This window comes from Lachnobacterium bovis (genome assembly GCF_900111325.1).
In the GTDB taxonomy this organism is placed as follows: Bacteria; Bacillota; Clostridia; order Lachnospirales; family Lachnospiraceae; genus Roseburia; species Roseburia bovis_A.
The window spans coordinates 36,398-94,068 of the sequence record NZ_FOGW01000010.1 but is presented as its reverse complement, the minus strand read 5'-3'; the positions used below and the strand labels follow the sequence as shown (position 1 = coordinate 94,068).

At 30.4% G+C, this 57,671-nt stretch carries 51 protein-coding genes, 1 tRNA gene, 1 other RNA gene and 1 riboswitch (1 of these 54 cut by a window edge); of the genes, 6 read left to right on the top strand and 47 right to left on the bottom strand.

The genetic code is table 11. The features are described from left to right. The 18 genes from BMY79_RS05600 to BMY79_RS05515 all read right to left on the bottom strand — a co-directional run. Positions 1 to 42 carry the beginning of a hypothetical protein gene (locus BMY79_RS05600; protein ID WP_074730548.1) on the bottom strand. 711 nt of this gene lie to the left of the window's left edge, so only the first 42 of its 753 coding nucleotides appear in the window; its start codon is at positions 40 to 42; its stop codon lies off the left edge, out of view. A gap of 152 nt (positions 43 to 194) precedes the next feature. Further along, positions 195 to 1,007 (bottom strand): pyrroline-5-carboxylate reductase, encoded by an 813-nt coding sequence (gene proC, locus BMY79_RS05595; RefSeq protein ID WP_029067247.1) that lies wholly within the window; start codon positions 1,005 to 1,007, stop codon positions 195 to 197. A gap of 87 nt (positions 1,008 to 1,094) precedes the next feature. Further along, positions 1,095 to 2,324, bottom strand: coding sequence for a bifunctional glutamate N-acetyltransferase/amino-acid acetyltransferase ArgJ (gene argJ, locus BMY79_RS05590; protein ID WP_081642823.1), 1,230 nt, complete (start codon positions 2,322 to 2,324; stop codon positions 1,095 to 1,097). A gap of 30 nt (positions 2,325 to 2,354) precedes the next feature. Further along, the gene (locus BMY79_RS05585) at positions 2,355 to 3,221 is read right to left on the bottom strand and encodes a DMT family transporter (protein WP_027422035.1); all 867 of its coding nucleotides are present in this window, start codon (positions 3,219 to 3,221) and stop codon (positions 2,355 to 2,357) included. 112 nt (positions 3,222 to 3,333) lie between these two features. Further along, positions 3,334 to 5,766, bottom strand: coding sequence for an ATP-binding protein (locus BMY79_RS05580; protein WP_022748700.1), 2,433 nt, complete (start codon positions 5,764 to 5,766; stop codon positions 3,334 to 3,336). Next, complete coding sequence (locus BMY79_RS05575) at positions 5,766 to 6,866, bottom strand: metallophosphoesterase family protein (protein WP_022748701.1); 1,101 nt, start codon at positions 6,864 to 6,866, stop codon at positions 5,766 to 5,768. The genes BMY79_RS05580 and BMY79_RS05575 overlap by 1 nt, the downstream gene beginning before the upstream one ends. A gap of 79 nt (positions 6,867 to 6,945) precedes the next feature. Beyond that, positions 6,946 to 8,562 carry an ATP-dependent Clp protease ATP-binding subunit ClpX gene (gene clpX / locus BMY79_RS05570; RefSeq protein WP_083383480.1) on the bottom strand — a complete coding sequence of 539 codons (1,617 nt, stop codon included), beginning with the start codon at positions 8,560 to 8,562 and terminating at the stop codon, positions 6,946 to 6,948. 282 nt (positions 8,563 to 8,844) lie between these two features. Beyond that, an RNA gene (rnpB, locus tag BMY79_RS05565) (RNase P RNA component class A) lies at positions 8,845 to 9,189 on the bottom strand. A 62-nt stretch (positions 9,190 to 9,251) separates the two neighbouring features. Then, positions 9,252 to 10,916 (bottom strand): nucleoside kinase, encoded by a 1,665-nt coding sequence (locus tag BMY79_RS05560; RefSeq protein ID WP_027422032.1) that lies wholly within the window; start codon positions 10,914 to 10,916, stop codon positions 9,252 to 9,254. Then, positions 10,903 to 11,646: a tRNA (adenine(22)-N(1))-methyltransferase gene (locus tag BMY79_RS05555; protein WP_022748705.1), complete on the bottom strand. Its 744-nt coding sequence runs from the start codon at positions 11,644 to 11,646 to the stop codon at positions 10,903 to 10,905. The genes BMY79_RS05560 and BMY79_RS05555 overlap by 14 nt, the downstream gene beginning before the upstream one ends. A gap of 1 nt (position 11,647) precedes the next feature. Next, positions 11,648 to 12,928, bottom strand: coding sequence for an RNA polymerase sigma factor RpoD (gene rpoD / locus BMY79_RS05550; RefSeq protein ID WP_022748707.1), 1,281 nt, complete (start codon positions 12,926 to 12,928; stop codon positions 11,648 to 11,650). A 48-nt stretch (positions 12,929 to 12,976) separates the two neighbouring features. After that, a complete protein-coding gene (dnaG, locus tag BMY79_RS05545; protein ID WP_022748708.1) occupies positions 12,977 to 14,755 on the bottom strand; it encodes a DNA primase in 1,779 nt (592 codons plus the stop codon). Between the two features lie 72 nt (positions 14,756 to 14,827). Continuing rightward, on the bottom strand, positions 14,828 to 15,847 hold the full coding sequence (locus BMY79_RS05540) for a deoxyguanosinetriphosphate triphosphohydrolase (RefSeq protein ID WP_022748709.1): 1,020 nt from the start codon (positions 15,845 to 15,847) through the stop codon (positions 14,828 to 14,830). Between the two features lie 95 nt (positions 15,848 to 15,942). Beyond that, the gene (locus tag BMY79_RS05535) at positions 15,943 to 17,538 is read right to left on the bottom strand and encodes a hypothetical protein (protein WP_074730547.1); all 1,596 of its coding nucleotides are present in this window, start codon (positions 17,536 to 17,538) and stop codon (positions 15,943 to 15,945) included. A 118-nt stretch (positions 17,539 to 17,656) separates the two neighbouring features. After that, on the bottom strand, positions 17,657 to 18,292 hold the full coding sequence (locus BMY79_RS05530; RefSeq protein WP_074730546.1) for an ATP-binding cassette domain-containing protein: 636 nt from the start codon (positions 18,290 to 18,292) through the stop codon (positions 17,657 to 17,659). Between the two features lie 112 nt (positions 18,293 to 18,404). After that, positions 18,405 to 18,489 (bottom strand) — tRNA-Leu (locus tag BMY79_RS05525). Between the two features lie 317 nt (positions 18,490 to 18,806). After that, positions 18,807 to 19,646, bottom strand: a complete 840-nt coding sequence (locus tag BMY79_RS05520; protein ID WP_022748713.1) for a DegV family protein — start codon at positions 19,644 to 19,646, stop codon at positions 18,807 to 18,809. A 192-nt stretch (positions 19,647 to 19,838) separates the two neighbouring features. Next, positions 19,839 to 21,140, bottom strand: a complete 1,302-nt coding sequence (locus tag BMY79_RS05515) for a M18 family aminopeptidase (protein ID WP_029067242.1) — start codon at positions 21,138 to 21,140, stop codon at positions 19,839 to 19,841. 287 nt (positions 21,141 to 21,427) lie between these two features. Between BMY79_RS05515 and BMY79_RS05510 the strand changes: the two genes are divergently transcribed. Both BMY79_RS05510 and BMY79_RS05505 read left to right on the top strand, forming a co-directional pair. Next, positions 21,428 to 21,931 (top strand): DUF5721 family protein, encoded by a 504-nt coding sequence (locus BMY79_RS05510; protein WP_022748716.1) that lies wholly within the window; start codon positions 21,428 to 21,430, stop codon positions 21,929 to 21,931. A 186-nt stretch (positions 21,932 to 22,117) separates the two neighbouring features. After that, on the top strand, positions 22,118 to 22,321 hold the full coding sequence (locus BMY79_RS05505) for a cold-shock protein (RefSeq protein ID WP_022748717.1): 204 nt from the start codon (positions 22,118 to 22,120) through the stop codon (positions 22,319 to 22,321). A gap of 520 nt (positions 22,322 to 22,841) precedes the next feature. Here the strand turns inward: BMY79_RS05505 and BMY79_RS05500 are convergent. From BMY79_RS05500 to BMY79_RS05440, 13 genes are all read right to left on the bottom strand, one after another. Then, on the bottom strand, positions 22,842 to 24,296 hold the full coding sequence (locus BMY79_RS05500; RefSeq protein WP_022748719.1) for a 4Fe-4S dicluster domain-containing protein: 1,455 nt from the start codon (positions 24,294 to 24,296) through the stop codon (positions 22,842 to 22,844). Between the two features lie 168 nt (positions 24,297 to 24,464). Next, complete coding sequence (locus BMY79_RS05495; protein ID WP_022748720.1) at positions 24,465 to 25,718, bottom strand: ABC transporter permease; 1,254 nt, start codon at positions 25,716 to 25,718, stop codon at positions 24,465 to 24,467. A gap of 42 nt (positions 25,719 to 25,760) precedes the next feature. Then, positions 25,761 to 27,125, bottom strand: a complete 1,365-nt coding sequence (locus BMY79_RS05490) for an efflux RND transporter periplasmic adaptor subunit (RefSeq protein WP_074730545.1) — start codon at positions 27,123 to 27,125, stop codon at positions 25,761 to 25,763. Continuing rightward, positions 27,115 to 27,813 (bottom strand): ABC transporter ATP-binding protein, encoded by a 699-nt coding sequence (locus tag BMY79_RS05485; protein ID WP_029067240.1) that lies wholly within the window; start codon positions 27,811 to 27,813, stop codon positions 27,115 to 27,117. The genes BMY79_RS05490 and BMY79_RS05485 overlap by 11 nt, the downstream gene beginning before the upstream one ends. 13 nt (positions 27,814 to 27,826) lie before the next feature. After that, on the bottom strand, positions 27,827 to 29,065 hold the full coding sequence (locus BMY79_RS05480) for an efflux RND transporter periplasmic adaptor subunit (protein WP_074730544.1): 1,239 nt from the start codon (positions 29,063 to 29,065) through the stop codon (positions 27,827 to 27,829). A gap of 224 nt (positions 29,066 to 29,289) precedes the next feature. Then, on the bottom strand, positions 29,290 to 30,198 hold the full coding sequence (locus BMY79_RS05475; RefSeq protein ID WP_074730543.1) for a dihydroorotate dehydrogenase: 909 nt from the start codon (positions 30,196 to 30,198) through the stop codon (positions 29,290 to 29,292). Next, positions 30,198 to 30,974, bottom strand: a complete 777-nt coding sequence (locus tag BMY79_RS05470) for a dihydroorotate dehydrogenase electron transfer subunit (protein ID WP_027422026.1) — start codon at positions 30,972 to 30,974, stop codon at positions 30,198 to 30,200. Before BMY79_RS05470 ends, BMY79_RS05475 begins: the two co-directional genes overlap by 1 nt. 38 nt (positions 30,975 to 31,012) lie before the next feature. Beyond that, the gene (gene pyrF, locus BMY79_RS05465) at positions 31,013 to 31,939 is read right to left on the bottom strand and encodes an orotidine-5'-phosphate decarboxylase (RefSeq protein ID WP_022748728.1); all 927 of its coding nucleotides are present in this window, start codon (positions 31,937 to 31,939) and stop codon (positions 31,013 to 31,015) included. 208 nt (positions 31,940 to 32,147) lie between these two features. Next, entirely contained in the window at positions 32,148 to 33,473 is a 1,326-nt protein-coding gene (locus BMY79_RS05460; protein ID WP_074730542.1) for a dihydroorotase, read from the bottom strand. 256 nt (positions 33,474 to 33,729) lie between these two features. Beyond that, complete coding sequence (gene dapB, locus BMY79_RS05455; RefSeq protein ID WP_074730541.1) at positions 33,730 to 34,491, bottom strand: 4-hydroxy-tetrahydrodipicolinate reductase; 762 nt, start codon at positions 34,489 to 34,491, stop codon at positions 33,730 to 33,732. A gap of 62 nt (positions 34,492 to 34,553) precedes the next feature. After that, positions 34,554 to 35,447, bottom strand: a complete 894-nt coding sequence (gene dapA, locus BMY79_RS05450; protein WP_022748732.1) for a 4-hydroxy-tetrahydrodipicolinate synthase — start codon at positions 35,445 to 35,447, stop codon at positions 34,554 to 34,556. 119 nt (positions 35,448 to 35,566) lie between these two features. Continuing rightward, a riboswitch (Lysine riboswitch) is annotated at positions 35,567 to 35,735 on the bottom strand. Positions 35,736 to 35,835: 100 nt separating this feature from the next. Next, positions 35,836 to 37,290, bottom strand: coding sequence for a polysaccharide deacetylase family protein (locus tag BMY79_RS05445; RefSeq protein WP_022748733.1), 1,455 nt, complete (start codon positions 37,288 to 37,290; stop codon positions 35,836 to 35,838). A 164-nt stretch (positions 37,291 to 37,454) separates the two neighbouring features. Next, on the bottom strand, positions 37,455 to 37,940 hold the full coding sequence (locus BMY79_RS05440; protein ID WP_022748735.1) for a cob(I)yrinic acid a,c-diamide adenosyltransferase: 486 nt from the start codon (positions 37,938 to 37,940) through the stop codon (positions 37,455 to 37,457). A 369-nt stretch (positions 37,941 to 38,309) separates the two neighbouring features. Here BMY79_RS05440 and typA point away from each other — a divergent pair, with 369 nt between their 5' ends. Continuing rightward, entirely contained in the window at positions 38,310 to 40,136 is a 1,827-nt protein-coding gene (gene typA, locus BMY79_RS05435; RefSeq protein WP_022748736.1) for a translational GTPase TypA, read from the top strand. A 183-nt stretch (positions 40,137 to 40,319) separates the two neighbouring features. After that, complete coding sequence (locus tag BMY79_RS05430) at positions 40,320 to 41,738, top strand: GGDEF domain-containing protein (RefSeq protein WP_074730540.1); 1,419 nt, start codon at positions 40,320 to 40,322, stop codon at positions 41,736 to 41,738. Between the two features lie 161 nt (positions 41,739 to 41,899). On the opposite strand, the gene BMY79_RS05425 is transcribed toward BMY79_RS05430, so the two are convergent. From BMY79_RS05425 to BMY79_RS05370, 12 genes are all read right to left on the bottom strand, one after another. Then, positions 41,900 to 42,604 carry a hypothetical protein gene (locus BMY79_RS05425; RefSeq protein ID WP_074730539.1) on the bottom strand — a complete coding sequence of 235 codons (705 nt, stop codon included), beginning with the start codon at positions 42,602 to 42,604 and terminating at the stop codon, positions 41,900 to 41,902. A gap of 2 nt (positions 42,605 to 42,606) precedes the next feature. Further along, positions 42,607 to 43,263 (bottom strand): ABC transporter ATP-binding protein, encoded by a 657-nt coding sequence (locus BMY79_RS05420; RefSeq protein WP_074730538.1) that lies wholly within the window; start codon positions 43,261 to 43,263, stop codon positions 42,607 to 42,609. A gap of 12 nt (positions 43,264 to 43,275) precedes the next feature. Next, the gene (locus BMY79_RS05415; protein WP_027422019.1) at positions 43,276 to 44,013 is read right to left on the bottom strand and encodes a DUF2705 family protein; all 738 of its coding nucleotides are present in this window, start codon (positions 44,011 to 44,013) and stop codon (positions 43,276 to 43,278) included. Further along, positions 44,013 to 44,717, bottom strand: a complete 705-nt coding sequence (locus BMY79_RS05410; protein ID WP_074730537.1) for a hypothetical protein — start codon at positions 44,715 to 44,717, stop codon at positions 44,013 to 44,015. The genes BMY79_RS05415 and BMY79_RS05410 overlap by 1 nt, the downstream gene beginning before the upstream one ends. Then, positions 44,704 to 45,528: a hypothetical protein gene (locus BMY79_RS05405; RefSeq protein ID WP_074730536.1), complete on the bottom strand. Its 825-nt coding sequence runs from the start codon at positions 45,526 to 45,528 to the stop codon at positions 44,704 to 44,706. The genes BMY79_RS05410 and BMY79_RS05405 overlap by 14 nt, the downstream gene beginning before the upstream one ends. Before the next feature lie 68 nt (positions 45,529 to 45,596). Next, positions 45,597 to 45,995 carry a hypothetical protein gene (locus BMY79_RS05400; RefSeq protein ID WP_074730535.1) on the bottom strand — a complete coding sequence of 133 codons (399 nt, stop codon included), beginning with the start codon at positions 45,993 to 45,995 and terminating at the stop codon, positions 45,597 to 45,599. 403 nt (positions 45,996 to 46,398) lie between these two features. Further along, entirely contained in the window at positions 46,399 to 47,259 is an 861-nt protein-coding gene (locus BMY79_RS05395; RefSeq protein ID WP_074730534.1) for a helix-turn-helix domain-containing protein, read from the bottom strand. Further along, on the bottom strand, positions 47,246 to 47,992 hold the full coding sequence (locus tag BMY79_RS05390) for a hypothetical protein (protein WP_074718399.1): 747 nt from the start codon (positions 47,990 to 47,992) through the stop codon (positions 47,246 to 47,248). The genes BMY79_RS05395 and BMY79_RS05390 overlap by 14 nt, the downstream gene beginning before the upstream one ends. A 303-nt stretch (positions 47,993 to 48,295) precedes the next feature. Next, complete coding sequence (locus BMY79_RS05385) at positions 48,296 to 49,660, bottom strand: ArsB/NhaD family transporter (RefSeq protein WP_074730533.1); 1,365 nt, start codon at positions 49,658 to 49,660, stop codon at positions 48,296 to 48,298. Between the two features lie 57 nt (positions 49,661 to 49,717). Further along, positions 49,718 to 50,317 (bottom strand): cytidylate kinase-like family protein, encoded by a 600-nt coding sequence (locus tag BMY79_RS05380; protein WP_074730532.1) that lies wholly within the window; start codon positions 50,315 to 50,317, stop codon positions 49,718 to 49,720. Between the two features lie 175 nt (positions 50,318 to 50,492). Next, positions 50,493 to 50,780: a hypothetical protein gene (locus tag BMY79_RS05375; RefSeq protein WP_074730531.1), complete on the bottom strand. Its 288-nt coding sequence runs from the start codon at positions 50,778 to 50,780 to the stop codon at positions 50,493 to 50,495. Positions 50,781 to 50,814: 34 nt separating this feature from the next. Continuing rightward, positions 50,815 to 51,024, bottom strand: coding sequence for a hypothetical protein (locus BMY79_RS05370; RefSeq protein ID WP_074730530.1), 210 nt, complete (start codon positions 51,022 to 51,024; stop codon positions 50,815 to 50,817). A gap of 332 nt (positions 51,025 to 51,356) precedes the next feature. Between BMY79_RS05370 and BMY79_RS05365 the strand changes: the two genes are divergently transcribed. Together BMY79_RS05365 and BMY79_RS05360 are read left to right on the top strand one after the other, a co-directional pair. Then, the gene (locus BMY79_RS05365) at positions 51,357 to 51,791 is read left to right on the top strand and encodes a hypothetical protein (RefSeq protein WP_022750030.1); all 435 of its coding nucleotides are present in this window, start codon (positions 51,357 to 51,359) and stop codon (positions 51,789 to 51,791) included. 229 nt (positions 51,792 to 52,020) lie between these two features. Then, positions 52,021 to 53,394: a Na+/H+ antiporter NhaC family protein gene (locus BMY79_RS05360; RefSeq protein ID WP_083383476.1), complete on the top strand. Its 1,374-nt coding sequence runs from the start codon at positions 52,021 to 52,023 to the stop codon at positions 53,392 to 53,394. 104 nt (positions 53,395 to 53,498) lie between these two features. On the opposite strand, the gene BMY79_RS05355 is transcribed toward BMY79_RS05360, so the two are convergent. The 4 genes from BMY79_RS05355 to BMY79_RS05340 all read right to left on the bottom strand — a co-directional run bounded on the left by BMY79_RS05355 (position 53,499) and on the right by BMY79_RS05340 (position 57,568). After that, a complete protein-coding gene (locus BMY79_RS05355; RefSeq protein ID WP_074730528.1) occupies positions 53,499 to 54,503 on the bottom strand; it encodes a helix-turn-helix transcriptional regulator in 1,005 nt (334 codons plus the stop codon). A 70-nt stretch (positions 54,504 to 54,573) separates the two neighbouring features. Beyond that, a complete protein-coding gene (locus BMY79_RS05350; protein WP_022750026.1) occupies positions 54,574 to 55,038 on the bottom strand; it encodes a hypothetical protein in 465 nt (154 codons plus the stop codon). A gap of 223 nt (positions 55,039 to 55,261) precedes the next feature. Then, positions 55,262 to 56,530 (bottom strand): transglutaminase domain-containing protein, encoded by a 1,269-nt coding sequence (locus BMY79_RS05345; RefSeq protein WP_143065818.1) that lies wholly within the window; start codon positions 56,528 to 56,530, stop codon positions 55,262 to 55,264. 177 nt (positions 56,531 to 56,707) lie between these two features. Then, positions 56,708 to 57,568, bottom strand: a complete 861-nt coding sequence (locus BMY79_RS05340) for a YihY/virulence factor BrkB family protein (RefSeq protein ID WP_074730526.1) — start codon at positions 57,566 to 57,568, stop codon at positions 56,708 to 56,710. Between the last annotated feature and the right edge of the window lie 103 nt (positions 57,569 to 57,671).

The following is a 57,671-nucleotide window of genomic DNA, read 5'->3' as shown; positions in this document are numbered from 1 at the left end:
TAAAGCTGTCGCTAAAATAGCTGAAACTATCTTTTTTTTCATTTTATTCTCTCCTTTTTCCTATCTTGTTCTATTTGCGTATTATATCACAACTCAAAAATTTATACAAGTTTATTTAATTTTTATTATTTTTTATTTTTTTAATACTTTTTTTATTTTTTTAATAGTTTTTTAATACTTTTTAGTAAAATTTTTTATTTCAAACCATTCGATGCCTCAATACATTTTTCAACAGCTTCAAAAACTGCACTTCTCATGCCTTCTTTTTCTAATGTTTTTACTGCTTGAATTGTTGTGCCTGCTGGTGAACATACCATATCTTTTAATTCACCAGGATGTTTTTTAGTTTCTAGTACCATTTTTGCACTTCCTAACACTGCTTGTGCCGCGAACTCGTATGCTTGCTTTCTAGGCATACCTCCTAAAACTGCAGCATCTGCCATCGCCTCTATAAACATAAATACATATGCTGGTGAACTTCCACTGACTGCAGTTACGACTCCCATCAAATTTTCTGGTACAACTTCTGTTTTAGAAAATCCCATGCACAATTCTTTTACCATATCAATTTCTTCTTTTTGGACATTACAATTTATACATATGCCCATCATTCCTTCTTTTACCATTGAAGGTGTGTTAGGCATAGCACGAATTATTTTTTTATCCTCACCAAGTTTCTTTTCGTAATAGTTAATATCCTTTCCGGCTGCAATACTAATTATTACGGTATCATTTGATACTTCATTTTTTATTTCTTCTAATATTTCATCCATAAATTGTGGTTTTACTGCTAAAAATAAAATATCTGATTTTTGGGCCACTTCAGCGTTGTTACAACAAACCTTTATTCCAAGTTTGTTTTCTTTGTCTAACGCACTTTCCTTAGATTTTACAGCTGCAAAAATATTTTTACTTTCCACTAGTTTTGATTCAAGAATTCCTGAAATCATTGCAGATCCCATATTTCCACAGCCTATAAATCCAATAATTTTGTTTTCAAAACTCATTTTTACACCTCTTTTTATTAAGATTTAATGACTCTAAATATATTTTAAGCTTTTAATTTTTATTTTAATATAATTTATCTTGATTTTTTATGAACGATAATCTCCATTAATTTTGACATATTCATATGTCAAATCACATCCCCAGGCTTTTGCCTCTTCATGACCTTGTTTCAAATCAACGTTTACATAAATTTCATCTTCTTCAAGAATTATTTTTGCTTTTTCTTCCGAAAATTCAACTCCACTTCCGTTTTGACAAACTACAATCTCACCTGCTTTTGATGCTAAAGTCACATCAACTTTATTAATTTCGAATTCGGCATCGGTATATCCTATTGCGCATAAAATTCTTCCCCAATTGGCATCTTCACCGAAAATTGCACATTTAAATAGCGATGAACCAACAACGCTTTTGGCTACTTTTATAGCAATATCTAAGCTACTTGCACCTTTACAAGTACACTCTATCATTTTTGATGCTCCCTCTCCATCTTTTGCAAGCATTTTGGTCAAATTCATAAGTACGTCATACAACGCTTCGCAAAAAATATCAAATTCTTCCCCTTTGCTTGTTATTTTATTATTTTGGGCTAAACCATTTGCCATAACGCAAAGCATGTCATTCGTTGAGGTATCACCATCTACTGTAAGACAATTATATGTAATTTTAACAATCTTATTTAGGGCTTCTTGCAAAAGTGATTCGTCAATCGCTATATCAGTTGTAACAAAATTCAAGGTAGTAGCCATATTAGGATGAATCATTCCACTTCCCTTAGCCATACCTCCGATTGTACAGACTTTACCATCTAATTCAAACTGAATTGCATATTCTTTTTTTATTGTATCTGTTGTCATTATTGCATGAGCTGCTTCAATATTACCGTTTTTCGATAGACCTTTAACAAGATCAGACACATGACTTTTAATAGGCTCAATTGGTAAAACCTGGCCGATTACACCTGTAGACGCAACAATTACTCGTTCTCGTGGAATTTGTAGTTCATCCGCAATTAATTTGCACATTGCTTCTGCTTTTTCTTTTCCATCTGCATTACAAGTATTTGCATTTTTACTATTTACGATTACTGCTTGAGAAATATTATTTGATTTTTTTAGATTTTCCTTTGTAACGATTATAGGAGCTCCCTTTACTTTATTCTGAGTGTATACAGCAGCTGTCTGACACTCTTCTTTTGAAAAAATAATTCCTAAATCGTTTTTTTCTTTAACCGGATTAAGTCCGCAATTTAATCCATTTGCTTCAAATCCTTGCGAAGCACACACTCCGCCTTCTACCTTTTTAAATTTAAACATTTTCATCTAATCTCCTACTCTAACTAAAAATTATTGTGTTTTATTTTCATTTTTTAACACATAATACCATTTATATATTGCACTGCCTATGATTATAACATAACCTGTAATGCTTAGCCAATCTGGTAATTCTCCAAAGAAGAAAAATCCCCACATAGCCGCAAATATAATCTGTGTATAATCATAAACTGAAATTTCTTTTGCTGGTGCCTTAGTATAAGCCGCTGTTATTGTAAATTGTCCTCCTGCTGCGCCTAATCCTGCACCTATCAAAATTAATGTCTGCTGAATTGTCATTGGCTTATAACTAACAATCAAAAATGGTAGTATTGTTAAACATGAAAACATCGAGAAACAAAATACTATAATTGGTCCTCTTTCCCCTTTTTTTCCTAATTTTCTAACAAATGTATATGCAATACCAGCGCCTAACCCTCCAAGTGCTCCAATAAGCGAATAAACCATATTTATATTGCCATTTGGTTTTATTACAAAAAGAGCTCCTATAAAAGCTATAATTACGCAGCTCCACTCAACTTTATTTGCCTTTTCTTTTAAAATTATAAAAGAAAAAATTATTGCAAAAAAAGGTGATAATTTGTTTAAGATATTAGCATCAGCTAATCCTATTTTGTCAATTGCATAAAAGTTACAAATCAATCCTAAGGTTCCACAAAAACATCTTGCAAAAAGATCACCTAAACTGGATTTTTTTATTTTAAATCCTTCTTTGCTTCTAATCAATGTTACAGAGGCTATAATAGCTGCTACTGCATTTCTAAAAAAAGCCTTTTGCATGGTTGGCAGATTTCCTGAAGCACGAACGCAAAGTGTCATTATGGAAAAGAAAAATCCAGCCATAATTATTAATACAATTCCCTGTTTCTTTTGACTCATTTAAACATCCTTTCTAAATTGTTTATTGTTTTGAATAAATTTATTGCTTATATAATTGAAGCATCTATAGCTTTGTTTTTATACAATAACTATAGATGCTTTATTATAAAACCTATCGTGGCATACGACAACTATGACAAGTAAAGTAAATCACTTGATATTCTTGACTTATCATATTTAATAAATCATTTGCTTTCTCTAATTTATCCTCATCTAAATTAACAAATGGATCGTCTAAAATTAAGAATGATTTATCTAATGGGAACATTGCCTCAACAAGTGCTAGTCTCATGCAAACACCTACTAAGTCCTTATATCCCGCTGATAACCAATCAACTTCTCTATATACACCCTCTTGTTTCATTTTGATAGATATATTAGCGTCTAACTGCCAGTTTTCTTTATCTTCACCTGTTATATGCTGATAATATTTTTTAAATGCGTTATCAACTGGTGTTTTATATCTTGATGTAAATTGTTCTTTTGCCTGTGTTAAAAATTCAATTGTCTTTTCAACAACATTATAATACTCTTGCTCTTTTTCTTGTTCTTTTTCAAGAGTATCAAGTAACTCTAATTTTTCGTCTCTTTCGTCAAGCTGATCTGACAAATCATTCATATGACGATTATATTTTTCAATATCATCTCTAATTTCATTTAAATTAGCATCAATCTCATCAATTCGTCTGTTTAATTCTTCTAAACTGTGATTGATCTTAAATTCTGCTGCAAGATCTTCATCATCATGAGCTTCTTTGAATACTTTTCTAGCTTTTTTTGCATTTTCCATTGCATCTTTAGCTAATTTATACTCAGTAACTTTATTTGTTAAAAATGAGATTTTTTCTGTATAATCTTCTGGTGTATTATCAAGTTCTTCAAAATACTGACGTAAATAATCATAGATTCTTCTATTTAAAATTTCATAATCACGTCTTGCGTTATGATATGTTACATCTTTTTGATGTAAATCATCATAAGTTTCTTTTAAACCTCTTAATTCATAAAGCATTGTTTGATATTTTTCTTCACTTTCAACGCCTAATTCGTAACTAAATAAAAACGCACTAATCTCTTTGTTAATAGATGCAATTTTATTTTCCATTTCTTCAATTTTGATTCTTAATGCAGAAAGTGAGCGCATTTCTCTATCATCTTCATCACGTTTGTTTTGCATGTATCTTGCTAAATCAATTTCTGCAGAACGTTTTTGTTTCTTTGCTGTTAACATAAATACAACTGCAAAAATCATAGCAATAATTGCTACTGCAATAAATGGTGTAAATACTGATTTTTTAGACACATTTACTACTGCAAAAATCAAGAATACAACTGCTATTACAGCTGAAACAACTGCAGCAAAAAATACATTTTTACCTGCACTTTCTACTTTTGGAATATTTTGATTACGTTTTGCCTCATTTGTCTGGAATAAATTTTCTAAATTAGTAAGTTCAACTCTACTATCTGAAAGCTGTGCCTTTAACTTTCTTGTTTCTTCGATTGACTCAATATTGCCGGCAATAGCTTCAAATAACATAGCTTCATCAGCAGCACCGTTATTTAAACGTTCTCCTAATTCATCATATGTTTTTTGTTCTTCATTAGATAATTTATATACATCAGCACTTTGTCCTTGTTTTACTAAATCATGGACATCTGAAGTAAGTTTAGCAATTTCTTCATCAGTTAGACATTCATGTTCAAAGAAATTATCAACCTCTTCAAAGGCTTTTGTTTTTTCATCTTCAATATCACACAATTGCTTGTAGTTATTTTGCTCTGCAATTTTAGTTCCTGCCTCACTTACATATTTTTGTTCTTCTGTAAGTTTTGCACGTTCTTTTTCTAAAAGAATACGTTTGTTTTGCTGATCTTCCATTAAAGTTGCAACTTTTTTGTATTCTGCTTCTCTACTTTCTAATTCTCTTAATTCAATTCTTAGAGTATCAATTTGATCTTTACGTTTTCTAATTGATCCAGTTTTTCTAGTTGGCGATAATTTATTTACAACATCTTTTAATTTTTTTTGTGCATTTTCGTAGTTATTAATATCATTTGTACTTTCTACTACATTACCTAACTTAGCATTAATTTGATCTGAAGTTGAAAAATTACAATCATTTTGTCCAATAAAAATACTCTTTGCGAAAGAATTTCTATCTAAATCAAATAATTCATCACCAAGATGTTTTGTAAAACAATCGACTTCCATGTTAGTATTCATATCATAAATATGAAATTCGTCTGTTTTTTCAGTATTTCCGAACTTTCTAACTACTTTGTAGATTTTATCCTGATGCTCAAACTCTAACTCTCCACCGTAATTTCCACCTTGCCAAGGTTTGTAAATATTTCTTTCTTTTTCGAAAGCGCCTTTTTCCTTTTTATTATCAAAACCATATAACATTGCTTTTAAAAAGGCCGCAAATGTACTCTTTCCGCTTCCATTTTCACCATTAAATACATTTAATGATTTATTGAAACTATAATCTTTATCTTGCAATTTACCAAAATTATCAATGTGGCATTTAATTAATCTCATTATAAGTCCTCCCCAAGTAATGCTTTTATGCCACATTTAATAATGGCATTTTTGTCTTTATCATCAAATTCGTTTTCATCTGAGTTTAAGACTAATCTAATAAATTCACCTTTAAGTGATCTATCTCTTTCATAGTCTTGATATTTTACTGTTTGGGAAGTTCCATCTACAACTTTTACAGTGTAGAATTTACCTTCTAATTTGCCTTCAATAATTCTAGTATTAATATCACTTTCAACATCAACTGTACCTGTTAATGTGATTTTTACCATTGAAGTCTCTGTGTATTCCTTACGTCTTAAAGAATCTTCTACTTTAACTAACGCTTCAATAGTTGTATATACACCCGAAATATCCACTTCTAAATGATGAACATTTCTCTTTGCAAATGGTACAAATTGTGTATTTGCTTCTTTTGTTTCTTCATCGATTTCTAATAAAACAAAACCTTTTTTACCACATTCGTCGAAACCGCGTCCTTCTAAACAACCTGGGTAACAATATCTTCCTCTTGCATCTAAATCATCTTCTTCATATGAATGAATATGACCTAATGCTAAATAATCAATATTTCTACCTCTTAAATTATCAAGGTTAACATTAAAGTCTCTTGGGCTTCCTTCTCCCTCTCTAATCTGTCCGTGTAAAGTCACAATGTTAAATTTTTCAGGATTTAATTTCAAATCATTATATACAGAGTATTGATTATCATCTGATAATTCAAGTCCTGTAATCACGATATCTCCATACTCATATGCTCTCCACTCTTTATTAGAGAATAATTTTAGGTTAGCTGGTAAATCTTCTAAATTTGAAAGGAAGTTATCATGATCATGATTTCCTTTTAAATAAATGAAATCAATGTCTGGATATCCTAAAATTGCTTCTTTTACAACATTTCTTGCTGTTGCCGAAATGTTTCTTGTATCAAATAAATCACCTGCTATTAAAATAGCTTTAACTTCATTTTGTTTTGCATAATCCACCATTTTGGAAAATGTATTTAGTAATTCATCTCTGCGCTCTTTAGCTTGTTCATTAGTAAGATTTGTAGTCATCTTAGAGTCTAGATGAATGTCTGCACAATGTATAATTTTCAATTTTACAACTCCTTTATATAAATCTTAATGTATGTCTTGCTTGTCTGTTTTTGGGTCTAAATTTCAAACTCAAAAAAATCTAATTTTCTCTAAGAGAAATAACTGGGCCACCTTTGTTCTCAATATAATCTCTTGTTATTGTCACTTTACCAATTTGATCATCCTTTGGAATTTCAAACATTATATCAAGCATAAATTTTTCAATAATTGCTCTTAACGCTCTTGCACCAACTTTCTTCTCCTTAGCTTTTTGAGCAATACAACGTAGCGCATCTTCTTCAAATTCTAGCTTAACCTCATCCATATCAAGCAATTTAATATATTGCTTAATAATAGCATTTTTTGGTTCTGACAATATTTTAACCAACATATCTTCTGTTAAAGCTTCTAGAGAAAAAAGAATAGGTAAACGTCCAATAAACTCTGGAATCATACCAAAATTTCTAACATCTTCTACTGTAACTTTTTGTAAAATATTATCATCTTTATCGTATTTATCTTTTAAATCAGCATGGAATCCAATCGATGCCTGCTTATTTAATCTTTCTTTAATAATGTCTTCTATTCCTGGGAAAGCACCACCACAAATAAATAGAATATCTTTTGTATTTATCATTGTCATTGGTACCATCGCATTTTTACTAGTTGCACCAACTGGGACTTCTACCTCAGCTCCTTCTAGAAGTTTTAGCATTCCCTGTTGAACAGACTCTCCACTTACATCTCTTTGGTTAGTATTCTTTTTCTTTGCAATCTTATCAATTTCATCTACAAAAATAATACCATGTTCTGCCCTTTCTACATCATTGTCTGCCGCTGCAAGTAATTTACTTACAACACTTTCAATGTCATCACCGATATAACCAGCCTCTGTAAGAGATGTTGCATCTGTAATAGCTAATGGTACATCTAATAACTTAGCTAATGTCTTAACTAAATATGTTTTACCCGAACCTGTTGGTCCAATCATTAACATATTAGATTTTTCGATTTCTATACCGTCATCTATTTTATTTTTATCATCCATAACTCTTTTATAATGATTATAAACAGCTACAGACATTACCTTTTTAGCATAATCTTGTCCAACTACATATTCATCTAATTTTTCTTTAATTTTATGTGGTGCTGGAATAGAATTAATGTCTAAAACAGGTTTTTCTTTTTTTACTTCTTTGGTGCGTTTTTTTAATCTCTGACTTTTAGGTACATCAGATTTTAAATCACTTAGATTCAAAAAGCTAACACCTGGAATATCTGAAAACTCTCCATATTTTAAAAACGGATCATCCATTCTATTAGGTGTAGTCTTCATCATATCTAAAGTTCTTTGCATACAATCAGTACATAAACTAAAAGCGTTTGGAATATGTAATAACTTACCAACTACACTTTCTGGCCTACGACAAAATGAACATACTTCTTCATAATCATCATCATCTTTATCTTTATCTTGATTATCATTCTGATTGTTCTTGACATTTTTATCCGAATGATTATCTATTGCCCCGTCAGTTTCGTACTTGTCACTATCAATATCTTTATTATTTTTTTCAAAAGAATCCTGATTAACATTATTCTTTTGAGAATCAACATCTATATTTTTTTCAAATTCTGTATTATTACTCGAATTGAGTTTAGAATTATCATTTTGATCAATGCTATCCGAATCTACTTCTCTATAATCTTCTCTCATCTTAACCACCTTTCCCTATTTTATTTATATTAACCTATTAAATTTTTAATTACTCAATATTTGCATATCTTTTCTTTAAAAATGCATACATTCAGTAAATCTATATTAAATCTCAATTTAATAAATCATATTGTCTTTATAATGTCTAATTTGTTACAACATTTAACTGCATAACAAACCTATACTATCATATTATAATTCGTAATGTAAAATAAAACAACACAAAATAAAAAATGGTTAGGAAAACCCAACCATTTTTAAATATTCAAATCAATTATAATGTAACTTAGCAGAACGATAAGCCGGGTTATGTCGTGGATGATCATCTATCTAGGATAACTGTTACCAATTACCTCAAGCAACCTACCTTAAGCTAGCGGGCCACGTCAACGCTTATATTCGGTTTTGCTTCAAATGGGGTTTACATGTGCCCATCTTGTTACCAAAATGGCGGTAGTCTCTTACACTGCCTTTCCACCCTTACCACTAATGTGGCGGTTTATTTCTGTTGCACTGTCCTGAGGGTTTCCCCTACCGGCCGTTAACCGGCATCCTGCCCTATGAAGCCCGGACTTTCCTCACCTGCGACCTTTCGGTACTAGCAGCTGCGATCACCTGTCCTGCATATTAACGTTTTAATTATACTCTTCTTTTGGTATTTTTTCAAGTACAATTTCTCTTAATATAATCTAAACATTAAAACAGCTTCCACCTATAAACTCACGTAACAAAGAATTTTTATTTACGCTATCAGCAGGTAAAGGCACTACGTAATCTAATAGTTTAAGTAATCTTTTTGCTTCAAAATATTCTGGACAATCTCTTGGAATTCCAAATAAAAGAGGTTCTGCATAAACTTTTAATACAGCAATTTCATAAACTAATGCTGAATTAAACATAACGTCTGCATTTTCCTGGAATGGGAAGATATATTTTTCTTCACCTCTTCTTACGGATTTCCACATTGCTATTGTCTCTCTTGCTGTTGTATTTCTTGTTCTAGCATCTCTTACGATTCTTCGAAGCAATCTTCCATCTGTTGTTGGTAAAGGATTTAATTCATCAATAGCAAGATGAGTTAATGCTGATATATATATTTTGAATTTACTTTCTATTGGTAAAGAATATGAAAGTCGATCATCTAATCCGTGTATACCTTCTATAACAAGAACATCATTTTCGCCTAATTTTAATGTATTACCTCTATACTCTCTCTTACCTGTTTTAAAATTAAATGTTGGCATCATGACTTCCTCGCCATTTAATAAAGCTATCATATCCTCATTAAACTTATCTATGTCTAAAGCTTCTAAACATTCAAAATCGTAATTTCCATTTTCATCCTTTGGCGTATCTACTCTATCAACATAGTAATCATCTAAACCTATTGGATGAGGTGTTATTCCTTTTGCCGATAATTGTATTGATAAACGGTGTGAAAAAGATGTTTTTCCTGATGAGGATGGTCCTGCTATCATAATAAATTTTTTTCTACGATCTTCACTTATTGTAGAAGCTATTTTTCCAATTCTTTCTTCCATCAAAGCTTCTTGTACTAAAATAATATCTTCTCCACGACCATTAGAAATTTCATCATTAAGCGAGCCAATAGTACCAAATCCTAACATATTACTCCACTGTTTCGAAGCTTTCATAACAGAAAATAATTTATCATAAGGTTCGAATTTTTCAATTTCTGTACTATGTGGTCCTGGCAATTGCAAAATAAAGCCCTCTTTATATGGAATCAAATCAAAATACTTCAAGAAACTTGTATTAGGCACCATGTATCCATATGAATAATCTTTCATGCCATCTAAATCATATATATTAACCCTTGATGAACGTCTGTAATGTAATAATCTCTCCTTATCCGTCATTTGAATATTCTTAAAAAGCTCTTCTGCTTCAACGCTTTTTAGAGATTCTTTTTTAATCGGAATACATTGTTTACATACTTTTTTCATCTCTGTTTTTAATTTATCTAAATTTTCTTGTGTTGGTTTTTCATGCGTGAACACACAATACAGACCTTTACCTAATGAATAACAAACTCGAACTTTATTATTTTTGATTCCCCAGATATTATCTATGGACTTTTGCATCAAAAAAACGACGCCTCTTTCATACGTACGTCTACCGTCTTTATCTTCAATTGTTAAAAAGGAGATTGTTGAATCTCCTTTTATTTCTTTTGCAAGTTCTCGCAACCTACCATTGCATATTGCTAACATAATAGGTCTTGAAAACTTATCTTGAAATTTTTGTGCTAATTCTAATAATGTTGTGTTTTTATTTAATGTCACTCTTTCTTCTCCGTTAGAAAGCTTGACAACTACATTAATTTCCTGCATTCTTTATCGCCCCCAAAATTGAATATGCAGATTCATTATAGTGTATTTCTCGTGACACTTCTTGTTTTCTCTTTCTAACTGATTCAGAATCCTGCTGTAAAACTAAGGATTGTAATATAAATGTCAATTTTCTATACTGATGAACCAAAAATTTTCTTAAAACCGGATTACCATTTTTAAGAAGTAATGGTCCGTAGATATCACATGTAGTGATTACATTTTCATTTTTGTCTAACCAAAAGTCATCTTGATCAACCGGAATCGCTTTGATGATTGGATAATATTTTCCATCCTCCAAAATCATATCCTCATCAACAATTTTATAACGATTTACTCTGAGGTATTGTCTTACTTTTCTAACCTCTGATTGTGGCTGTAGAATAAGTTCTTTCGCATTGCGACATATCTCTTCGCCTTCTGTCAAAATATGTATTGTAAGCTCGCCACCCATTCCTGCAATCAAAATACTATCAACTTCGTTTACTTTTAATGCTTCAACACCATCAGAAATACGTGTTTCGATAGAATCTTGCATTCCGTATAAATTAATATTTTCATTTGCTCTCTTTAGTGGTCCCTCATTTATGTCAACCGCAATAGCTTTTGGTATTTTTTCTCTTTGTATAAGAGCAATTGGAACATATCCATGATCTGTTCCAACATCTGCTAAAATATTACCAGGCGTAACCATAGCAGCAACTGCTCTCATACGTTTTGACAACTTTAACATTTTACTCTAAATAATCCTTTAATTTACGGCTTCTGCTAGGATGACGCAGTTTTCTTAAAGCTTTTGCTTCAATTTGTCTTATACGTTCTCTTGTAACATTGAACTCTTTACCTACCTCTTCTAGAGTTCTCGCACGTCCATCTTCTAGTCCGAAACGTAAAGTCAAAACTTTTTGTTCTCTTTCAGTTAAAGTTCCAAGAACTTCTCCTAATTGTTCTTTAAGTAATGTAAATGCTGCTGCCTCTGCTGGAACAGGTACATTTTCATCACGGATGAAGTCTCCAAGATGTGAATCTTCTTCTTCACCAATAGGAGTTTCAAGAGATACTGGCTCTTGTGAAATCTTCAAGATTTCTCTAACTCTTTCTACTGGCATATTTAATTCTTTTGCAATTTCTTCAGGAGATGGTTCTCTTCCTAATTCCTGAAGAAGCTGTCTTGATACTCTAATAAGTTTATTAATAGTCTCTACCATATGTACTGGAATTCTGATTGTTCTTGCCTGATCAGCAATAGCTCTTGTAATAGCTTGACGAATCCACCATGTTGCATATGTTGAAAATTTATATCCTTTATTATAATCAAACTTTTCTACTGCTTTGATAAGACCAAGATTTCCCTCTTGAATCAAATCAAGGAAAAGCATTCCTCTACCAACATATCTTTTAGCAATACTTACTACTAATCTAAGGTTGGCTTCAGCTAATCTCTTCTTAGCATCAGAACCTCTATCTACAGCTAACTGTAAAGGCTTAATTTTTTCTCTAAGTTCTATTTTGTCTACATCTAATTCTGCTTCAAAAAGTTGTTTCTTAAGTTCTTTTAATGGTTCAATTGCTGCCTGTCCATCTTCCATTCTTTTGGCTAATTGAATTTCTTCATCAGCTGTTAAAAGTGGAACTTTACCAATCTCTTTTAAATACATACGAACTGGATCTTCAACGCTTACACCTTCTGGAATAGATAAATCGAGATTTTCCATCTCAACATCATCTTCATCACTACTTAAAAGTGCATCATCATCAATGTCATATGCGTCAGTATCACCATCATGTGTTCTTAATACGTCGATACCGTTTTTTTCTAAATAATCAAGTACAAGTTCAAATTTATCAGCATCTAGTTGCATATCTTCAAAGAAATCACTAATCTCATTATATTCTAAGATGTTATTCTTTCTTTTAGCCAAGCTTTTCAATTCTTGAAGTCTTTTTTGAAAATCTTCAATCATTTCTGGGGTTAAAGCTTTTGAATTCTTTTTTGCTACTTTTTTGTTTGCCATTATTAACTTCCTCTCAACTTTCTTTTCGCCTTAAAAGTAAATTTAACTTTAAAGACTAAATTGCATTTTTTCTATATTTTCAAGTTCTTTTTTGTCATTAATAACTTCCATCAATCCTTTTAGATCTGTTGGGTCTAATGCATTAGAACGTACTGAAATACTATTTTGCTTTATTCTTATTACTGTCTCTTTTAATGCCTTTTCCTTATCACTTTTTGAAGATAATTTTTGAATTTTAGCATTAAAAAGTGATGCAACCTCACGTTGTTCTTCTTCACTATCAAACATACTTATAATTCTAGCGGCGTTAACTACACCACTTTCTTCGTATTGACTAAACACTTCAGTTGCGACCTTTAGATAAAGCTCTTGGGTAAAATCACTTGGACTTATATATTTTTTAATAATAGGGTATAACTTTTCATCTTCAATAAGCCAAGTAAGCATAAGTTTTTGGGATTGTCTCATGCCATCTTCTCTTTGTTTTTTTACTGTGTGGCTATTTCTAATCTCTTGTGGCCTCTTATAGCCACCAAGCTTTATTGCCATATTTACAACCATTTTTCTTAAATCTTCATAAGAAATATGGTATTTTTTAGCTACTGCTTCTATGTAATTGTTTCTTTCTAATTCTTCTGAAAAGCCTAATAACTTCTTTGCAACCTCTTGGAAAAACTTAGTCTTTCCATCTGGATCATTTAAATCAAAGTTATCTTGAAGAATTCTAATTTCAAACATGAAACTATTTTCTGCCTGTTGAATCCTCTTTTCGTATTCTTCAGCTCCAAGATTTTTAATAAATTCATCTGGATCTTTATATGGTTTCATATTGATAACTTTTGTGGTAATTCCAACTTCATTCAAAATTGGAATTGCTCTAAGAGCAGCTTTAACTCCTGCCCCATCACTATCGTACGTAAGATAAACTGCCTTAGTATATCTTTTTAACAAACTTGCATGTCCACTCGTTAATGCAGTTCCTAGTGATGCAACTGCATTATCAAAACCAGCCTGATGTAATGAAATAACATCCATATAGCCTTCACATAACAATAAATATTCTCGTCTACTTGCTCTAGCAAAATTTAAGCCGTACAAATTTCGTCCTTTATCAAAAACCTTTGTTTCTGGTGAATTAAGATATTTAGGTTCACCATCTCCCATAACACGCCCACCAAAGCCAATAACTTTGTTGTGCGCATCCATAATAGGAAACATAGCTCTATTCCAAAATCTGTCATAAACACCTTTAGATTCTTTGATAGTAATTAAACCAGATTGTCTTAGAATTTCATCATCATATCCTTTTTGTTTCAAATATCTGTACAAATCGTCGCTATATTGGTCCGAATATCCAAGTCCAAACTTACGCATTGTTTCAGGTGATAATTGCCTTTTTTCAAAATATTTACTAGCCATCTCACCTCTTGGGGAACGAAGTAGCGTATAAAAATACTTAGCCGCTTCTTTATTTATTTCAAGCAATACAGCCTTCTCATTTGCCTTCATCTTTTGTTCGGCAGTCATTTCATATTGAGGCAATGTTATATTTGCCCTTTCTGCGAGATATTCCATGGACTCCTTAAATGAAAAGTTCTCATATTGCATTAAAAACGTAAAAACATTACCGCCTGCTCCACAACCAAAGCAATAATACATCTGCTTATTAGGAGAAACTGAAAAAGATCCTGTTTTTTCGTTGTGGAACGGACACAAGCCAAAATAGGAACTACCCTTCTTTTTTAATCTAACGTAATTACCTATTACATCAACTATGTCATTACTTTGTCTTACTTCTTCTATTAAATCATCTGAATAAAACGGCATCTAAGTCCTCCTTCCTGCAAAAAAATCACGTCAGCACCGTTTTTTCACGTTATTTTTACTAACATTACACTTTTAACTATCGCCAACTTGCCATTCTTTCGGCAAAAAATGACTACTAAATGTGCTAATTGCAAATTGATCGGTCATTCCTGCGATGTAATCACAAACTACCCTGCCTTTTTTAGTACCATCTTCTAACATATCTAAATACTTCTTTGGCAATTGTTCTATATGATTACCTTCCATATAGTAGTAGTAGAGTTGCTCTAAAAGTGCCATTGCTTTTCCTTCTTCTCTTTTTGCAACCGGATTAGTATACACATTTTTAAACATAAATTTTCTTAAGTCAAACAGAGCCTCATTTGTCTCTTTTGACAACACAATATCATCCCTATCCATACTATTAATTATAATATCATGAATAAGATGATCTAAACGACTTTTAGTATCATATCCCAAAGTCTTTCGGATTTCAAGAGGTATATCATCTTCGCACAAAATTTTTGCACGTATTGCATCATCAAAATCCGAATTAACATATGCAATTTTATCTGACAATCTAACAATCTTACCTTCTAAAGTATGAGGTTTAGTATGCGTTTGATGGTTTAAAATACCATCTCTAACCTCCCAAGTTAGATTCAATCCTTTGCCTGATTTCTCAAGTTTATCCACTATCCTTAGACTTTGAACATTATGTTCAAAACCACCTTCATATACCTTATTTAAAACGAACTCTCCCGCATGTCCAAAAGGCGTATGTCCTAAATCATGTCCTAGTGCTATCGCCTCAACTAAATCTTCATTTAATCTGAGAGCTTTTGCAATCGTTCTAGCATTTTGAGATACCTCTAAGGTATGTGATAATCTTGTTCTATAATGATCGCCCTTTGGGGTAAGAAAAACTTGTGTTTTATTTTTTAATCTTCTAAAAGATTTACTGTGAAGTATTCTATCTCTATCTCTTTGAAAAACAGGACGAATATCACATTGTTCTTCTTGAACTAGACGACCTTTAGAATTAATACTTAAGCATGCAAATTGACTTAAGTTCTCTTTTTCCATCTTTTCTATTTGTTCTCGAATAGTCATTTTTACAACTCCTTCTTCAAAAAACGCTTTAGAGAACAACCTACACTATTAATATTCTATACTAAAATGCCATTTCCTTTTTTTCTTGAAAAAAATTATTTTTTTATTGTTTTCAATGGCTGATTAATGTTGCCTCCTAAAATATCTAAAAGTTCCTTTAATTCAATTCCTGTTATTTGATTTTTATAATTTCCAAAGTAGAATTTATTATTTTTCACCAAAATACATCCTACCCAGTTTCCATTTACTATTTCGGATCCATTTACACTTTTACTTTCTTGATAGCTTCTTATAGTAAAATATGTATCATAGCTTTTAAAATCATTGGGATTGTATTTAATTTTACCAAATCTTTCAACTAGTCTTTCAACAAAACCTTTCTCGATGATCGTATATCCTGTTTTGTCTGCACCATAGCTAGTTTCATTTATCCAGTCTTCATCCCACAAGACAAAAACCTTATCTTGCTTATAAAATGCCTCTTTTTCAACTTTATCAACTCGTTTATATGAATTATAATCAGCCCCACTCATCTCTAAGCAGTACTTATATTTCGGATCGTCATTCATGTTTTTGTATAACATGTTTCCAATTGTCAACTTATATAACTGTGTTTGGCAATTTTGGCCTTTATATCCTAAATATCCAAGAGGTTTGCCTCCATTTTTGTCAAAATTAAAGGTCTCATCTATAGGAACATAAATTTTATTCTTATAGCAAATTGGTCCAAAAGCTTTATCATTCGTCAAGCATTCTGCCACTTTAACATAAGAAACACCTTCTTCGTCTTGAATGTTGTATTTTATTATTTTACCAATTTTTACCAAACCAACGCCTAAGCAAAAAATAGCAAATAATACACTAACAGTAATTTTTAGTTTTTTAATTTTATGTGCTTTTTTCTCTTCTTGACTCAGTTCAATATACTCTTTTATTTTTTTTAGTTTTTTATTCGAGGTATTAACCTTACTAGGAGCATATATCACATGACTTATTTTTCTTACAAGCAGAACAATAAGTGCAAGACCTATGCCCATCAAACCTATTATTCCTGTTGCCACAAGTCGTCTTGGCATATGACATACAAGCATATAATCTAATAATGTTTTAATATGCATTCTTCGATTCTTCTGTGGTAAAAAGCTTCCACATGTCACAATTATAACTTTACATACAACATAAAATATTCCACTATCAATCAATAAATACAACATAAAAAATCTTTTTGTTTTTATTACTACAAGCGGAAAAAGTGATATTGCAAATGCTGCCACAATAATCCATGCTATAAAATACGCCCATCTTTCAAACAACGAGCTACCATAAATTGAATCAATATACTCGCCTGGGGACATTCCATTTAGGTTCGACCATCCAATCATTCGTGAAGCAACTACCATTATTTTTACAATTCCCCACGAAACCATAAAAATTAATATATAGCCACACAAAATATAATCAACTTCTTTTCGACTACCTATCGGAAGCGTATGGCAAATGTTACTTTTAGACTTTGCCACAAGTCTCATTATATAGTAAGAAAGTAATATTCCTGACCATATTGGTAGACCTCCCATTCCTCCTATTAATTCATTCGAAAAAATCATACAATAAATTGCAAGTAACAACGAAACTATTGCATGAATTTCCGTTTCTTCTCCTCTTCCTTTTAACTGAAAATATCTAAGCATAATATTCTTCCTCTAAAATTATCTCTGTTATCACTATATCTAATACTATCTCATAGTACTTGTCTAATAACTTCTTGTAGCACTATTCTAATACAATCTTATAGCATTATCTTTAATTCTAACTCATTTTTGAATTCAACTCAAATATGCGATCTGCCAATTGCTTTATAGCATCTTTATCGCTTGTCAAAAATAAAATAGCTAATTTTTTCTTTAATATTGCTTCTTTAATCAAATTATTTATTTGGTTTATTTTATCTTTTTCTATTCCTATTTTCAAATCATCTAAAACGAGAATTTGTGTGTTTCGATTTAAGGCTATCAAAAGTGACAAAACCTTTAAATCACTCTTAGAATAATTTTTTAATCTAGTTTTAAAATCTAGTTTTTCTCTTTTAGCATCAAGCAAAAAATTTTCAAAATCAAAATTTTTGTCTAATTTTTTGATTGCCTTAGCTAATGTTTCTATCTTCAAATTTAGATTAAAATTAGGTGTGTCATATATAATAGATATTTTCTCTTTTATCAAAATCTCGTCATCTCTCATACTTTGCCCAAAATATAAAATCTCTCCATATTCTGGCTCTAAGGCATTACCAATTAGCATCGCAAGTGTTGTCTTTCCCATACCAGGCGAAGCATAAACTCCTAGCACCTCATTCGAATCAACATACAAATTTAAATCTTTAATTGAAAAATATCCTTTACTATAGTAAAGATTCTTAATTTCTAAAGCATGTGAAGTACTTGACATACCTTACCTCCTAATTTTCAAAAAATATAATCTACCCCGTAATATAATTTAAAATTCTTAATTTTAGATAAAAAAAAAGGAAACCTCAAGGTTTCCTATACGTTTTAAATAATGCGGAAGAAGGGAATCGAACCCTCACGATCGCAATGATCACAAGATCCTTAGTCTTGCTCGTCTGCCAGTTCCGACACTTCCGCAGCTGTTTTATTTACTGTCGCTCGCTGTCGACTTGATTATAATAACAAATTAGCCAACCATTGTCAACACTTTTTTTAAAAAAAATTTATTTTTTTTATAAACCCCTACGTCTAACATACCTTTTTTACAAGAATCTCTTCTTATTCTTAGATATGTAAACGTAGGTAAAATTTTAATCAAATTAAATTAGATAACATTTACTTAAGATTATCTTAACCAAATTTAATTAGATAACATTTACTTAAGATTATTTTAATCAAATTTAATTAAATAACATTCACTAAAAATTATATTGCACCAATATCACTAGTCAGAATTAACCAGCAACAACAATTCCGCCATTATTAGCATACATTGTAGATACTCCAGCTGTTGGTACTATTATAATTTCTGCAAAGTTTAATTTTTCTTCTAATAATTTCTTTACATATTCTGCTCTTTCAGGGCAATTACAATGAGAAATAGCTATTCTTCTTTCTTCAGGATTTGGAGTATTCTCTGCTATACAATCCACCATTTTAGCCAAAGCTTTCTTCATTCCTCTTCCCTGACCAAGCTGCTGAATTGATCCCTCGTCTGTTGATCCCATTACTGGCTTAATGTTTAATGTGTTTGCAATAAATGCTTTAACATTGCTTAATCTTCCAGCCTTACGTAATGTTTCTAATGTTTCAAGGACAAAATATGTACTAATTGAATCAGTATATTTTTCAATCTCTTCAACTATTTTTTCAAAAGGCATTCCTTGTTCTTCGAATTCTCTTATCTTCATTCCGATTACAGTCTGACCGATTGACGCAGAACGAGAATTTACAACATAGATATTCTTTTGTGTTCCATTTTCATCCTCATAAAGGTTCTTTGCAAGAACTGCACTATTATATGAACCTGATAGCTTTGAAGATAATGTAATAACAAAAATATCATCATAATCGCCTTCAAATTCTTTCATATATCTTTCTGGGGATGGACATGCAGATTTTGGTCCTACTGGACTTTCTTCAACTCTCTTAATAAAGTCAAGCTGATCAAAAGTCTCATCATCCACAATATGGTATCCATCTATTTCTAACTCAAGTGGGACGTTAACAAAATGCCCATCTTTTTTTAATTCTTCTGTAAGCTCTCCACAACTATCAATAATTATTTTGTACATTAATGATATCTCCTTATTTTATATGTTTAGTATTTACAACGAAATATATTGTTATTCTTTTCTAGTATATGTAGTTTTAAAAACTACTTACATTCCATGCTTATCATAACACTTTTTTTATGTTTTGAAAAGCTAAAATATTCTATCCCTTATATTTTCGTTAAATATATGTACAAAATTAATTAAATTTTTTTATTTTTCAGTAAAAAAAGCAAGAATAAACTCATATAAAGCCTCTTGATCCTTAGTTCCCATAAGTTCTCTTACAGAATGCATTGCAAGTAATGGTACACCTATATCTACAACTTTAATAGGCAATAGTGTTGATGCAATTGACCCTAATGTTCCTCCACCTCTAACATCTGATCTATTAACAAATCTTTGATATGGAATTTTATTTTTTTCACAAATTTGTTGAACAATAGCAATTGCCTTAGCATCTGTGGCATAAGATTGTGAACATGCTTCTTTAATACAAAATCCTTTTCCTAAAACAGGATGGTTAGTTATATCCATTTTTTCTGCTTTATTTGGATGTAATCCATGCGCAACATCAACTGAAAGCATCATTGCATTATACATATCAGCTTGAATCTCTTCTTCATTTAAATCTAAATTTGCAAGAATTCTTCTTAACATATCATGCAACATAATTGATCCAGCACCTTGTTTAGTCGAACTTCCTATTTCTTCATGATCAAATAATGCAATTAAATTAATTCCTTCTTTTCTATCATTATTAATAATAGCTGATAATAAAGCAGATGCTGAAGTTAAATTATCTAATCTTGGAGATGAAATCATTGTATCTTTAACACCAACAAAACATGGCTCTTCTGTTGCAAAAACAGATAATTCGAAATCTAAAATATCTTCAACATCAACCTTTAATTCCTCTGCTAAAAATTCCATGAAATATTTAGTTTCTCTTTGTTCTTCTGAAAGGAGATCTACAATAGGCATTGTATCAATTTGTTTATTTAACTCTACTCCTTTATTAACATCTCTATTCATGTGAATTGCTAAATTAGGAATTGTAAGAATAGGTTTTGTCGCTCTATAATTAACAATTTTAGGTTCAAAAACATTATCGCTTCTAAGTGCAATTTTTCCTGCTACAGAAAGTGGTCTATCTAGCCATGTATTAATAATTAAGCCTCCATAACTTTCTGTGTTAATCTGGCCATATCCTTCTTTATTAAAATCAGGATTTGGTTTAATTCTAAAACATGGATAATCTGTATGTGCTGCCGCCATTCTAATCATTTGATTTTTATCAAAATTTTTGCCTACGGTAAAAGCAAAAATTGTGCTTCCGTGGTGATCAACAAAATATTTTTTCCCTTTTTCTAATTTCCAATTTGCTCCGTATGAAAGCTCACAAAAACCAGCTTTTTCTAGACGTTTTCTTGATTCTTCTATTACCCCAAATGGAGATACTCCCATTTTTACCATAGAAAATAAATTATCGATTTCTAAATTATTAAATTCCATAAATATAACCTCTTTTCAAATTTTTGCAATATAACAATAATCATTCACTATATTATTTTTTATATATTATTTTTTATATATTATTTTTTATATATTATTTTATATATCTTATTCAGCTTATATATTTTTATATCATGCTTCTCTCAATAATGATTTTTGTTATATTACATTACTTTATTTATTATACGTTCTGTCATTATAAACTTCTACAACTATTTTTTGATTTATGCTATAATTCTAGTTGACTTTTTATAAGTTGTTAATTGATTTTGAAAGGAAAATTATTAATGATAGTAGTTCAAATAAAAAATATTAAAAATTTTATGAACAATTTACTTTTAAGTGACATGTTTGATCACTTTTTATTACAAGAAACAACAATTGTAAATGGTGCTAGCTATGTAATCGATGGTCACGTTAACAAAGACTTATATAATACTGAAGAATTAGAAAGTTTAGGTGTATTAGATTCTTCTTTTTTCCCATATAGTCAAATCCGACCAAAATGTCTATCAATTGTAAAAGGTAAACACACTCCAGGATATTTTAAATTTGTATTTTTACTTTCACCTACTAATTTGGAAAAAACTTTATCCTCAATTGAGACAACTTACACTCCCTTAGATGTTTCTGGTATGTTTTTAAATATAAAATTTCAAAACGGAATTTTAACTCTAACTACGGGAATTTCTTACAAAACATTTAATATTGATAAATCTTTAGACAACGAATGGGATCGCCTTGTTCGAATTTTCTTAAGCAAAAATAATATTGACTTTGATATATTATAAATACGAACATATCTGAGATATTTTTTCAAGAGTTATAATATACAAAAAATTCTTTGCAATTTAGATATTTTTGATAATTTTTGAAAATAGTTGTTTTTTTTCATGATATTACTTTACTTTTCGAAATACTTATGATATTCTAAAATCAGTTGCAGAAGCAACATTATATATTGGAGGTATTATAAGATGAACAAAGGTACAGTTAAATGGTTTAATAATCAGAAAGGTTACGGATTTATCACAGCCGAAGACGGTCATGATGTATTCGTGCACTACTCAGGACTTAATATGGAAGGATTCAAATCTCTTGAAGAGGGAGCTTCAGTAGAATTTGAAATCGCTGATGGTGCAAAAGGACCACAAGCTACCAATGTTACTGTAGTTAAATAATTAATTTATTTTTTCATTTTTTCTTTTATATTAACACTATAATTTTTAAAACACATGTTTAAAATTTTTTATTTAATTACACACGACGATAATCAATAGTTTTTTGTACCTATTCTTTTTATATAAATTGGATTATTTATTGGGGGAATATGATATAAGGACATGATTAAGAAGGGGGTAAGAGACCTTGCAATTTTGCAGGGTCTTTTACTTTTTTATTTTTAAATATTTAATACACATCTTAAAGTCGTCGTCTTTATACTCAGAGATTGCGTCTTTTTTATTTTTAAATATTTAATGCACATCTTAAAGATAATGTAAGCCTTAGATATAAAAAAATAAAAGTTGGAACGATATTCTTTACCATTCCAACTTTTATGAACCTAAAACTTTTTTAAAGAATCTCTTCTTATAAAAAATAGAAAATTATTATATACAAGTGAATCTTTACATACACTGTAAAAATCACCTATACTCTCTTTTTATTATATTTTCTTTTAACTTTTACATCCTCTACACTCTACTCTCTGTGCATTGAGAATGAATCCATATCGTAATTCTTTAAATTTTCATGAATATTTCTATCATCAGCCTTAGCTAATAAGTTTTCTCTTTGTTTTCTTGTCTTAATTTGATCTGCAAATGAGCTTGGTCCACCTACGCAACCACCTTCACATACCATACCTTCAATGAAATCTTCTGGTAATTTTCCGACTTTCATGAGCAATAATGCTTTCTTACATTCTGCTGCACCGTTTGCCTTGCAAACTGTTGCTGCAATTTCATCATCACTCTCGCGCAAGCTCTGTAGCACTGCTTCTGTAACACCGCCTGAATTAGCAAAACGTTTGCCATAAATTGATGACTCTTGATATTTACATTCTTCATCTGGCTCTAATGCTACACCTTTTGCTTTCATAATTGCACGTATTTCCGAATATGTTAAAACATAATCAGCATTGTTCTCAATTCCTTGTTCTGCTGCTTCTGATTTTTTTGCAATACATGGTCCAATAAATACTGTTACACAATCTGGTTCTTTTGCCTTTAATAATCTTGATATTGCCGCCATAGGTGATACGGTAGTTGAAATGGCATCAGCAATTTCAGGATAATGTTTACGAACCATATTAACAAATGCTGGACAGCATGAAGTTACTTTCTTTTTACCATCTTTATATGCTTCTGCCCACTCTTCTGCTTCATAAGCAGCTGTCATATCGCCACCTAATCCAACTTCAACGAAATCGTCAAATCCAACTTCCTTCATAGCTTTTTTCCAGCTATTCATTGTAATTTTTTCCCCAAATTGACCTTCAGTTGCTGGTGCGGCCATTGCATAAACTTTTTTGCCTTCTGCTTTAATAGCTTCTATAACTTGTACAATAGATGTTTTAGAACCAATTGCACCGAATGGACAGCTATGGATACATTTACCACATCTGATACATTTTTTATCATCAATTACTGAGATTCCATACTCATCGTATGTAATTGCATCCACTGGGCAACTAAATTTACATGGTCTCTTAACATGCGCAATCGCATTATAAGGACATGCTTTAGCACACATACCACACTCTTTACATTTTGTGGAATCAATGTGCGATCTTGTAGCTCCTGGTTCAATTGCACCAAATTTACAAGCATTAATACAAGCCTTTCCTAAACAATTTTGACAGTTATCAGTTACTGTGTAACTTGAAATAGGACAGTCTTCACAAGCTGCATGAATAACCTGAATCAAATTAGGATTATCATCTGTTCCAGCTGACTTTCCTTCAGCCAATCTCACACGTTGTCTGATAATTTCCCTTTCCTTGTAAATACAGCATCGAAATTGTGCCTGAGGTCCAGGTATCAAATCAAACGGTATGCTGTCTCTACGTTCCTCTAAATCACCTTTAAATGCATGTTTTGCAACCTCATACAAAACCGCATGTTTAATTTTAATTACATTTTCGTCTGCGTACATATCTTCTCCCTTATGTTTGTTAAAAATTCAACCATATCAACTATATTTTACAACAAATCAATATATTTTTCTAGTAATGTACTAATATAAATACAATTTTTAATGATTATTTTGTAATTTTCAACAAAAATCAAGAGATGCAGCACGCTTTATTTTAGGCATTTTATCCTATTCTCTTCTCAAAGCCTCAATTGGTTCTAATTTTGCTGCTTTATATGATGGAATAATTCCAAAAATAATTCCAATTACCATAGAAAACGCAACCGCAACAATGGCAGAAATAACGTCTATTTGTATTGGTAGCTTATTAATTTTAGATACTACTTCTGCTAATCCAATTCCAGCAAGAACACCCATAATTCCACCTATACTTGTTAAAACGACTGACTCTGTCAAAAATTGTCCTAATATTGTAATTTTCTTCGCTCCAATTGCTTTTTTTAGGCCAATCTCACTAGTTCTTTCTGTTACTGAAACAAGCATGATATTCATAACACCAATTCCACCAACTAATAGCGAAATACCTGCTATCCATATTAACATCATATTTGTTGATTCTTCTAATTCTTGTATTTTTTTTGCTTGCTCAAGTAAATTTTGTGCTTTATATTTAATCGAAGTATCGTTTGCTGTTATATTATTATTTAATTTTTTAGCAGCAAGCTTACCAACCGATGTTAAATTTGATGTTTTATCAACTTTTAAAACAACATTACTTGGTTCATCATACTGATACGGAATTTGCCAAGTTGTATTAGGTATAAAAATCCTAGAAACTTTATTAGCATAATATGTATAATAATCGTCTACACTATTAATTACTGGTTTAAATTCCTTTTTATCTTTCACAATTCCAATTACAGTGTAGGGTTCTTTTTTTATTTCAATAGTCTTTCCTATTGAACTTTCACCTTGAAAAAGAACTTTCTCTGCTGTTGTATCTAATATAACAACTTTACGATATTTGTTAAAATCATTTTTTGAAAAAATTCTTCCTTTTTTTATTATTAAATCGCAAGTTTCTAAATAATTTTTTGAAACTCCTAATACATTACCGTTCCCTAATGGATTATCTTTATAAAATACACCCTCATATTCATTTCTTTTTTTATAAGTTGCTACTTTTTTTACATGTTTTATATTTCTAAGTTCACTTATCTGATTTTCTTCTAAATCATTAAGACCTTCAGGTATTGCCTCAAATGCAAAATCAACCGAATCATCTCCCTTTGAAATTTCAACAGAAACATTGTTATTACCTGAACCAATTAGATTTTTTTCTATCTGCTTATTTGCACCTTCTATAGTAGATACAATGACAATAATTGCTGCAATACCAATTATTATTCCTAACATTGTTAAAAATGATCGCATTTTATGTGACAAAATCCCCGAAAAAGATAGTCTAATATTTTCTAGCAAATTTCTCCCTCCTTTTTCTAATTTTTTTCCTGTTAATTACTACTAGTTAGCAATTCTTGTTTTTACACCTTCTCTAATTGTTTTTCCATATGGAAAAGCGATCTTATCACTCATTTTTAATCCAGATTTAATTTCAATATTAGATCCTTCAATTATCTTTCCGGTTTGTACATATCGTTTTTGCAATCGACCGTCAACTGAAACAAAAACATAAGGTGTTTCTTCATCTGTTCTTACATAGCTTTGCTCAATAACTATTCTATTTTCTTTGTTATTGCCTTCTACTTTTATTGCTAAATTCAATGGATCTCCTTCTTTTAACTCTTTAGATTCTTTAATGAAAGCTCTAAATTTATACTTTGAAACGTTAGGATTTCCTTCAAGATATATTTCTTCTTTTTCTGAAGCTGGATTTTTATCTATATTATCAATTTTAGCTTTGTATTCTTCTTCTGGCTTATCATACGACGAAACAACTACTTTTTGTCCTATTTTTATATTTTTGATTTGAAGTTCACTTAAATATCCCTCTACATGAATTCCTTCATTTGCTGTAATAATCAAAAAAACACTTCCATCTGATAAAGGTTTTTCTTTATTGCCAACTTTTTTTACAACTCCATCAAATTTTGCATAAACAACACCATCTTGAATCTCTTTTTCGAGTTGTTTCAAGTGTAATTGTGATTTTTTCATATCGATTTCGTAACCTTTTATAGTTTTTTCCTGCTCTTTAATTGCTTCATCTATTTCTTTATCTGAGTTGTATGGTATATCATTATCTTGTGTATTTTTATCTAATGAATCATCCTCACTCGATTTTTCATCATACAAATTATCTGATTTATCTTGTGTATTTTTGTCATGAGCAATATCTTTTTCTATATTACTTTCATTTTCTTCATCATCAGAGTCATTACTTTCCATATCGTTTGATGCTTTTGAAACTTCTACTTTATTATATTTTTGAGTATCTACTTTATTGCTTGGAAAAGCTTCTACTTTATTTCGCTTTAAACTTTCTATTTCACCCTTTGCCTTTTGAATTTTTACATCTAAAAGTGACTGAGCTACTTTTTCTTTTTCTATAGCAATAGCAACACTCTCAACATCAAACGCTATTAGTTTATCTCCTGCTTTTACTTGCTGTCCCTTTTGAACGTACACTTCTTTTATTACCTGTTCCTTACTTAACATGACACTTTGTGATTTATCAGATGTAACATATCCCTCACTTGTTAGCTCGCCATTATTATAGCCCATGTTAAGATTAGATACTTCTCTGACATCAGCATGCATTTTACTTTTTTGGTAAAAAGATACTCCATATATTATTCCTAATATTACACCAACAATACCTATTATAGATATCAAAGCGATTATTCCTGTCTTTACTTTATTGTGCATGAGCAATCGCCTCCTCCTTTGAATCGTATAGCCTTCCATCAATTATATACAAAATTCGGTTAGCATATTTTGCAACATTTTCGTCATGTGTAATCATAATAATTGTCACACCTTCTTTGTTTAACTTTTCAAAAAGTTCCATTACCTGCTTGCCTGATTTTGAATCTAATGCCCCAGTTGGCTCGTCTGCTAGTATCAATTTAGGATTATTTACCATTGCTCTAGCTATAGCAACTCTTTGTTTTTGACCTCCTGATAATTGGGTTGGTTTAAAAGAGCTTCTATCCTCTATTCCTACCTTTTTTAACGCCTCAAAAGCTCTTTTATTTCTTTCTTTTTTACTAACTTTTGCATATATTAAAGGTAAAGAAACATTATATAATGCAGTTTGTCTTGGCAACAACTGAAATTGTTGAAAAACAAATCCTATACTATTTAATCGAATTTGCGATAAATCTTTATCTTTTAATTCCAAAACATTTTCATCATCTAATTTATACTCACCCTTTGTAGGATGATCTAAACAGCCAATTATATTCATAAGCGTAGACTTTCCTGAACCTGAAGGCCCCATTATTGCTATATATTCACCTTCTGCAACTTCAATATTTATATCTTTTAAAACAGGTACAACAAGCTGTTTATCTCCATAGTAATCTTTATAAATACTTTTTAATTCAACTAACATCTTATTCTCCTTTTTATGTACCTATTGGATTTGCTCTATTTGAATTTTTCCTATACAAAGGCGATTTATAATCAACCTTTGATTGATCTCGAACTGTAGATATTCCTTCGTATGCTCCAGGTATATCACTCGCTATATAATCGCTCTTTTTTAAACCTGATAAAACTTTATACTTATTTGATGCTTCATCAAGTTTACTTATTTTAATATTTCTTTTTTCTAAAGTTTTATTTTTACTTTCAACCCAAACATAAGGTTTATCATCATTTACTACATAACTAGAATCAAGCCATAAGCCTTTCTTTTTATTTAAGGAGCTCAAATCAGTATCTATATATACATGTTCTCCTAATAAAAAATTATTTTCGCCTTCAAGCTCAACATAAAATGGATATTTAGATGAACTTTCATTTTGTTGACCCTCTTGCCCCATGTCTGAAGCGGGACTATCTACTTTTTTATCCAATGACACTTCTGTTATTTTTCCTTTACAAACATCATCTTCATTTATGCGAGAACGAATCACCACTTCTTGATCTTTTTTTAAATTTCTCGCAGTTTCTTCTTCCACTAAACCTTTAACTTTATATTTATCGTTCTGATAAATAACAATAAATGGTTCTGTATTTCCTTGAGAATTTTTATCATCTTTATTTATTGTTTTGACAACTCCAGTGACCGTACTCACTACAGTTCCATTGTCTACTATTTTTTGATTTTTTTCTATTTCTGATTTTTTTAAATTAATATTTAACTGTGCATCTCTTATATTAATTTTTGTTTCTTTAATCTCGGAATCAATAAATTTTTGACGTTCTTCATCTGCTGTTTTTAATTCTTCTTCTAATTTATTAATATTATCATTGTAATCTGCAATCGAATTATTACTACTTTCTATTTCAATTTTTGCTGCTTCAATTGCATTTTTTGCTTCTTCAACATCATAAGCAAACAATTTAGTTCCAACTAAGACCTCATCACCTTCATGCACAAAAACTTCTTGAATCTTTCTATCTGCATCTTTTTCAATTTCCTTATTTCCTTCAGATTCAATAATTCCCATGTACTTGTTCGAACCAGTTGATTGCTCACTAAGTATATCAGATACTCTTTGTACATAAACTTTATCTTTTTTCCCCGAAGAATGTCTTAATAATATCGTACAAATAATAGCAATGACCAAAAACACAAGCGCCAATAAAACAAGCGCTATTATCTGTTTTTTCGTAAAGCTCCCAATACTTTTCTTCATTATTTCATCTCACCTTTCCGATTTTATACCTTTAGTTTAACACATTGTTAGATAGACTTAACCTTAAATTTTCTTTATGTTATTTTTCTATTATTTTCCTCTTGTATATTTCCTATAAAAAACAAAAAAACTCTAATTTAACCTTTAGAGTAAAAGTATTTCCACAATTACACTTTAAGTCAAATTAGAGCTTTAACTATTATAGTATAGACTTAATATTTAATTTATCTCTCGTGAACTGCACCAACTAATTCTTTGATATCAGATACATTATATCTTCTCATGTAATCTTCTATACCCTCTACAATTTTTATAGTTGACTGCGGATCCATAAAGTTTGCTGTACCGACAGATACCAATGAGGCTCCTGCCAAAATCATTTCTATTGCATCTTCATAATTTACAATACCGCCCATTCCAATAATTGGAATATTTACAGCAGATGCTGTCTCATAAACCATTCGAACAGCAACCGGATGAATTGCTGGACCACTCATTCCACCTGTTTTATTTGCCAATACGAAACTTCTTCTATTTATATCGATTTTCATACCTGTAATAGTATTAATCAATGAAACTGCATCTGCTCCTCCTGCCTCTGCAGCTTTTGCCATCTCTTTTATGTCCGTTACATTTGGTGAAAGTTTCATTATAATTGGCTGTTTTGCGATTTTTTTTATTTGTTGTGTTATATCAAATACAGCTTTAGGATCTTGACCAAAAGCTATTCCACCCTCTTTTACATTTGGACACGAAATATTAATTTCTAACATATCAACATTTTCACTGGCTAATCTTTCAACCACTTCTAAATATTCTTCTGTTGTATGTCCACATACATTAACAATTATATTTGTATCGTAATTTTGCAAAAACGGAATATCTCTCTTACAAAATGTATCAATTCCTGGATTCTGAAGTCCTACTGCATTAAGCATTCCTCCATAAACTTCTGCCACTCTAGGTGTAGGATTACCTTTCCAAGGTAAATTTGCAACACCTTTAGTAACAACTCCACCTAGTCGATTTAAATCAACAAATTGTGAATATTCTTGACCAGATCCAAATGTTCCTGATGCAGTAATTACAGGATTTTTAAAATTAATTCCACAAAAATTAACACAAGTATTCATTAGATTTCTACCTCCCTTGCATCAAAAACAGGTCCTTCTGTACATATTCTTGCATTGTGAACTTTCGAATGATGATCTTTTTTCTTAGTTTTAGTTACACATCCTAAACAAGCTCCAATTCCACATGCCATACGCTCTTCTAACGAAATAAAGCAATCCATTTCATTTTTTTGGCAATATTCTTTTAAAGCCTTTAACATAGGCATAGGACCACACGCCATTACAGCATCTGCCTTTAATTTGTTTTCTTTAATAGCATCAATGACTGTTCCATTTGTCTGATAACTTCCATCATCTGTTGCAACAAATACTTCAGCCTCTTTCTGAAGTTCTTCATAAAGAAACATATCATTTTTACTTCTATAACCAACTACAATTTGTTTTTTCCCTTGTATATTCTTTGCTAATTGTAACATTGGTGGGATACCGATTCCTCCACCGATTACAAGAACATTATCATATTGTTTAGATAAATCATATCCATTGCCAAGTGGACCTAAAACTGTAACTTTTGTATTAGGTTCATACTTTGCGAACTCATTTGTTCCTTTTCCTACTGTTCTAAAAACAACCCTGATTGTATTTTCTTTTTTATCAATTTCACATAAACTTATTGGTCTAGGCAAAATTCTACTAGAATCATTGCAATAAACCGAAATAAATTGTCCTGCTATTGCTTCTTTTGCAATATCCTTTGTTTTTAAAACAATACTGTAAACACCTTCACTTAGCTTTTCATTTGATAGCACTATCGCTTCTTCTTTATAAATCGCCATATTTTCTCCTTGTTCTTTACTGTTTTTATAGCTTATAACTATTTAATTGCTGAATTAATATCCTCAATCATATCAACAACAGCCATTCTAGATGCATCTGCAAAATTCTTTTCTGTTATTCCTTGATCCTTATATTTATCATTTTTATAAGCACAAATAATACCTCTTGAAGAATTTATAATTGCTCCTAATCCATCTTCGTTAAAGAAGCATTTTAAATCTTCTGCTTTACCACCTTGGGCACCATATCCAGGTACTAAAATCATTGCTTTAGGCATAATTTTTCTTAATGTCTCACCCATTTTTGGATAAGTTGCACCTACAACTGCACCTACGTAACTATATTCGTCACCCATGCACTCGCTTCCCCACATATTTACTTTTTCACCAACAATCTCATAAAGAGGTCTGTTGTCAATTAGTCTATCTTGGAATTCTCCACTTGATGGATTAGATGTTTTAACAAGAACGAATATGCCTTTTTTCTCTTCTTTACAGACGTCAATAAATGGATTAACACCATCTGAACCTAGATAAGGATTTACAGTAACGAAATCTTCTTTGAATGGACAAAAACTATTATTCCCAACTTTAACTCTACCAATATGGCCAACAGCATACGCTTTAGAAGTTGAACCAATATCACCTCTTTTAATATCACCAATGATTACAAGATCTTTTTGGCGACAATACTCCACTGTTTTATTAAATGCCTTAATACCCTCAATACCAAACTGTTCATACATAGCAATCTGAGGCTTAACTGCCGGAATTAAATCATGCGTTGCATCAATAATCGCTTTGTTATACTGCCAAATAGCTTCCCCTGCACCTTCTAAAGTCTCACCAAATCGGCTAAATGCTTCTTCTTTAATAAAATTAGGTACGTAATCCAACATTGGATCTAAACCTACAACTATTGGTGCGTTTTTTTGCTTAATTTTGTCAACTAACTTGTTAATCATTTTTTAGTTCCTCTCTCTAAACAATATGTAATAGTCGTTGAAATAACACCACAAGTCGCAAAACTGACCTGCCTTTCATTTGACCTTGATATATATTTTCTAATGTTTTTATTAAAAAGTCAACAAGAATTTTTATTAAAAATTATAATAAACAAGCTACAGCATTTTTATCTGCCATAGCTTGCCATTTTATACTATATATCTATTTTTATGCTTCGTAAACAACTCTACCTTCACAAATTGTTGCTTTAACCTTACCTTTAACTTCTCTGCCGTCAAATGGAGTATTTTTTCCTTTTGAAACAAAATTATTTTTATCAATTTTATACTTAGCATTTACATCAAAAATAACAATATCAGCAACCTTGCCTTCACTAATATCACCTTTATCAATGCCAATTATTTTAGCTGGATTATAACTCATCTTTTCAACCATTTGCATAGGAGTAATTATCTCATTACAAACAAGTTCTGTATATGTTATTGCTGCTGCTGTTTCGATTGAACTTATTCCAAATGGAGCATTTCTCATTGATGTGTTTTTATCCCCAAAGGTATGTGGTGTATGATCTGTTGCAATTACATCTATAATATCATTTTTTAGGCCTTCTCTAATAACATTTACGTCTTTTTGCGTTCTAAGAGGTGGCTTAACTTTATAATTTGTATCAGCATCGTTATCATGAGGTATCATTATTCCATTTTCAGGAACCTGAATAAATTCCTTAATATCATTTGAAGTTAATGTAAAATGATGTGGTGTAACTTCAGCTGTAACCTTAACCCCAATTTGCTTAGCTAATTCTATCATACGAATTGAACCATGAGTAGAACATCTACTAATATGAATTCTAGCACCTGCTTTATAAGCTACAATAAGATCTCTAGCTAAAACAACATCTTCTACTGCATTCGAATAAACTGGCATATCTAATCTCTTAGCATTTTCATCATCATTCATTACTCCACCATTGATTAGATATGGATCTTCACAATGTGCAAATACAGGAAGATCTAATTCTCCAGCCATACGTAAGCCCTTAAATAATACTAATGTATCTTTTATTGACTTACCTGCATCACTAAGTGCAGGAACCCCAGCTTCATATAAAGACTTAATGTCTGTAAGAACTTCTCCTTTAGAACCTTTTGTAATCGATCCTGCTTGTAAAACATTAATTGCCTCTTCTGCTTTTGATTTATTTAATACATATTTGACTGCATCAGCATTATCAATAACAGGTGTTGTATCTGGCATAGCAACAATAGTTGTATATCCACCTCTTGCACCTGCCCACATTTCAGAAATAACTGTGCCATTTTCTTCAGGTCCTGGATCATTTAAATGTGTATCTAAATCAACAAATCCCGGCATAACCCAACATCCTTTGGCATCAATTACCTTATCAACTTTACTCTCTTTAATTTTAGTATCAATTTTCTTAATAATTCCATCCTCAACTAATAAATCAGCTTTTTGCTCAAATTTATTAGCCGGATTAATGATTTTTCCGTTTTTTATAAGTAGTTTCATACTTTTTCCCCGCCTTGTTTCCCTAATTTTTTATTACTTATACACCTTATATAACCAAAAAACATATCCTATATAACCTTCACTTCAGTATAACATAAGTGATTTTTTATAGCAATTAAATAGAAAGCAATTTAATATGTTACAGTCTATTTCGGCCATCTATTTAATTAAAAAAAGAGCCTAAACAGAGAAATCTCCATCTAGACTCTAAATATCATCTATATATATTCCTTAATATAACAGATTCTATAACAGATTATTTAGCAGCAATAACATCCGCCATATCATAACTTCCTGCTTCTTTTCCTGCTAAGAATTTAGCTGCTTCAATAGCACCTTTTCCAAATACACCTTTTGAATAAGCTGTATGTTTGATAGTGATTACTTCATCGATACCTGCAAAAAATACTTCATGCTCACCTACGATATTACCACCTCTAACTGCTGAGATTCCAATTTCTCTAGCATCTCTTTTTTCTCTTCTTTGACTTCTATCATAAATATACTCATATTTATTATCTAGTGCTTCATTAAGAGAATCAGCTAATGCAATTGCAGTTCCTGAAGGTGCATCTAATTTTTGATTATGATGCTTCTCAACAATCTCCATATCAAATCCAGCTGGAGCAAAAACAGTTGCAGCCTTTTTTAATAATTCCATAATTGTGTTAATACCTAGTGACATATTTGCTGATCTTAAAACAGCAACTTTTTTGCTAGCTTCATTAACTTTTTCTAACTGTTCATCACTTAAACCTGTTGTACATAATACAACTGGAGTCTGTGTCTTAACACAATGCTCTAATAAACCATCAATAGCCTTAGCATTTGAAAAATCAATTATAGCATCTGCTTTAACATCACATTCATCTACTGATTTAAAAACTGGGTACTTATTCTCAATTTTATCGCAGAAATCAATTCCTGCAACGATTTCTATATCTTTATCATTCTCACAAAGCTTAGTAATAGTCTGACCCATGTGACCATTACATCCATGCATAATAACCTTTGTCATTTAATCTATCCTCTTTCTTACTAATAATACCAAAATTCGTTTATATTCTACACCACGTCATATTAATCTGCAAGTGCAATTCCGTATTCACACATTGCTTTTTTCAAAATTTGAGCCTTTGTATCTGACATTTCACTAAGTGGTGGTCTTAATCCACCTACTTCTATTCCCATGAAATTAAGTGCTTTTTTAACTGGAATAGGATTAACTTCACTAAATAATGCGTCAATAAGTGGCAATGCCTCTAATTGTAGCTGTCTTGCTTTTTCTACGTTTCCTTCAAAGAAATTGTAGCACATATCATGAACCTGTCTTGGTGCAATATTACTCCAAACCGAAATAACTCCAATTGCTCCAATAGCAAGCAATGGTAAAACTAATCCATCCTCTCCTGAATATAAATCTAATTTACCGTCTGTAAGATACATTGTTTTACTTGATTGGCTCAAATTACCTGTTGCATCTTTTAAACCTACGATATTTTTATGTTCTTTAAATAAAGTTGCCACTGTCTCAGGCATAATATTACAACCTGTTCTGCTTGGAACATTATACATAATCATTGGAATATCTACTTCATCAGCTATTCTTCCGTAGTGATTAATTAAGCCTTGCTGTGTTGCCTTGTTATAGTATGGCGAAACAACTAAAATTCCATCTACACCAGCCTCTTTTGCTTCAGAAGAAAGTTGTATAGCTGTTTTAGTACAGTTTGAACCTGTTCCTGCAACTACAGGGATTCTACCCTTTGTAAATTCAACAGCCTTTCTAATGACATCAGAATGTTCTTCCATTGTAAGTGTTGCACTTTCACCTGTTGTTCCTGTGATAATGATAGCATCTGTACCACCATCAATCTGCATGTTAATTAACTCTTCTAATTTTGTGTAATTAACGTCTCCATTCTCTTTCATTGGAGTTACAATAGCTACTCCAGCACCTTTAAAAATACTCATGTTTTTTCCTCTTTTCATAGACAATTTTAAGTTATATAATTGCTACCATCTTCATAACTTCTAGCTTTTAAAAAAGCCAACCCATCAAAAAAATGATAGAGCTGGCTTACAAATTCAACTTATATGATAGCACTCCATCTTACGATGACAGTCATAAAGCTATTAACTTTATGCCCAAGAATTATTCTGCAAAAATAACCCTTTCGGCGCTTGCCCCTTTCCTCTACTGTCATCTGATTTGCTTCATCTAGCAAAGTACTTTTGACTTGCGCAACCTCTATCTCTTTAACAATTTTAAATTTTAATATGTTAAATCATTAATAACTTAACCTAACTATAACACTAAACTATTATTAAGTCAATACACGTTATTTCTAATTATTTACAATTATTTATTTAATACTGGGTGATGAGCTGGGAAACTTGATTCATCTAATGGTAAAAATGTATATCCATTTTGTAATCCCCAAGTAATTACACCTTCAATTGCATTAACTGTAAAGTCTTTAATATCGTGGCATAAAACAACTGCTTTATTATGTGTCTGCATACCAGCTATAATATTTTGTCTTACAACATTAGTATCTTTTGTAGCACCTGCATCACCACTTGATACGTTCCAATCAAAATATACGTAACCTTTATCATTAGCTTGTTGTGTTAATCTTCCCATAACACCATGATTAAACTTACTTACTAAATTCGAACTTCCACCTGGGAATCTCATTAATTTAGTAGTTTTACCAGTTTCTTGTTTAATTACTTCTTCCATTGCATCAAAATCAGCCCAATAAGCAGCTTCACTTGCATAGATTTTTTTGTAATCATGTGTAAAACTATGAACACCTATAGCATGTCCTTCTTTAGCTTCTCTTGCAATATCAGCCTGGCAATCTTTTCTTAAATTAGTTACAAAGAAAGTCGCCTTAACATTATATTTCTTTAGAATATCTAATAATTTATTTGTATGTGGTCCAGGACCATCATCAAATGTCAAATAACAAACTTTGCTATCTGGAACAACCTGTGGCATTGTACCTTCTTTTTCAACTTTAACAACACGTTTAGCTGTAGCTTTATTATTATGAGCATCTGAAACTGTATATTTTAAAGTATAAGTTCCACATTTTTTCATATTAACCTTACCTGTAACTTTTACCTTATTAGTAACGTTACCGTCAAGATTGTCAATTGCAGTATACTCATCTTTCCAACCAATATTCTGGTAAGCTGTAACCTTTTTGCCACCTTTTAAAGTGATAACTGGTGCAACTTTATCTTTGTAAACAATCTTTCTAACTTCTGTTGTTGTATTGCCTCTCTTATCACTTACTTCATATGTTATTTTTCTCTTGCTAACTGTTTTCTTAACATTATTAGTTACATCGCCATCTAAATTGTCAGTGGCACTATAACCGTCTTCTGTATATTCCTGTCCAGGTAAAACATATACAACATTACCTTTACTTAATTTAACTTTAGGTCCTGATATATCTTTTACTTCAACAGATCTTTTTTTTGTTACTTTTTTGCCGTCATAAGAAGCTTCATAAGAGACTTCATATTTACCTAATTTACTAGTATCAACCTCTCCGGTAGTTTTAACTTTTACATCTGTTTTTCCAAATGGTAAGAACTTGCTTGCATATGTAGCTTTTGCTCCTGGATCTTTATATTTTGAAGCATAATCTACTACTTGATTTGCTTTACCATTTAATTCAATACTTAATTTTTTATTGTTTCCTAATACCGCTATAATTATACCTGCTAAAAGTGCAAGTGCAACGATAACGATTAATAAAACCATAATACTTTTTTTTGTATCCTTTTTGGCTCTCAACATTAGCAATCTCCTCTTTTCTTTTTGTCAATTTCTATATTATCATTATGAAAAGTGCCTTTCAAGGAAAACACCAAAAAAAGAACCTTAAGATTTTTTAAGATTCTTCTTTTTTTTAACTATACTTTAACATTTTATTTTATTTATCATTAAAAGCACTAAAATTTCTAGTGTTCTTGAGAAATATGATAGACCTCATCAGCAATATTTCTAAGCTCTTCAGGTAATACTCTTCCTGTTAAAATTATATTCATATCGTCTGGTTTCTTTTCTAACATATTCTTAATTTCGTCTATTTCAATTATATTCTCGTCTACTAAACCTAGGATTTCATCTAACACTAACAAATCACATGCCGAAGTAGAAATAACTTTCTTGCTATAATTAAATCCATTTCTAAGATTTTCTCTTTCTTCTGCTTGTTGCTCTTGTGTTAATTTTTCGAAACACTCATCTTGTTTAGCAAATCTAAATAATTTAAGTTCTGGCTCAAATCTTTTTAAATATTCCTCTTGCATTGGAATCTTTTCTTTTAAAAACTGAATAATAATTGCCTCTTTAGATTCTGCAGCTGCAAGTACAGCATTACCTAGTGCTGATGAGGACTTACCTCTTCCTTCACCATAATAAATCTTTACTACACCGTTAGCCATGTTTCCTCCTTAGCTCATCCGCCAATTATAATATAAATAAATTCTCTAAACTATAAAATCTATTTATCTTATTTCTTAGGTCATAAAACGTGTTTTTAAGATTTCACATCCATTGTTATAGGTAAAATACCACATTATAGAGTTTTTTGCAACTTTTTACCGGAAAAAGCCTGATATTATTCGGAATTTTCACCAAAAACAGATTATTTTTTTTTATAAAATATACATATTTATTAATCTTTTAAAAATTGATTTTAGTTAGCTTGTTTATTTACTTTTTTTATGATAAGATTTTAAAGTTAGACTGATTGTTTTTTCAGTCTTATAGTAACATTATAGAAACAAAGTCCAAGAAAGAAGGATAAATAAATGAAAACAACAAGAGACGATATTCGTAATATTGCCATCATTGCCCACGTAGATCATGGTAAAACTACTTTAGTTGACCAACTATTAAAACAAAGTGGTGTATTCCGTGAAAATCAAGAAGTACAAGAACGTGTTATGGACTCAAATGATATCGAAAAAGAAAGAGGTATCACAATTCTTTCAAAGAATACAGCCGTTCAATACAAAGATGTAAAAATCAACATTATCGATACACCTGGACATGCTGACTTCGGTGGAGAAGTAGAGCGTGTACTTAAAATGGTTAATGGTGTTGTTTTAGTAGTAGATGCATTTGAAGGTGTTATGCCTCAGACTAAATTCGTAGTTATGAAAGCTTTAGCTTTAGGTCTTCCTATCGTAGTATGCTTAAACAAAATTGACCGTCCAGAAGCTAGACCTGCTGAAGTAGTTGACGAAGTATTAGAATTATTTATGGATCTTGATGCTTCTGATGAGCAGCTTGACTGCCCATTCCTTTATGCATCAGCTCGTAATGGATATGCTATGTACAATCCAGATGACGAACCAGAAAATATGATTCCATTATTCGAAACAATTATCAATCATATTCCAGCTCCAGAAGGAGATCCTGATGCTAATACTCAGGTTCTTATTTCTACAATCGATTACAACGAATATGTTGGTCGTATCGGAATTGGTAAAGTTGATAACGGATCTATCAAGGTTAACCAGGAAGCAGTTGTAGTTAACCATCATGATCCAGACAAAAAACAAAAAGTTCGTATCAGTAAATTATATGAATTTGAAGGTCTTAATAAAGTTGATGTTGAAGAAGCTAAAATTGGTTCTATCGTAGCAATTTCTGGTATTTCAGATTTACATATCGGAGATACAATTTGTTCTCCAGAAAATCCTGAAGCAATTCCTTTCCAGAAAATTTCTGAGCCAACTATTTCTATGAACTTCATCGTTAACGACAGTCCATTAGCTGGTCAAGAAGGTAAATTTGTAACTTCTCGTCACATCAGAGACCGTCTATATAGCGAGTTAAATACTGACGTTTCTCTTCGTGTTGAGCAAGGTGAAACACCTGATACATACAAAGTATCTGGTCGTGGTGAACTTCATCTTTCAGTTCTTATCGAAAACATGCGTCGTGAAGGATTTGAGTTTGCTGTAAGTAAAGCTGAAGTTTTATATAAAACAGATGAAAACGGCAAAAAATTAGAGCCTATGGAAATTGCTTATGTTGACGTTCCAGATGAATTTACAGGAGCTGTAATTTCTAAACTTCAACAACGTAAAGGTGAGCTTAGAAACATGGGTTCAATCGCTGGTGGATATACAAGACTTGAGTTTAGAATCCCATCAAGAGGTCTTATCGGTTATAGAGGAGACTTCATGACAGATACTAAAGGTAATGGTATCCTTAATACAATGTTTGATGGCTATGATGAATACAAAGGTGATATTCAGTACCGTGCAACTGGTTCACTTATCGCATTCGAATCTGGTGAATCTGTAACTTATGGTTTATTTGCTGCTCAAGATCGTGGTACATTATTCATCGGTGCTGGTCAGAAAGTTTACTCTGGTATGATCATCGGACAGAGTTCTAGAGCAGAAGATATCGAAATTAACGTATGTAAGAAGAAACACTTAACAAATACACGTTCATCATCTGCTGATGAAGCTTTAACACTTGTTCCACCTCGTGTATTAAGCTTAGAGCAAGCTATTGATTATATTGACACAGACGAATTACTTGAAGTAACACCAGAAAACTTAAGAATCCGTAAGAGAATTCTTGATCCAAGACTTCGTAAACGTGCAAATAACAAATAATAATTTATAAATAGTTATTAATTTTTTATAAACTTTATACGAAAAAGACTAGAGACTATTGGTATAACATCACTATTTGTCATCTAGTCTTTTTTTGTAGTTATTGCTTGTATAAATTGACACTTTTTTACTGAATATTACCTATCATAAACACAAAATAAAAAAAGGATTTGAGGTTATATTATGGAAGAAGAATTCAGTTTTCATACCCCAGAGGGTTTTATAAATTTTAACGAGATTTCTAAAATAGACGATCTCACTAAGCGCGCTTATTCTTATATAAAATTAGGCACAGATGCTCTTAATTGTGGGGAATTCACATTGTCGATTGACTCTTTCTTAGAAGCTTTAAATTGTTGTAAAGTTAATTCCTTGCCTTATCTTATAGCACAGGAAAGAATTGCCAAACAGTTGCAAGTTTTAGGTCATCCTGATGAATGCATAAAACTAAATAAACAAATTGAGGAAGTCTTTGTTCAAAAATGTAACGAGGCAAATGCCCCTTCAAAAGAATTAATTAATAATCGCATTACTAATTTGTGTTTAATGCTTGATTCGCTTGTCAGGGTCAAAGATTTAGACACTGCAAAAAATATATTAGATTTAATAATTGAACTTTCTCCTGATGAAAGTCTTTCTTTGTATGTCATAACTGCAAAAGTTCAATATTATGGTGGAATTCATGATAATGATAAAGAGCGTTATTATTTAGATTTATATATTACAAAAGTTAAAGAAACCTATATACATGATTCTCAACATTATCAAAAAATAAATGAAATGCTTACATTTTTACTCATGAGTAAGCATTTTGATAGAGCCAAAGAATTAATAGACCTTTTAGATGATGCAATTACACATTCTAATAATCAAAGTTGTAAACTTGTTTTTTTAACCAACAAAATTGCTTACGACAAAGAAATTGGTGATACCAAACAACTTAATGAAGATATCCTTCAATTTCATTTTTTTGTTAATCTCCAAATCAAAAATGGCATTTATGACGCTTATGAAAATACAAAATATCGCATAAATATGTCCAAAATAAGAAATGAACAAAAACGTATACATGCAGAAAATATTCGCCTCCAAAAAGAAGCTATGACGGATTCCTTAGTTAAACTACCAAATAGAGGCGCGCTAGATATAGAAGGTCACAAGCTATTTAAAAAAGCAAAAACGACTTCAACCAACTTTGCTGTTGAAATTCTTGACATCGATTACTTTAAGCAATTAAACGACACCTATGGTCATCAGTTCGGTGACAAGGCTTTAGTCGCACTTTCTAGGTGTTTAAAAAAGATTCAACATGATAACGTTTTTATTTCAAGATATGGTGGAGATGAATTTTGCATTTTGTATTTTAATTTATCAGCCGATAAAATAAAAAAATTTGCCAAATTAATAAATATAGAACTTAAGAAAATCAAAATTCCAAATAATAACTCAAAAGTTTCACCTTACCTAACGATTTCGCAAGGTATTTTTATTAAAGTTCCTAGTGAAAAAGATAATCTTTGGGATTTTATAAAAAAAGCCGATTCTGCGCTTTATGATATCAAAAAAACAAAACGCGGCTCAATAAAAATTCGTAAATTATGATATTTACACAAGCTTTACTCTCTTTACCTAGGTGCTAAGCAAAGTATGATATGTTTTAAATAGCCCATATGATATGCTACTTTCAACTATGTTTTTCACATGTATAAGAAGCTACCACATGGGCTTTTACTTTACTCAATCACATTTATCGTAATCATACGTTAATCCATATATTTTTGCGCGAAACTCTCACTCATTTTATTGTAATCATCAACTACATTCTTATCTGAAGTAAGTATAACTTGATCTTTTAAATCCCTATATTTATATTCCACATTATATATTTTTTTCTTACTCAATTTAACGACTTTTTGTTCTTTTGAGGCAGAATATACTGAATAATAATTCGTACTATACATATAAGTCTTCTTTTCTTCTTCTGATTTTTTGTAACCTTTTATAGTTTTTAGACTATTTAAGCATAAATAATATTCCTTGCCAGTGTCTAAATAATTATATTTGGCATTTGTCATAATACTATCATCTACCATAGATAAATTAATCATTTCATAAATATAAATATCATCACCTTTTTTAATATTCCTTCCATCTGATTTTATGATTTTCTCTACTTTTACTTTTGTTTTTATATCAGCATCTTCTATAATCTTTTCATCACTTATCTTAACCTTAACTATCAAATCTGATTTGTTAGCTACATCGTCTATTGTTTTCACATTAGAGTTTAATAATTCTTCATCAATATCTCCGCATGACATTCTAAACTCGTTAATATTCTTAACTTTTGATAATTCCTTTATATTTTTAAATCCAGTATAACTATTTCTAACAACTACACCTACTATCATCAAAAGAACTATTATAATAGCAATAATTCCAAAAAATCTTTTAGTTCCCCGTGCCATTACTATTCTCCTTTCGAATCATTCTCAACAACATCGACTATTTTTCCTGATTCCATTTTAATTTTCACATCAGAAAGAATATCAATATCTTCTTTGTTATGACTAGAAATAATTATTAAAGCGTCTCTTTTTACCTCTTCTTTTATTATTTTTCTAAACATTTCGACGCCTTCTTCATCCAACGCATTGGTAGGCTCATCTAAAACAAGTAACTTTGGTTTTTCCATAACAGCCTGAGCTATCGCTAACCTTTGTCTCATTCCTAGTGAATATTTTGATACAGTTCTTTTATCCTTGTCATCTAACCCTACCTTGTTAATCATTTCACGGATTTCTTGTTCGCCAATAATATTTTTTATTTCTGCAAGCAACTTTAGATTTTCATATCCTGTTGAGTATGGGAAAAAACCAGGATTTTCAATCATTGCCCCAACACTTTGTGGAAAATCAATATCCTTTCCAATTTCGTCTTCATCTATCATAATTTTTCCTGAGTCTAAATTTATCAATCCTAATATACTTCTCATAAGCATGGTCTTTCCTGAGCCATTTCGTCCGTATATTCCGTAGACTTTTCCACATTCAAACTCAAACGATACATTTTTTAAAACTTCATTACCTTTAATCTGTTTTTCTATATTTTCTACTTTAATCTTCATTTTTTTCTCCTACTACTCTAAAAGCTCATATTTCTTCAGTCTGTAAGCCGTCGCATAATACAATACAAAATTAATTACAATCATCAGCAAGATGCTGATAATATTTTCTTTCATAGAATTTAAGTAAACGTAATTACCTAAATTTAACGGAAACCATTTTGCAAAAATAATCCATTGTTTTCTTTCTTCATACAATGCTCCAACTATAACTAAAGGTGCCGTTGTTAATATTATATTTCCTAAATTGCAAACAACTTCTGATTTGAATAATACTAGCATATTTGAAATCATCGCTAACATAAATAACTGAAGTGTATTAATAATCAATAACACCACAAGATTAATTACAGATATTTCTTTACTCTCTCTAGGTGCTATAAAAAAAATCAGCATAATAAGCATAACAAATATTTCATACAAAAAAATACTGATAAATATCTTTACCATATTTTTTTTCAAACACAATTCTCGATTATTAGTCCTTAAAAAAATATATAAAAAATTGTCTTTTAACTCACTTATATATTTATTTACAACCCATGAAAGAAATAAAATTATAGGAATAACTTTAAACATCACAAGGATTATATTAGAACTGCATTCTACACTGATTGATCCAAATAAAAAGTGTATTATTCTATCATTTTTGAATGAATTTAAATCTGAAAATAAATATCCTGAAAAAAGGACATTCATAACTGCCAACAAAAAAATTCTACCCAAAAATTGCTTATTTATCTTCGTATTCATTATTCCTTATCTCTCCATAACAGATCTAATTTTTTAGTCAAATATGTAGTCCCCTTAAATAGCAAAAAAGTGACTATTAACATAATGACAATAGCTATTTCATGATATACCCATATATAACGATAATTAACAAAAAAATTTCCTGCATTTAAAAAAATCGATATATCACTTAATATAATTCTATCGATAATACTAAATGGAAGAATACATATCAAAATTATGGATATTATAGCTAAAATATCATTATTAAATTTAAGTTTTATTGCTATAATAACAAAACTCAATGCATAAAAAGCTACAATATATGAAATAATTGTAAATATAATATATATCACATCTATTATACTTCTATATTTTATGCATCCTACAAATGACAATATGCTATAAGGCACAAGCAATAATAGTATATATTTTATAGTCACAATAAGATTCTCTTTATAAATATTTGAAATCCACCTAGATCTATTTCCGTAATTTAATAACTTTGAAAAATACATATTATTTTTGATATTTATGCATATCAGAATAGCATATAAAGGCAATAAAACTGAACAAATCATCAATTGATTATATACTTGCATAAAAATAATACATGTCATTTTTTTTGAATTTCTTCTAATATATTTAAATTCTAAAATCAATAACATAACTTCAATGCAAACAGTTAATACCCATAATAAATTAGTTTTTTTAAATTTTCCCATAATATTTTGCCCCTATTTCTGTCATAAAAATTCCTGCTGCATATAATATCACCAGCAAAATAATGCCGTCACTTAAACTAGCAATATGTCCTTCTTCTAAAAGCAAAAAAATATTAATTGATTTTACTTTCAAAACTTGTCCTAATATAGATACCACCATTATTAAACCATATGAAAGTACCGAAACATGAGCGCCCTTCAATTTTCTTGTACATGGTAACATGCATAAACCATACGATAATAAAGCGAACCCTCCAGATAACAAACTGATAATTATCATATAAAATATGTTATATATATATGGATTTTGCACATACCAAAACCAAAATAAATAATTCGAATAATCAGTTTGCAGAAGCCTATATCTTGCGAAACCATATGAATTGCTACTATAATTCATTGGAAAAGCTATACAACATAGCACTTGATTAATTAATAATGCAGCAAAAACTGTTATTATAGTAATTAAAACAACCGCTGCTGCATTTCCTGTTATATATTTTCTTTTGTTCATCCTTAATAACGAAAAAAGTCCATTACCGTTTAAATCCGAGTTTTTTCTACATCCAGCACACATTGTTGTTGCAATCAATGGTATAACTGGTACAAACATCATTTTAGCCACTCTAGAACTTATTCCAATTATTAACGAATTTTCTGCTGAATTTCTAACCATAACATATGGAAACTTATAATTTACCATGCATGCTTGCAGAAAAGCAAGAATAACTAAAGCATACAATAATGCTACACTTATTTTAAATTCCCTTTGATTTATTTGATTTTTTATATGAAATTTTAAAGTTTTCATTTTTTAATACGCCTTTCAAAAGGTAGGCAACAATATGTCGCCTACCCAAACATTTTGTAACACATTTTTTATCTATAATTCACATCTCCTGCAACAAATGCATTCTCTTTCAAATAATAATGTGAATTTTCCATTCCTAAAACCACTTGTGTACCCTTTTTTGCATAACCACTTGTTGTAAATTGTATATTTACTGTACTACCCTTTTTTTGTTTATAATCAGCCGATATCTGTTTATGTGTTCTATTTGCAGCCCAAAATGTTACAGTATCTGTGTTTTCTAAATTATAAACATGGTTTGTAATATAGTTAGCACCTGTCTTTTTTGTATGTGCTGACGTATAATTATTTCCCTGTCTTGGTGGTAAAACGTATCCTGTATAACCTGCCGCCAAAACATTTGTTCCGCATAAAGCTGTTGTAATTGCTCCTGCTAAAATTAATTTTTTTAAACTCTTTCCTCTCATTTGATAACCCTCCTTATTTAATTAATATAATTTATTAAAACACTAAATAATAGAATTTACAATGACTTATTATGTACATTTTTGTTTTTTTTTAGTTTTCAAAAGGCATGTATATTACTCTTTTTAGAAGAGAATCATTATTCTAGTTTCTTAATTTTTTGACTTTGTACAATAAAAGATGCTGTTAGTATGTTTTAGTGGACACAAGAAGTGCGACACATTAAAATATTTAATAAAGAAAAGATGTGTTTCACAATGATCCACAATGGCAAACGATACTCTGAAGAGTTCAAACGACAAATCATAGATTTGTACTTGTCTGGCAAATCAGTTACAGAGCTCGCAGAAGGTGCGGCGTAGAGTTGCACTTTCGGTGTCCACTTTATTGACTTAAGCCCAAGAATTAACAATATTCTCTTTTTAAAAATTCTGCAATTTTCTCATAAAGTTTTCCTTTACACGTAAGAACTTCACTATTTTCTTTCCCCATTTCACAATATAACTTACCCAATTCAGCCATAAAATAATGCAAATAATCATCTCTATATATTTCATTACACATTGTAATCCCCTTACGCAAAACAGATTCACTCATTTCATATTCACGTAATTTTCTAAAAAGTTTTCCTCTCAAATGGAAACTCAAGCACATATTTCTTCTTTCATTTTGAAGGAATCCACACTTATAATAGTCATCCAAATCTATAATTAATTGCTTTGTGTTTTCATAATCTCTTAATTCATACATTATTCTAGCAAGATCATCTAATAAATATATTTCTATTTTCGAATGATATTTTACTTCGAGTTTTTTCCCAAAAAAATAATTTGGTGATGATAGCTGAATAATTTTTTCAAGTCTACTGGCGTACTCTTTAAGGTTTATTTCATTTGTCTCATATTCAATAAATGACTTACATCTTTCAATCATTTGTAACTCATCTATTGTAAATTCTGACTTCTTTGAAAATTCTTCCATATTTTTTTTTACATAATCTAAGTTTTCTAAATAAATACTATCATTTATTTTTTGGACTCTCATATTTATAAATTCATTCCCTCCATTTGGAATGTAAAACCGCCTTACGTCTTTTCCAAGTTTTCTCATAATTTCAAAAAATTTTGTATCTGACGGTATGACTTTTCCTGTTTCATATCTTGAAATTGTTTCAATTTCACAAATTCCATCAGCCAATTTTTTTTGAGATACTTTAACATAGTTTCTTTCTCTTTTTATAAATTCACTTTTATTATATTCCGGCATTTTCTATTTCCCTCATAACCTCGCATATTTCTATTTTTTTTAAAGATTGCTGATTTTCACTAAATTCAAGTTTGAATTTTTTTATATACATATCCAATTTTAGATAAAAAATATCTTTCTTCGAAATGCATCCTTGAATTTTTTTTAAATTCTTTATCACTTTTTTTTCATGATTTTTTTCAAATATATATTGGTATATTTCTATTAGATAATCTACACACATAATTACCTGATTTTTGGTAATCCTTTTTCTCTCAATTATACTTTCTAGCTTCTTTATAAGAGAATTAATATTGTTTTCTGATATTTTTGTCAAGTCAATACTATTGCTAATGTAGAGTATTATTATTTTTAATTCTACATCTGTGAATAATTCATTATCTAAATTTTTCCAGCACTCCTCTATCGTTTTTTCTTTAGAAATCTTAAATAAATCATTTAAGACATTGTTACTACATTCTTCAGCCCTATTTATTTTTTTTAATTCATTTAACTGTCTAACCAACCTACTTTCATAACAATATTTTTCATCTGCTCCATATATAATTTCAGTTTCAAGCGTATCTACTCCTAACCTTTGTAACAAAGCTATCCCAACCATCTTTGTTGGATAACATTCCAAATTTTCATACTTTGCTAGCATTCTTCTATCACAAATACCCTTTGCTATTTTAGCAAAACTAACAGATTGTTCTTTTCTAGCTTGTCTTATTATTTCACCTAAATTGTCCATCACCGATGTCCTCCTTTTTAGTTCAGCCAATTTTTCAAAGTTATATTTTTAACACATTGCCACCAATATCTTAGTGTAACTCGTTATTTATACTACCCTATAACAAAAATTATTTCAAGATACTACTAATTAGATATATACACTATAAAAAAACATCCTTTCAGCTACTTTTTGTTATGACTCCCTTCCCCATTTAATGGTGTGCTAAACTGAGGAAAGGAAGTCAAAAAATGATTTACACTATATTAGTATCAGCTAACTATCAATAGGCTGAATAACTCAAAGCATTATGTCAAGTCTTCTTTATAAACAATATCTAATAATAATCATTCCCATGGAAATAAACATTACAATTACAGTTGCCGGAATAGAGGTTTTACAATACTTTCCCCACGTAATTATATAACCGTTTTTTATAGCTACAGATGTTCCAACTACATTAGCTGATGCACCAATAGGAGTGGCTGAGCCTCCAACATCTGTTCCTAAAGCTAATGCCCACACGAGAACTGCCAAATCCACCCCGGATGCGACTGCTAATGAACGAATAACTGGGAGCATTGTTGCCGCAAAAGGAATATTATCTACAACTGCACTAGCAATTCCTGACACCCAAATTATTATAGCCACAATAACTATAGTATTTCCTCCACTAACCTCTTCTATCTGTTTTGCCAGCAACTTTAATAATCCTGTTTCCTCTAAACCACTTACTACAACGAATAATCCTATGAAAAATAACAGTGTTTTATAATCTATTTTTTTTAAAACATCTAATGAATCTTTCAAATCTGTTATTAATGTTAATATTGCTATAAAAACTCCTATAAAACCAACTGTTACTCCTGTACGTTCATGTGTAATCAATAAAATAACTGCTAGTAAAAAAATTACACAACTTACCAAAAAATCTTTTTGGGAATTAATTACTTCTTTCGCCTCTGGCATTGCTTCGATATCTTCCTGCGTAACCTGTTCATTAACAAGTTCCTTACGATAAACTAGTAAAAAATAAATTACTATCGCAACTAAACTCATAAGTGCAATTACTCCGGTATTTTTTATAAAATCTTTAAATGAATAATGCAATGTTGTTCCTATAATTATGTTAGGTGGATCACCACACATAGTAGCTGAGCCACCTAGATTTGCACAAAATATTTCCGATAAAATCATAGGAACTGGATCTAATTTTAACAATTGTGCAAGTTCAACCGTTACAGCCGCCAAAAATAAAATAACTGTAATACTATCTATAAACATTGCTAAGCCAAAAGACATAATCATGAAAGACACCATAAGTGAAATTGGTTTATATTTTACTAGTTTTGCAATTTTCATGCATAACCATTTAAAAAAACCTGATTTTCCCATTTTTTCAACCATTATCATCATTCCTGTAATGAATATAATAGTTTCCCAATTAATTCCAGACATTTTCGATTCCGACCCTTTTTTAGAAAACCAAAAACTCACTTCATTGAAATGTTGTATATTTAATGCACGCATAATCGCAGACGGACTTCTCATACATATTCCAAATGTTACTATTATTGTTAATAGAGCTGCAAAAAGAGTAACATACTGTCTTTCTATTTTGTCAAAAATAATAAAGATAAACATACAAACAAAAATGATAAGTGCCATAACTTGTTCTATTGTTAACATATCTTGTCCCCTCTTAATCTTTTTTATTTACTTTTTTTCTACTTAATCTCTATTTTTCTACTTATCTTCATTTCTCATTTTTATGTAATTTTCTATAACTTCTGCTGTTTTTTGAATTCCTAAGTAACTAGAATTTAAACAAATATCATAACCCTTAGCATCTCCCCATTTTTCAATAGAATATTTATTGTGATAACGTGCTCTACTTTGGTCATGTCTTTTTATTTTGCTATCAGCTTCTTTCTCATCTAAGTTGTATTTTTTCATAATCCTATCTAATTTATTTTTTTGATTTCCTATAATGAACACTTTTATCGCATTTTCATTATCATATAAAACAGATTCGGCGCAGCGTCCTATAATCACAAAGGATTCCCCGGATAATGCTTTTTCCTTAATAAAATCAAATTGCATCTGTGCTAAATTTTCTTCAAGTGAATTAGTATGTCCTCTTACTCTTCTACTAAATAATATATTAGCCGGCTTTTCTTCATATTGTTTCAATACTTCTTGTGTTTTTTCTTTTCCCGCAAACATTGTCTCTAAAATGTTCCTGTCATAAAATGTAATGTGAAATCTTTCTGCTAGTATTTTACCAATCTCATGACCTCCACTACCAAACTCTCTAGCTATCGTAATGATTAATTGTTTCTCCATAAATACACCCTCTCCCTATTATTCTCGTAAGAATTATCCTTTATTAAAATTTTTCATTATCTATATTATATATTTTAACTCTTTTATACATTTTTTGCGATTATTTCTATTTTTTTTTAGTACTTTATAACAAAAAAAATTCTGGTCCAGTGGACCAGAAGTCATATAATCATTTTCAAAAAAAATCCTCTACATTTCTTCCATTTATCGAACACAATACAACCTCATCCCATCGAGATTTTATGGATTTGCCATCAAATACTTTTGCCTCAAACATCTCTTTGGCAGTTGTAAATTCACAACCATCTTCTATATCACAATATCCAATCCAATATGGCTTATCATATTTGGGTATAAATCCAAGATAATGCTCTTTATGTTTTGGATCGGTTTTAAAGTAAAATACAGTCTCATCACAATCGTCGCCTTTTTCAAAAATCTTTAATAGTTCATCGTATGTCATATATAGTTCTCCATCTGTTTCTACATTTATTTGATTACAAGCACATCTCTTTACTAACAGACGTAGCTATCATCTCAACATTTTTTAATGCTGACTTGATTGCAGAGTCTTCAACTTTTGTTATCTTGAATACGCTCATATCTTCACTGATACCAAAATAATCAACCCATTCCATTTCCTTTTCGCATTCCCAGAAAGTTTTTCCATCAAATATTGGTTCTTTTAGAAAAGCATCCTCTGGCATCTGTATCTTCTACTTGTAACAGGACTCTGTAGTGCGTCCATGACAGCAACTTAGATTGTGGACTCACTGAGTCCACAATCTGAGGATACTTCTGATAGAACTTTTATCTGTACGTTCACCACTTAATTCCTCTTCCACTATTCTTTTTTATTATATTCCTTACGAGAAATAGTTTCAATAAAAATCATAGCTTCTAATCAATAACAACCCCGCCCCAGTGCGTCAATCTACAGAATCATTTTTTATAATTTCTTACATAATTTGATGATTTATTAAATAAATTGATATATAATAAAATTGGAGTTATTAATTAGTCACAGAAGGGAGAAACAATGGCAGCAACAATTATCTATTTTACTATTTACACTTTTTGTACTTTGATATTCGTTTTGATTGGTGTCGCATCATATCATTCCGTCGACCCAGTCGCTATCAATTCTAATGAAATACCACCTAAAAAAGACGAATTACTTGACGTTTCTAAATGGAACCATGCACATGGTTGGCTTTGGATATCTTTTTCTATTATGTTTTTCTTAACAGGAATAATCTTCAAATTCACTATTACACATTATTCTAACGAAGCTATTCAGGTTTGCATATATATGCTGCTTGTTGGCTTAGAAATAGCATGGATAGAAATTAGACACAAAATGCTAAAAAGGAAATTGATAATAAAGAATACTTTAAGCACTTCCGAAAAAAATCTTTCAGCAACAAATATTACTAATAATTATAACGATAGTAATAATAAAAGTGATAATTAGCATTCTTCAAAAATAATAGACAACCCCGTTAAAAAAGTCCAGGTAACAGTTTATTTTGTTATCTGGAATTTTTTCTAATTAGCTATTTTAAATAAAAAAATACCCTCTGAAAAAAATATTTTTTAGTTGTGAAATAGCAATTATTTTGATAAAATAGAAGGGCACTTTTGATGCTTTAAATAAATAAATCAATAAACTATTATCACATATTTTTAAGGAGAAAGATTTAATGATTACTAAAAACAAAAGAAACGCAAATCCATGGGCTTTATTGCCAATTGCCGTTTTTTTATTTTTATATTTAGGAAATGGAATATATTTCGAATACATTAATCCAATAAAGGGACAAATGGGCTTTTATGTAGTTTCGGTTGTACTAGCATTTAGTATATCTTTAGCTGTTGCTTTTGCCCAAAACCGTAAATATTCCTTTGAAGACAAAATTCATATTTGTGCTATGGGTGTTGCTGATGACAATATCATCACTATGTTATTTATCTTTATTCTAGCTGGTGCATTTAGCGGAATTGCATCTGCAGCTGGTGGAGCAACTAGTACAGCCAATATGTTACTTAATGTAATCCCAAATAATTTTGAAGTTCCTGGACTTTTTTTTATTGCTTGTTTAATCTCTATGGCTATGGGAACAAGCGTAGGATCAATTACTGTTTTAGTTCCAATAGCAGTTGCTATAGCAGCTAATGGTTCATCGTCCCTCGCATTATATGTAGGAGCGGTCATTGGTGGATCAATGTTTGGCGATAATTTATCCTTTATATCTGACACAACAATAGCAGCCACCAAAACACAGGGTGTCGCTATGAAAGATAAATTCAAAACAAATATTAAAATTGCTCTTCCTGCTGCAACTATCACTTTTTTTATTCTAGTTATTTATTCCTTTATGAATAAAAGCAATCTAGCTGGAAACTTTAAATTTAATATTTGGCAAGCCTTACCATATTTTATTGTGTTATTACTATCTATTATTGGAATGAATGTATTTGTGGTTCTAAGTATTGGTATCCTTCTATTTGGTTTAGTTGGTGTATTAACTGGATCTTTAAATTATGTTATTGCTCTTTCATCTATTGGAAATGGTATCTCAAACATGTTTGAAACTATGATTGTTACAATATTAGTTGCTTCTGTAACAGCACTAATTCGTAATAATGGTGGATTCGATGCAATTCTTAATTTTATTAAAAAAAGAGCAAAATCTAAAATAGGTGGAATGTTTGGAATTTCTTTTTTAACTGCTTTTATGGATATCGCTACAGCCAACAATACTGTTGCTATTGTAGTATCAGCGCCCATCGCTAAGGAAATTGGAGAAGAGTACGGAGTTGAATCTACGAAGGTAGCCTCTCTTTTAGATGTGAGCTCTTGCATTATGCAAGGAATAATCCCATACGGAGCGCAATTACTAGTTGCATCTAGCATTGCTAAAATTCCAAGTTTTTATTTTATACCATATTTGATTTACCCTTTTGTATTGATAATATTCGTTATTTTTTCCATTATATTTGATGGAAAAAAATTTAGAAACACTACACAAATAAAACAATCTAGACACAATCAAATATTAGATACAGATATGTAAAAAAGACTCAACATAATCATTTAAATATACCGGCCTTTAAGCGTTGGATCTGAGGTCTAACGCTTAGAAACGTTACATAATCATGATATGTTGAGTCTTTATTTTTAATAATTATTTAATTGTTCTAACAAATATTCTCTATATTTATCTCTTACATGTGAAGGGCTTACTATTTTAGCGCTCATTCCAATTATAAAAAACCAGCCAAAAAATGTGTTAGCTACACCCACATTCATAAGTGTTGTGCCATACCATCCGTCACCTTTATCAATTATTCTAATATCTGTTCCGAACCGATCAATTATGACACCTAACACATCTTCCTTAAACTCAATTTTTACATTTTCTTTTTTGGCAGCATACATATCAAAATTTGAATTAACACATCCAACGATATCATATGTATCCGTTTTATTTGCTCCAGTCATTTTCTCATCTTCTACGAGTTCAATATCCTTCATCTTATCAACCCTAAAAAACTTTTCTTTTTTGATTTTTTCATCTATACCAATAAAATAATAATTTTCATCGTTATATACTAACGCCCTTGGTGATATTGAATAAACAAAATTCTCATGTCTTTCTTTAAGTTGTATTTTATTATCCTCGTAACCCCATTTATAATACTTAAATCTGACTATTTTTTTCTTTGTAATAGCCTCATTTAATGTATCAATAACTTCTAAAACAACATGGTTCTTAGTCTTAATACGTCCTCTTAAACGCACCTGATGTTTCAGACCATCACTCTCATACTTACTTGAAAACAATGCTAGTTTTTTAATAAGCATTTCTGATGTATCTTCTGGTATGAACTTAAAAGCTTGGCTTGCATCAACTAAAATCTTAAGCTGAGAAATCGAAAAAATCTTATCACTTATATAATAATATGTATTAACACCTTTTTTTTTCTTTTTAATTTTGAATCCACCAAGCTTATTAAGTTCCCTGATATCGGCATAAACCGTTTTACGTTCAACTATTATTTCATATGATTCAAGTTTAGCAATTATCTCGGGAGTCGTTATCATATGACTCTCATCTGTATACCTCCAAAAAATTTCTAGTAATCTAAATAGTTTAAGTTTCTGGTTTTCACTTTTGGGCATCTGTACACTCCTTCTAATTAATTCGCTTTATCCAAAATATTCCCTTGTTACGCCTTCTAGTATACTCTTTCTAAAATTTATTGTCATCATTATGATTTACTTCTTGATCAATTGTTTTATAATAATTTTCATTTCTTTTTGCATCAAATAAATCAACATTCATATTTAAATCATCTGAAATCTGACGTTTATTTTTTAAAAGTGATACTATTGCCATTAATGCATTGATAAAGCACCATATTCCCCAAACAATGAGATCTTTGAACATTCCAGTAGCGCCTCCAAATGCCATTAATGCTGCCATACCAAACATAATAATTAACGCGATGTTGCCACCTTTTCCTTTTGATTTTCTAGTTGCAATAGATACTATACCTCCCGCAAGCATAAGTACTGCAACCAAAATTCCAGCTCCGCCTCCTGCATCTTTACCATCACCGAGTGAATTTGCTATACCTGCTGCACATGATTGAAATGCAACGATAACAAATAAAATAATTGATAAAATACCACTTACTAATTTCCATGTTTTCATAATAGAATACCTCCTTAAAAAATATAATATGCTTTAATTTAGCCCTTGGTAACTTTTTCTAATACTTATCTTGGACTTTCTAAACACATTATATTTTATTATGTGTCCAAAAAAGTGGATTTCAATCATTATTTTTTTAAAAAAACAAAAAGATTTTTTTAAGATTTTATATCTATACAATAAATAAATTCAAAACTTTTTTGTATTATTGAATTTTAGATTATTATGATGCATATCTTTCGTAGTATTCACTTGCACCCTGACGCTTCTCATTTACTCCAACTTCAGCATAATGTTGATAGTATAGAGGTAAATTATTTACAAATTTTACTCTTAAATCATCATTATTATTCATATAGAAATTCACATCAAAAGTTGCACTTGCTCTTCTTCCTTCTTCCATTCCTTCATCCATAAAATGATCTAAATAAGAGCCATCGTAATATCCTAATTTTTCCTGCAAATCCCAATTATTGTTTCTATAATATGAAATATCAAAGATAACATCTAAATAGTTTTCATTTGATGTTGGAGCCTTTACTCTACCATTCCATACTGAATATAATTCATGAGCCGTATTATTTTCTTTTGTTTTAGCATCACTTACTAAAAAGAAATCAATTCCCATTATGTTAGATGAATCGTCATCATCCCATGTAGCATCAACATTATACCATTTATTTCCAATTTTTACTCGTGACCATTCATGTCCTGATCCAGTAACACAAACAGATTCATTTCCTATAGCATTACAAATCATTGTAAATGTTTTTGAATAACCTGCACATACGGTTTTTCCCTCAAGTACTGCACTTACAACACTTTGATCAATCTCACCACTTTTATAGAGAGTTTGCTTATCTAAAATGTTTTCTAAAGTTCTTAGTTTTTGCATCGTTGTTTTTTTCTTGTTTACTGTTTTTATCCAATTTTCAACTTTACTTTTTAATTGATTAGCAACCGAAATTCTATTTTTTCCAGAAATATATCTTGGATAAATTGTTAACGAAAAGAACTTTTCATTATCTGAAGTCGTTCCATACCAATACTGAGTACTTAAGAAAAAAAATTGTGGATTCTCTGCCTCAAAAACATTAAAAACTTCATCTAAATCAGCCGGTGTCACTTTCTTATTGTATATGATTTTGCCAATTACAGGAGTTCCTTGAACTGTATCATTGCAATTAATATCAGAATTGCTCAATAATTCCATACATCTATTATATAATTTGTTATATAAATCTTTCTCTTCGGAGGTTAACTGATTGTAATAATATCTTGCACTATATTTTTTCCAATTATAACTTGCAGTATAAGCTCTCTTTTTAATTATTTTTTCACCGCAAATCAAATCTCCCTTGTTACTTTTTTCAGCAACTTTTTCTTTTACTTCATGTCCTTCAATTTTTTTAAGTCCTGTCTTCTTAGTTTTATTTAGATTCTTCGCATACAATGTACTAGGATTAAATAGCAAGCACATGCAAAATAACATAAATCCTCCTAAAACAAATTTGTGTAACTTAAAATTTTTAATTTTTTTCATCATTCTAGTCCTTTCTCAAGTCAATTATTATGTAGTCAGTTAATAATATAACACATCGTTAAGATAATTTAAATAAAAAATATAGATAAATTTTCTAAAATATAATTTGAACATAGATTACTAATATTACTTATACTGTTTTTTATTGTTTATTATTCCTCCAATAAAGAAAATGCAAATACTTCCATATAACCAAATCATAACTATTGCAATAGTATTAAGACTTCCATAAAGTGAGAATCCTCCAAATTTTTCAACATATATAGATAACAATATTGAAAAAATTTCCCAACCTAATGTACAAAAAATTCCACCTCTTAATTGTTTTACCCATTTTACTTTTTTATTTGGTAAAAAAGTGTATAGACTTGTAAAAAATATAATCAACAAAACAATTGTAACAACACTCGCATTTTCTGCTATCATATGAATTTCTCTTATAAATTCAATATCATTTGGAAACCATTTTATTATTGTTTTAATTTTTCCATTAAAAAAGGATAACGTTGCCAAAAATAATATCACAACTGTAAAAACAAAAGTATATATTGCGCCTTCTATTCTAAGCGCCAACCAATTTCTTTCTTCTTTTACCCCATATATCCTGTTTAGGCCTTTTATCATACATTTTATTCCATTACCTGCTGACCAAAGTGCTAGTAATCCATAAATTGGAAGAATTTGACCGTTTTTCTCTAATATTTCATGCAAAATATTTTTCACATTTATAGCAATATAATCCGGAAATGTTTCATCAATTAAGATAAATATTTCTCTGTTAAAGAAACTAACATATTTTAAAATAGAACTTATAAACAACAATGCAGGTGCAAATGAAAGTACAATAAAAAAAGAAGTCTCTGCAGCATATGATGGGACTCCATAAGATGAAATACTTTTTATTATTTTTAAAATATCTTCACCTATACTTTTGAAATTATTTATTCTAAATATTTTATTGTTAAATTTCTTTTCTATTTTTTTCATATTATCCCCCAAATACACTCATACATTGGTATAATTCGGATATCTGTTCTTTAATCTTTATAAAAACATACTACAATTACTAATTCTCCATTTTTTTCAAGTT

Excerpts from the sequence above, each read along its gene's own strand:
- proC (WP_029067247.1), bottom strand. The coding sequence starts at position 1,007 with ATGAGTTTTGAAAACAAAATTATTGGATTTATAGGCTGTGGAAATATG.
- argJ (WP_081642823.1), bottom strand. The coding sequence starts at position 2,324 with ATGTTTAAATTTAAAAAGGTAGAAGGCGGAGTGTGTGCTTCGCAAGGA.
- BMY79_RS05585 (WP_027422035.1), bottom strand. The coding sequence starts at position 3,221 with ATGAGTCAAAAGAAACAGGGAATTGTATTAATAATTATGGCTGGATTT.
- BMY79_RS05580 (WP_022748700.1), bottom strand. The coding sequence starts at position 5,766 with ATGAGATTAATTAAATGCCACATTGATAATTTTGGTAAATTGCAAGAT.
- clpX (WP_083383480.1), bottom strand. The coding sequence starts at position 8,562 with ATGAGAGAAGATTATAGAGAAGTAGATTCGGATAGCATTGATCAAAAT.
- BMY79_RS05560 (WP_027422032.1), bottom strand. The coding sequence starts at position 10,916 with ATGCAGGAAATTAATGTAGTTGTCAAGCTTTCTAACGGAGAAGAAAGA.
- BMY79_RS05555 (WP_022748705.1), bottom strand. The coding sequence starts at position 11,646 with ATGTTAAAGTTGTCAAAACGTATGAGAGCAGTTGCTGCTATGGTTACG.
- rpoD (WP_022748707.1), bottom strand. The coding sequence starts at position 12,928 with ATGGCAAACAAAAAAGTAGCAAAAAAGAATTCAAAAGCTTTAACCCCA.
- dnaG (WP_022748708.1), bottom strand. The coding sequence starts at position 14,755 with ATGCCGTTTTATTCAGATGATTTAATAGAAGAAGTAAGACAAAGTAAT.
- BMY79_RS05540 (WP_022748709.1), bottom strand. The coding sequence starts at position 15,847 with ATGACTATTCGAGAACAAATAGAAAAGATGGAAAAAGAGAACTTAAGT.
- BMY79_RS05535 (WP_074730547.1), bottom strand. The coding sequence starts at position 17,538 with ATGCTTAGATATTTTCAGTTAAAAGGAAGAGGAGAAGAAACGGAAATT.
- BMY79_RS05530 (WP_074730546.1), bottom strand. The coding sequence starts at position 18,292 with ATGTCAAGTACTTCACATGCTTTAGAAATTAAGAATCTTTACTATAGT.
- BMY79_RS05520 (WP_022748713.1), bottom strand. The coding sequence starts at position 19,646 with ATGTACAAAATAATTATTGATAGTTGTGGAGAGCTTACAGAAGAATTA.
- BMY79_RS05515 (WP_029067242.1), bottom strand. The coding sequence starts at position 21,140 with ATGGAATTTAATAATTTAGAAATCGATAATTTATTTTCTATGGTAAAA.
- BMY79_RS05510 (WP_022748716.1), top strand. The coding sequence starts at position 21,428 with ATGATAGTAGTTCAAATAAAAAATATTAAAAATTTTATGAACAATTTA.
- BMY79_RS05505 (WP_022748717.1), top strand. The coding sequence starts at position 22,118 with ATGAACAAAGGTACAGTTAAATGGTTTAATAATCAGAAAGGTTACGGA.
- BMY79_RS05500 (WP_022748719.1), bottom strand. The coding sequence starts at position 24,296 with ATGTACGCAGACGAAAATGTAATTAAAATTAAACATGCGGTTTTGTAT.
- BMY79_RS05490 (WP_074730545.1), bottom strand. The coding sequence starts at position 27,125 with ATGCACAATAAAGTAAAGACAGGAATAATCGCTTTGATATCTATAATA.
- BMY79_RS05485 (WP_029067240.1), bottom strand. The coding sequence starts at position 27,813 with ATGTTAGTTGAATTAAAAAGTATTTATAAAGATTACTATGGAGATAAA.
- BMY79_RS05480 (WP_074730544.1), bottom strand. The coding sequence starts at position 29,065 with ATGAAGAAAAGTATTGGGAGCTTTACGAAAAAACAGATAATAGCGCTT.
- BMY79_RS05475 (WP_074730543.1), bottom strand. The coding sequence starts at position 30,198 with ATGAATACTTGTGTTAATTTTTGTGGAATTAATTTTAAAAATCCTGTA.
- BMY79_RS05470 (WP_027422026.1), bottom strand. The coding sequence starts at position 30,974 with ATGGCGATTTATAAAGAAGAAGCGATAGTGCTATCAAATGAAAAGCTA.
- pyrF (WP_022748728.1), bottom strand. The coding sequence starts at position 31,939 with ATGATTAACAAGTTAGTTGACAAAATTAAGCAAAAAAACGCACCAATA.
- BMY79_RS05460 (WP_074730542.1), bottom strand. The coding sequence starts at position 33,473 with ATGAAACTACTTATAAAAAACGGAAAAATCATTAATCCGGCTAATAAA.
- dapB (WP_074730541.1), bottom strand. The coding sequence starts at position 34,491 with ATGACAAAGGTTATTATGCATGGATGTAATGGTCACATGGGTCAGACT.
- dapA (WP_022748732.1), bottom strand. The coding sequence starts at position 35,447 with ATGAGTATTTTTAAAGGTGCTGGAGTAGCTATTGTAACTCCAATGAAA.
- BMY79_RS05445 (WP_022748733.1), bottom strand. The coding sequence starts at position 37,290 with ATGTTGAGAGCCAAAAAGGATACAAAAAAAAGTATTATGGTTTTATTA.
- BMY79_RS05440 (WP_022748735.1), bottom strand. The coding sequence starts at position 37,940 with ATGGCTAACGGTGTAGTAAAGATTTATTATGGTGAAGGAAGAGGTAAG.
- typA (WP_022748736.1), top strand. The coding sequence starts at position 38,310 with ATGAAAACAACAAGAGACGATATTCGTAATATTGCCATCATTGCCCAC.
- BMY79_RS05430 (WP_074730540.1), top strand. The coding sequence starts at position 40,320 with ATGGAAGAAGAATTCAGTTTTCATACCCCAGAGGGTTTTATAAATTTT.
- BMY79_RS05425 (WP_074730539.1), bottom strand. The coding sequence starts at position 42,604 with ATGGCACGGGGAACTAAAAGATTTTTTGGAATTATTGCTATTATAATA.
- BMY79_RS05420 (WP_074730538.1), bottom strand. The coding sequence starts at position 43,263 with ATGAAGATTAAAGTAGAAAATATAGAAAAACAGATTAAAGGTAATGAA.
- BMY79_RS05415 (WP_027422019.1), bottom strand. The coding sequence starts at position 44,013 with ATGAATACGAAGATAAATAAGCAATTTTTGGGTAGAATTTTTTTGTTG.
- BMY79_RS05410 (WP_074730537.1), bottom strand. The coding sequence starts at position 44,717 with ATGGGAAAATTTAAAAAAACTAATTTATTATGGGTATTAACTGTTTGC.
- BMY79_RS05405 (WP_074730536.1), bottom strand. The coding sequence starts at position 45,528 with ATGAAAACTTTAAAATTTCATATAAAAAATCAAATAAATCAAAGGGAA.
- BMY79_RS05400 (WP_074730535.1), bottom strand. The coding sequence starts at position 45,995 with ATGAGAGGAAAGAGTTTAAAAAAATTAATTTTAGCAGGAGCAATTACA.
- BMY79_RS05395 (WP_074730534.1), bottom strand. The coding sequence starts at position 47,259 with ATGCCGGAATATAATAAAAGTGAATTTATAAAAAGAGAAAGAAACTAT.
- BMY79_RS05390 (WP_074718399.1), bottom strand. The coding sequence starts at position 47,992 with ATGGACAATTTAGGTGAAATAATAAGACAAGCTAGAAAAGAACAATCT.
- BMY79_RS05385 (WP_074730533.1), bottom strand. The coding sequence starts at position 49,660 with ATGTTAACAATAGAACAAGTTATGGCACTTATCATTTTTGTTTGTATG.
- BMY79_RS05380 (WP_074730532.1), bottom strand. The coding sequence starts at position 50,317 with ATGGAGAAACAATTAATCATTACGATAGCTAGAGAGTTTGGTAGTGGA.
- BMY79_RS05375 (WP_074730531.1), bottom strand. The coding sequence starts at position 50,780 with ATGACATACGATGAACTATTAAAGATTTTTGAAAAAGGCGACGATTGT.
- BMY79_RS05370 (WP_074730530.1), bottom strand. The coding sequence starts at position 51,024 with ATGCCAGAGGATGCTTTTCTAAAAGAACCAATATTTGATGGAAAAACT.
- BMY79_RS05365 (WP_022750030.1), top strand. The coding sequence starts at position 51,357 with ATGGCAGCAACAATTATCTATTTTACTATTTACACTTTTTGTACTTTG.
- BMY79_RS05360 (WP_083383476.1), top strand. The coding sequence starts at position 52,021 with ATGATTACTAAAAACAAAAGAAACGCAAATCCATGGGCTTTATTGCCA.
- BMY79_RS05355 (WP_074730528.1), bottom strand. The coding sequence starts at position 54,503 with ATGCCCAAAAGTGAAAACCAGAAACTTAAACTATTTAGATTACTAGAA.
- BMY79_RS05350 (WP_022750026.1), bottom strand. The coding sequence starts at position 55,038 with ATGAAAACATGGAAATTAGTAAGTGGTATTTTATCAATTATTTTATTT.
- BMY79_RS05345 (WP_143065818.1), bottom strand. The coding sequence starts at position 56,530 with ATGTTATTTTGCATGTGCTTGCTATTTAATCCTAGTACATTGTATGCG.
- BMY79_RS05340 (WP_074730526.1), bottom strand. The coding sequence starts at position 57,568 with ATGAAAAAAATAGAAAAGAAATTTAACAATAAAATATTTAGAATAAAT.